The organism is Streptomyces sp. NBC_00846, from assembly GCF_045207325.1.
Classification (GTDB): Bacteria; Actinomycetota; Actinomycetes; order Streptomycetales; family Streptomycetaceae; genus Streptomyces.
Genome location: NZ_CP108846.1, coordinates 6317715 through 6375385 on the forward strand (window position 1 = coordinate 6317715; position 57671 = coordinate 6375385).

Consider the following 57671-nt stretch of genomic DNA (forward strand, 5'->3'; position numbering starts at 1 on the left):
ATCGAGGCCGATCACGGTGGCGCCGGTGCCGGCGTACAGGGGGGCGGAGTTCATCGGACCGGCGGCAGACCGGCGGCGCGCAGGCGCTGGGCGACCAGGGCGACCGACTCGGCACTCAGCTGGATCTGCGGGAACGCGGTGTCACCGCACTGGATGATGCCGAGCAGCTGGAGCGCCGCCTTGAACGAGCCGAGCGCCGAGGAACTGCGGCCCATGTCCGCCTCCGGCCCGACGTCGACCATGCCGAACAGTTCGACGAGCCGCTCCTGCTCCTTCGTGGCGAGCGCCCAGTTCCCGTCCCGCGCGGCGTCGTACAGCCGGACGTACCCGGCCGGGTCGACGTTGCCGATGCCCGGTACGACACCGTCGACCCCGGCCAACAGGGCTGCGTCCACAGTGAGTTCGGAGCCAGTGAGTACGCTGAAGTGCGGCGCGGGGCCCTCCTTGCGGCCGTCGCGGCCGCCCAGCTCGACGAGCAGCCGGCGCAGCCCGCCCTCGTCGCCGCTGCTGTCCTTGAGACCGGCCAGGGTGCCGTCCTCGGCGAGTTCGCGGACCAGTGCGGCGGAGAGCTTGCTGTGCACCGCGACCGGGATGTCGTACGCGAACAGCGGCAGGTCGACTGCCGCGCGCAGCCGCCGGAAGTGCTGGGCGATCTCCTTGCCGTGGGTGCGGGTGTAGAACGGCGCGGTCGCGACCAGGGCGTTCGCACCCAGCTCGGCGGCGGACCTGGCGTGCTCGATCACGCGTGCGGTGGTGGTGTCGATGACACCGGCCAGCACCGGCACCCGGCCGTCGGTCACGTTGACCACGGTCTCCAGCGTCGTGGCGCGCTGTTCATCAGTGAGGTACGCGACCTCGCTGGTGGATCCGAGCGCGAACAGTCCGTGCACACCACCGCCGATGAGGTGCTCGACGAGCCGGGCGAGGGACGCGGTGTCGACCTCCCCCTGGTGGTCGAGCGGGGTGCAGACCGGCGGGACGACGCCGTGCAGGGGTGCGGTCAGAGACATGGTGAGGGCTCCAGCTTGGTTGATGCACCGATCCGTGGCCCGAAGCGGCTGCACGGAGCTGGACATGAGACGTAAGATGTCCTATGTCTGGCCTCACCTTAAACAGATGCCCCTGCGGCCGGTCAAGGGGCAGTCGCACCTCAATCAGGAGGACGTAGTGGCGCGCCCCACCATGGCTCAGGACATAGAGCGTCGGCTCAAGGAGCTGATCCTGGAACGCGGACTCGGCCCCGGCGACGCGCTGCCCACCGAGACCGAACTGATGGATCTCTTCGGCGTGGGGCGGGTGTCGGTGCGCGAGGCCCTCAAGGCGCTCCAGGCCGTCAATGTCGTGGAGATCCGCCGCGGCTTCGGCACCTTCGTCGGGTCGCTCTCCCTGTCGCCCTTCGCCGAGGGGCTCGCCTTTCGGGCAGCCGTCCGTCACCGGCAGGGCGAGCCGGGCCTCTTCGAGCTGATGAAGGTGCGGGAGGCGTTGGAGACGGGCCTGGTCGGCGCCGTCACGGCCGGTATCCCCGACGAGGATCTCGACGTGCTGCGCGGCCTCGTGGCGACGATGGAGGCGGAGGCGGGCCATGACGGCCGGGTGGCGCGCGGCACCGACCGCGCCTTCCACCTCGCGCTCTACGCCTCACTCGACAACCACCTGCTCAGTGAGGTGCTGGACGCCTTCTGGGCGGCCATGGACCGGGTGCGCGAGGACCTCGACGACGGCCATCAGGATCCGGTGGCCACCTGCGCCCAGCACCGCGAGATCGTCGCCGCGGTCGCGGCGGCCGACGGCGAACGCGCGGCACGCGCCATGCGTACCCACTTCGACGGCATCCGCACCCGTCTCGAACCGTCACCGGCCCAGTGACCGTGACCGGCCTCGGGGCGGTGGCCGGCCCAGCCGTCACTTCGGGGCCGCAACCGGCCCGGCGATCGCCACCGGTCTCGTGGCCGGGCGGCCGAGGCGCTGAGGGAAGGCGCGACAGGAAGGCGCCACCGGGGGTCCGCGCCCCGGTCACCTTCCCGCCGCTGCCCCCGTGACCGCCGCGACCGCCATCCGTACCGCCCGTTCCGTCATGACCACGTCGTCGTCGCCCGACTCGATCGCCGTCGTGGCGGCATTGACGATCCCCTGCAGCAGCAGCGCCGTGCGCCGCGGGTCCTCCTCGCCCAGTTCGGTGAGCGCGCCGATCAGCGGGGTGAGCAGCTCCCGGTGCGCGCGCACCGCGCTCTCCCGTACCACCGCCGCGTCCCGGACCCCCGCCAGGGCCTGGGCGATCCGGTGCTCCCCGACGCGGACCAGCTCCAGCTGGGACGACACATACGCGGCGATCTTCTCCTCGGGCGTACCGGCCGCCGACATGCGGGACCGGATGGCGTCCGTCCAGCGCGGCATCGCGTCCTCGACGACCGCGGCGAGCAGCTCGGGGCGGCCGGGAAAGTACTTGTACACGCTGTTGCGGGCGAGGCCGGTGGCCCTGGCGACCGCCGTGAAGGTCACGGCCTCGGCGTCGCCGCCCTCCAGCAGTTCGCGCGCCGCCCGCACCAGGGCCAGCCGCTGCTGGGCATGGTGCTCGACGACCGTGGCGGCTCTGATCCTGGGCACCCGCCCAGTCTAGAAGCTCCGGCCGCTCCCGACCCCCCACTTAGGGACGCCGCGTCGCCATCATCTATGTTAGCGACACACCGTCCCTAACATCGATCCATCGAAGGGAACCGCTGTGTTCCTCGCTCTGCTGGAGCTGCGCGCCGCCCGAGGGCGCTTTCTGCTCATGGGGTCCGTCGTGGTGCTCGTCGCCGCACTCGTCGGCATCGTCTCCGGCTTCACCACCGGTCTCGGCGACGACACCATCTCCGCCCTGCGCCGCCTCCCGGCCGCGCAGCTGGTCTTCTCCTCCGACGCCCGGTCCGACCAGTTCGCCCGCAGCCTCCTCGACGAAAAGACGGCCGCCGCCTGGCACAAGGACGCCGGCACCGAAACGACCCCGCTGGGCGTCTCCATCACCCGCGGTACGACGAACCGCGGCGCCGAGGTCGATCTCGCCGCCTTCGGAGTCGATCCCACCGCCTTCCTCAACCCCTCCGTCACCCAGGGCAAGAGCCTCGCGGACGCGGCGGCCGACAGCGTCGTGATCTCCGCCAAGCTCGCCGACGAGGGTGTGCGCGTCGGCGACACCCTCGTCATCGACCGGCTCGGCATCTCGCTGCGGGTCATCGGGCAGACCGAGCGCCTCAGCTACGGCCATGTGCCCGCCGCCTACGTCCCGTTGAAGACCTGGCAGCGCATCCGTTTCAGCACCCCCGGCGCTCCGGCCGCCACGACCGCCACCGTCCCCGACCAGTTCAGCGCCCTGGCCCTGCGCTCCCCGGTCAGGACATCGGCCGCCGCCCTCGACAAGCGCCACTCCACCACCACCCTCACCAAGGAGAAGGCGTACGAGGCGGCCCCCGGCTACACCGGCGAACGCGTCACCATGAACTCGATCCAGATCTTCCTCTACCTGATCGCCCCGCTGGTTGTCGGCGCCTTCTTCGCCGTCTGGACCGTGCAGCGCCAGCCCGAACTCGCCCTGCTGCGCGCGCTGGGCGCGTCCCGCCGGCGGCTGCTCGCCCACACCGTGCTCCAGGCGACCCTGGTCGTCGTCCTCGGGACCGCGGCGGGCGCCGTACTCGCCGCGGCGGTCGGGCTGCTGGTCGGTGAACAGGTGCCGTTCAGCCTGCCCGCCTCCACCCTCGCCATCACCATGTGCACCGTCGCGGCCGTCGGTCTCGCGGGCACCGCCCTGACCCTGCGCCGGGTCACCCGAGCCGACCCGCTGACCATGCTGGGAGCCAACCGATGAGCCTCGAACTGACCGGTGTCACCGTCTCGTTCGGCCGCGCCGACACCCGTACCACCGTCTTCGACAGCCTCGACGTCACCTTCGAACCGGGCCGGATGACCGCCCTAGTCGGCCCCTCGGGCTCCGGCAAGTCCACTCTGCTCGCCATCGCGGGCGCCCTGCTGCGGCCCACCTCCGGGCAGGTCCTGCTCGACGGCGAGGACCTCGCCGGACTCTCCGACGCCCAGCGCGCCAAGGTTCGCCGCGAACGCATCGGTTACATGTTCCAGAGCGGCAATCTGCTCTCCGCTCTGCCCGCCGTCGAACAGCTGCTGGCCGCCGCGTACATCAGCGGCGAACGCCCCCGGACGCACCGCTCGCGCGTCCAGGACGCCCTGACCGGGGTCGGCCTCGGCCACCGGCTGCGCCACCGCCCCGAGCAGCTCTCCGGCGGCGAACGCCAGCGCGTCGCCCTGGCCCGTGCCCTCTTTCTCTCCCCGAAACTGCTCCTGGTCGACGAACCGACCGCGGCCGTCGACCGCTCACAGGCGGCCGAGCTGGCCGGACTCCTCGCTGAACGCACCCGCCAGGACGAGTGCGTCACCGTCGTGGCAACGCACGACCCGGCCGTGGCTGAGGCCGCCGACCGGGTCGTGGACATGGCGACACTGACCGCCGCCGCGTCCTCGCCCGCGCTGCCCGGCCGCTGAACCCGTCCGGTGACGGGGCCCGTCACCGCTGCTGGACACTGCCGTACAAGTAGCCGCTCGCATCGTTCAGCGCGGCACGGCTCCACGCGTCCACGTCGGCGGGCCCCGTCGCCGCCCGGTCCGGCGTGTGCTCCACCAGCTCGCGCCCCGGCCTGCGGCCCAGCTCGACCAGGCGCGCGACACTGCCGCCGACCACCCCGATGCGCAATCCTGTCACTGCCACCGTGCCACCACCTGGTCTCACGCTCCGGGAGGTGCTGAACGCCCACATCGTCGCACCCGGTTCGGTGCGGGACGGGGACGCGAGGCACCTCCCGGAGGTCCCGGACGGCTACGCGGTCACGGCGGCGTCACCGTCACGGGGTCATGGTCGCCGTCGTGCTGCCGGAGGCCTGCTTGCCACTGGCCCGACAGGTGGCGGTGAGCTCGGCGCTGCCCGTGACGCCGGCCGCCACGGTGACCGGGACCTTGATGTCGGCACCCTGGCCCGGGTCGAGCGCCGGGATGGCTGGATCAGCCGGCCCTTGTGCGCGCCCAGGCGCAGCCGGATGCCCTCGCCGGAGGCCGCGAACATGCCCGTCCGGGCGGGGTTCTTGATCTGTTTGGTGATACGGCGATGGGTCCAGGTCGGCCCGTCGTCGTCCGAGTAGCTGTAGTCGGCCTGGACGATGTTCGGGTCGCTCTCGTCATTGCCGGTACCCGAGCCGAGGGTGCCTCCGGTCAGGAGTGGCCGGCCCGCCCCGACGGCGGGCCGGCGAACAGGGAACGCACCCAGGTCAGTTGCTCCCGCTGCTGATACGCCGCGCCGCCCTCGTGCCCGTTGAACTCGTAGACCCGTACGTCCTTGGGGCCCGCGTAGTGGTTGTAGGCGGTGAAGCAGGTGGAGGGCGGGCAGATCTCGTCCATCATCGCGATCGAGAACAGCGCGGGAGCGGTGGCGCGGGTGGCGAACAGTGCGGCATCGAAGTACGACAGGGTGGTGAACGCCGTCGAGGTGCGGTCGCGGTGGAGTTTCAGATACTCGGCGATCTCGGTGAACGGCGGCCGGCCAGAAATCTCCGCCGCCCGCCGGAAGTTGCAGAGGAACGGCACGTCCGGCATCACCCCGGCCAGCCCCGGCACGAGCCCCGATACGGCCAGGGCGATGCCGCCGCCCTGGCTGACCCCGGTGACGACGATCCGGCCGGGATCGACCTCCGGGTGCTCGCGCATCGCCTCGACGCAGCGCACGGCGTCGGTGAACACCCGTCGGTAGTAGTACGTTTCGGGGCTCTCGATGCCACGGGTGAGGAAACCGGGCACGGTACCGGCCGCACCGGCGTCCGTATCGGCGGTGGAGCCGGTCGCGGCCGACCAGCCCTGACCACGGGTGTCCATGATCAAGTGCGCGTAACCGGCGGACGCCCAGAGGAGGTTCTCGTGGGCGAGGCCGCGCCCACGTCCGTATCCGAGGAACTCGACGATGCAGCCGAGCGGTCCGGTGGCCCCGGCCGGCAGATGCAGCCAGCCCCGGACCGGCCGTCCCGCGAAGCCGGGCAACGTCACATCATAGGTACGGACCTGGGTGAGTCCGGTGTCGACGGGGGCGAACACCGGCTTCTCCGCCGAGCCTCGGCCGTCGGCGGACACCTCGCTCAGGGTGCTGGACCAGAAGGCATCGAAACCGTCCGGAACGGGCAGTTCGGGCCGGTAGGCGCGGCAGTCCGCGAGTGAGAGGTCCGTCAGCGGCATGGAGGTGCCCTCCTGGGGTGGAACAGGGATGCTGAACGCCGAGAATCAAGACAGAAGACGTCAGATGTCCCGGCGCCACACGGACCCTAGGCAGCGCTGCTGTCAGCCGTCAAGGGCCCCACCGGACCGGAATCTGTCCCGGCAGGGCCCGGCTCCGTCCTCCCGGGAGGGTGTGAGGAGGTCGGGCGTGAGGGGTCAGCCCCGGACGCCGTCGCGGGCGCGGGCCTCGGCGATCCGGCGCCTGACCGGGGCGTAGTGCTCGCTCAGCGCCTTCATGAAACCGGCGCTGTCCCCGGCCCGTGCGGCGTCCACGATGTTCTGGTGGGCCGTGATCGTCTCCATCTCGTCGGCGTGCGTGAATCCGTCGAGGTGCGGTGCGACGATCGTGTACACGTCCCAGAAGGCCATCGAGAGCTGGCCGATGAGTTCGTTGCCGAGCGGCGCCACCAGTAGCGCGTGGAACGCCCGGTCCGCCTCCACGAAACCGTGCCCGTCCTGGACGCCGGTCTCGCGCATGGTGGCGACCAGGCCGTCCAGGATGTCGAGCTGGTCCGGGGTGAGCAGCGAGACGATCCGGTCGGCCATCCCGCGCTCGAACAACTCGCGTACGTCGACGAGGTCGGCCATCACCTGGAAGTCGTCGTCGGGGGAGAGCAGTCCGCGGAAGGTCAGGCTCTCCACCAGGGCGGACAGGCTCAGCCTGCCCACGTACGTCCCGTGCCCGTGGCGCACCTCGACGATGTCCAGCGCGTTGAGGATCTTGACGGCCTCGCGGACGCTCGAACGGCTGGCCCCCAGCGCCTCGCACAGGGCCGGCTCGGTGGGTAGCGGGTCCCCGGGGCGCAGGCGTTTTTCGAGGATGTAGCGCTTGATGCCCTCGACGACTTCCTGCCGAAGCAGCTGCCGGCCGGGCCTCGTACCGGACATATGTGAACTCCCCACCTCTTGACCCCTCTCGATTGTCAAGCTACGTTCCCACGCTATCAAGGCATCAGACATCTGACGTCTGACGCCTGAGGTTCCTTGATCCTTGCGATCCTGCGATCCCCGTCTGTTTCCGCCCCTTACGTTCCATCTTCGATGTCCCTGGAGGACCCGTGCCCGAGCTGAGATCAGCCGGTGTCGAGCGCCGCACCTTCCTGCGTTACACCAGTGCTGTCGGTGCGGCAGCCGCCATCACGGCGAGCCTTTCCGCCTGCGGTGGACCGTCCTCGACCGCCGACGGCACGGCAGGCAAGGGCGACGGCAACGGCCTCATCGAGGCCGGTCTCTCGTACCCCCTGTCGACCGGTTTCGACCCGATGATCACCTCCGGTGCGACTCCGTACGCCGCCAATATGCACATCTTCGAGGGCCTGGTCGATCTCGATCCGGCAACGCTCGTGGCCCGTCCCGCACTTGCCACCGAGATGCCGAAGAAGATCAATGCAACAACCTACCGGGCCACCCTCCGCAAGGGCGCGACCTTCCACGACGGATCGGCCGTCACCGCCGACGACGTGGTGTTCAGCTTCGAACGCATCCTGGACCCGAAGAACGCCTCGCTGATGGCGCAGTTCGTGCCCTTCATCGACACGGTGAAGGCCGTCGACGCCGGCACGGTCGAGTTCAAGCTGAAGTACCCCTTCGCGCTCTTCCCGTCCCGCATAGCCGTGGCCCGGATCGTCCCGAAGAAGATCGTCGAGCCGGACCCGAAGGCCTTCGACGCCAAGCCGGTCGGCTCCGGACCGTACAAGTTCGTCGAAGCGACCCGCGAGGACAAGATCGTCTTCGAGGCGTACGACAAGTACAACGGCGCGCACCCGGCCAAGGCCAAGAAGATGATCTGGCGCCTGATGTCCGACCAGTCGGCGCGCGTCAGCGCCATGGAGTCGGGCCGGGTCCAGGCCATCGAGGACGTCCCCTACATCGACGTCAAGCGCCTCTCCGGCTCCTCGAAGACCGAGTCCGTCCAGTCCTTCGGCCTGCTCTTCCTGATGTTCAACACCGCCGACAAGCGGTTCGCCGACAAGCGCGTGCGCCAGGCCCTGCACTACGCCCTGGACACCGAGAAGATCATCTCCACCGCGATGGTCGGCAATGCCGCACCGGCCACCGGGTACGTCCCCGCCACCCACCCCGACTACCAGAAGGCCGCCACGGTCTACACCCACGACGTGGCCAAGGCGAAGCAGCTGCTCGCCGAAGCCGGCGCGAAGAACCTCTCCTTCACCGTCCTCACCACCGACACCGGCTGGGTCAAGGACATCGCCCCGCTGCTGAAGGAGAGCTGGGAGGCGGCCGGCGTCAAGGTCACCCTCGACATCGCCCAGTCCCCGGCCCAGTACGCCAAGATCGACAAGGGCGACTTCGACGTGCTGGTCGCCCCCGGCGACCCGTCCGTCTTCGGCAACGACGCGGACCTCCTGCTGCGCTGGTTCTACTACGGCTTCTGGCCCGAGAGCCGCTACGGCTGGGGTAAGTCCGCCGCGTACAAGAAGGTCAAGCAGACCCTCGACAAGGCCGCCCAGGCCGCGGACGAGGCGAAGCGCAAGGAGCTGTGGGGCGAGGTCACCGACCTCGTCGCCGACGAGGCCGCGCTCTACCCGATCCTGCACCGCAAACTGCCCACGGCCTGGAACGACAAGGCCCTGCCCGGCTTCAAGCCGCTGCCCACCACGGGCCTGTCCTTCCTGGACGTCAGCCGCACCTGACCGGCCCCCGGCGCCCAGCGCCCGATCGCCCGGTCCGGGACTCCCGCCCGATCCAGGTGTCCCGGCCCCAGGGCCTCTCGTTCGGATCAGGCCGGGCTCGCGGGGCCTGATCCGAACGAAAGACCCCAGACCGCCCAACCACAAGGAACCCGACGATGGTTGCTTTTCTCCGGCTCGCGCTGCGCCGCGTCGCGATGATGCCGGTGATGATCCTCGGTATCGCGCTGCTCGTCTTCGTGGTGCTGCAGTTCTCGCCGGTCGACCCGGCCTTCAACGCGCTCGGGGAGAGCGCCACCCCCGAGGCCCGTGCGGCCTTCGCCGAGGCCAACGGCCTCAACGACCCGCTCCCGGTCCGGTACTTCCGCTTCCTGGGCCAGCTGCTCCACTTCGACCTCGGGATGACCGTCCCGCCGAGCCAGCCCGTACTGGACCGGATCACGGCGGCCTTTCCGCTCACCCTTCAGCTGACCCTCCTCGGGCTGATCCTCGCGGTGATCCTGGCCGTCCTGTTCGGTGTGGTCGGCGCGATGTACCGGGACCGCTGGCCCGACCAGCTGTTCCGGGTCCTGTCCATGGCCGGGGTCGCCATCCCGTCCTTCTGGCTCGGCGTGCTGCTCATCCAGCAGTTCGCGCTGAACACCCGGATCTTCCCGACCGGCGGCTACACCAACCCGGCCGACTCCTTCAGCGGCTGGCTCACCACCATGGCACTGCCCGCCATTTCGCTGGCGCTCCCGGTCTCGGCCTCCCTCGCCCGTCTCGTACGGACCTCGATGGTCGCCGAACTCGACCGCGACTACGTCCGCACCGCCCGCGGCAACGGCCTCCCGCCGCTGCTGGTGATCCGCTCGGTGCTGCGCAACGCGCTCGTCACCCCGCTGACCGTGCTCGGCATCAAGGTTGGGTACATGCTCAGCGGCGCCGTCGTCATCGAAGCGATCTTCGACCTGCCCGGCATGGGCAAGCTCATCCTCGAAGGTGTCACCGGCGGCGATGTCGCCCTGGTCCAGGGCACCGTACTGACCATCGCCATCGCGTTCCTGGTGGTCAACGTCATCGTCGACCTGCTCTACCTGCTGGTCAACCCGCGCATCAGGACGGTGTGACATGTTCGCCACCGGCCGTCTGGCCAACAAGCTGTCCCGACCCGGCATCGCGTTCCGCGCCCTCCCGGTCACCTCCCGCATCGCCCTCGGCGTGCTCGTCGTCGTCATCCTCGGAGCCGTGCTCGCCCCGCTGTTCACCCAGAACCCGCTGACCACCGGCACCCCGGTCCAGGCCCCCAGCGGCGCCCACTGGTTCGGCACCGACCGGGCCGGCCGCGACGTCTTCGCCCGGGTCGTGCACGGCTCGCGCTACTCGCTGGTCATCGGCCTCGGCGCGACCGCCCTGGCACTGGTCGCCGGCGCACTGCTCGGCTCCCTCGCCGCCACTTCGCGCAAGCTCGGCGACGAGTCCGTGATGCGCACCCTGGACGTCGTGATGTCGTTCCCGCCGATCGCGCTGGCCGCCGTCCTCGTCGCGGTCTTCGGCACCAGCATCCCGGTGATCATCTTCACCATCGCCTTCGTCTACACCCCGTCGCTGGCCCGCGTGGTCCGCGCCAATGTGCTGTCCCAGTACGGCGAGGACTACGTCGCCGCCGAGAAGGTCATCGGCGCCCGCCGCGGCTACATCGTGCTCCGCCACGTCGCCGTCAACTGCATGGCGCCGGTCATGGTGTTCGCCACCGTCATGGTCGCCGAGGCGATCATCTTCGAGGCCAGCCTCTCGTTCATCGGCGCCGGAGTGCAGGACCCCGACCCCAGCTGGGGCAGCGTCCTCGCCTACGGCCGGCAGATCCTCCTCGCCGGCGGCTGGTGGGCGACGTTCTTCCCCGGCCTCGCGCTGCTGATCACCGTCCTCGCGCTCAACATCCTCTCCGAGGGCCTCACCGACGCCTCCGCGGCCCCGAAGAGCGCCCGCCCCGCCGTCGACCCCGCCACGGCCACCGCACCCGACCCGGTCGAGGCCACCTCCACCGTGGACGTCGATGCCGCCCTCACCAAGCTCGCGGACCGCGTCAACGCCACCGAACCATCCATCAAGCCGGTACGGGAGGACGCCGCCGAACTCCTCGTCGTACGGGACCTGGCGATCCGCTTCCCCGACCGGTACGGCGAGATCCCCGTCGTCGACGCGCTGAACTTCACCGTCCACGAGGGCGAGACACTCGGTCTGGTCGGCGAGTCCGGCTGCGGCAAATCCATCACCAGCCTCGCCGTCATGGGCCTGCTCGCCCGCAACGCCGAGGTCAGCGGCGAGATCCTGTACCGCGGCCGAGACCTGCTGAAGCTCCCACCGAAGGAACGCCGCGCCCTGATGGGGCCGGAGATCGCGATGGTCTACCAGGACGCGCTGTCCTCCCTCAACCCGTCCGTCCTCGTCGGCACCCAGCTGAAGCAGCTCACCTCGCGCGGCGGTACGAAGACCCCCGCCGAACTCCTCGAACTCGTCGGCCTCGCACCCGAACGCACCCTGCGCAGCTACCCCCACGAGCTCTCCGGCGGCCAGCGCCAGCGCGTCCTGATCGCGATGGCACTCTCCCGCAACCCCCGCCTGCTCATCGCCGACGAACCGACCACCGCCCTCGACGTCACCGTCCAGGCCCAGGTCGTCGAACTCCTCGTCCAGCTGCGCGACGAACTCGGCTTCGCGATGGTCCTCGTCTCGCACGACCTCGCGCTCGTCGGCGACCTCTCGCACCGCGTCGCCGTGATGTACGCGGGCCGCCTCGCGGAGATCGGCGCCACCCGCTCCGTACTCACCGCCCCCACCCACCACTACAGCCGAGGCATGCTCGGCTCCGTCGTCTCCCTGGAAGCGGGCGCCGACCGGCTGCACCAGATCCGCGGCATCGTCCCCGCACCCCAGGGTTTCGGTACCGGCTGCCGGTTCGCCTCACGCTGCGCCGCAGCCACCGAACTGTGCCGCACCACCGCACCCGAACTCACCGCACGGGGCGCCACGAACGACCACGGCTTCGCCTGCCACCACCCGGCGAAGGCCGCCCAGCTGGAAGGGAGCGCCCTGTGATCAGGCTCGACGGCGTCCACGTACGCCACAAGGCACGCAGCGGCGGAGTGTTCCGCCGGGACGCCGTGCACGCCCTCACCGACGCCACCCTGGAGATCGAGCGAGGCGAGATCGTCGGCCTGGTCGGCGAGTCCGGCTGCGGCAAGTCGACCCTGGCCCGGGTGCTGACCGGCCTGCAGAAGCCCACCGAGGGGGAGGTCCGCTTCCACGGCCGCGACCTGTGGGAGATGTCCGCCGCGCAGCGCCGCGACGACTTCGGCTCCGCCGTCGGCGTCGTTTTCCAGGACCCGTCCACCGCACTCAACCCGCGGCTCACGGTCCGTCAGATCCTCCGTGACCCGCTCGACGTGCACAAGCGGGGCACCCGGGAGGCACGCGAGGCACGCGTCGAGGAGCTCCTCGACTTGGTCGGCCTGCCCGGCCACACCCTCGCCGCACTTCCCGGACAGCTCTCCGGCGGCCAGCGCCAGCGCGTCGCCATCGCCCGCGCCCTGGCCCTCGAACCGGAACTGATCGTCGCCGACGAACCGACCTCCGCCCTCGACGTCTCCGTCCGCGCCCAGGTCCTCAACCTTCTCGTCGACCTGCGCGAACGCCTGGGCCTCGGCATGGTGTTCATCTCGCACGACATCCAGACCGTGCGCTACCTCGCCGACCGCATAGCCGTCCTCTACCTCGGCCGGATCGTCGAGGAGGGGCGCGCATCCGACGTCGCGGGCGCCCCCGCGCACCCGTACACCGAGGCACTGCTCTCGGCGACCCCCAGCCTGCTGGAGACCACCGAACGGATCGTGCTCACCGGCCCGGTCCCCTCGGCCACCAACCCGCCGTCCGGCTGCCCCTTCCGCACCCGCTGCTGGAAGGCGGACGACGCCTGCGCCACGGTCTTTCCCGCGCAGAGCACCGGACCGGGGGAACACCGCTGGCACTGCGTCCACCCCCAGAACCCCGCCACCCGCGGCGGGGACCAGTCCGCCGTACCGGCCGCAAGGAGCACCACATGACCGCCCGAACACCCCGCTACTCCGGCGTGATCCCGCCCGTAGTCACCCCGCTCACCGCGGACGGCGAGATCGACCGGCCCTCCCTGGAGAGGGTCGTGGGGCATCTGCTCGACGGCGGTGTCAGCGGCCTGTTCGCCCTCGGCAGCTCCGGCGAGACCGCCTATCTGACGCCCCGCCGGCAGGACGAGGTCATCAAGGTCATCACGGCCGCCTCGGCCGGCCAGGTCCCTGTCCTCGTCGGAGCGATCGAGACCACCACCGACCGTGCCATCGAACGGGCCCGTGCCGCCCAGGCACTCGGCGCCGACGCCGTCGTCGTCACCGCCCCCTTCTACACTCGCACGCACGACACCGAGATCGACCGCCACTTCCGGGACGTCGCCGCCGCCGTCGACGTGCCGCTCCTCGCGTACGACGTGCCGGTCTGCGTCCACAGCAAACTCGACCCGGAACTGCTGCTGCCGCTCGCCGCGGACGGCGTGCTGGCCGGGGTGAAGGACTCCAGCGGCGACGACGGCTCGTTCCGCCGCCTGGCCATCGGCGCCCGCGACCTGCCGGAGTTCGCCGTGCTCACGGGGCACGAACTGGTCGTGGACGCGATGATGCTGAGCGGCGCCGACGGTTCCGTCCCCGGGCTCGGCAATGTGGACCCGCACGGATACGTGCGCCTCCACGAGGCCGCGGTACGTGGCGACTGGGCGACCGCACGCGCCGAACAGGACCGCCTCGTCGCACTGTTCGACATCGTGCGCGCGGCCCGTCCCGGCACTGCGTCCGCCACCGCTGCCGGTCTCGGCGCGTTCAAGTCGGCCCTCATGCTGCGCGGGATCATCACCACCAACTTGGTGAGCCCGCCGATGCGCCGGCTGGACGCGGCGGAGACCGCCACGATCGCGGACTGTCTGGACCGCGCGGGGCTCTCCCGGGTCTGACGGGTTCCGAAGAACGCACCGAGGTGCGTGGGTACGGCCTCGGCCGTACCCACGCACCTCGGTGCTTCTGTCTGCTACCTACCGGCTGCGCCGGTCACTTCCTCGACGCGCGCGTGCGGCGGTACAGCAGGGTTCCACCGAGCACCATCGCGGCGCTCGCCGCGCCGGCCAGACCCAGGTTGGTGTCGGCACCCGTGTGCGCCAGCTGCGCGGTGGAGACCGGGTTCCCGGAGGCGACCTCGGGCACATTGCCGGTCTGCGGCTCACCGGTGCGGGGCGTGACGGGAGGTGTGACCACCGGCGGCGTGACTACCGGCGGCGTGACCGGCGGCGTGACTACCGGCGGCGTGACTACCGGGGGCGTGACCGGCGGCGTGACTACGGGGGGCGTGACCGGCGGCGTGACTACCGGGGGCGTGACCACGGGGGGCTCCACGGGGGGCTCCACAGGGGGCTCTACGGGAGGGGTGACCCCCGGCCCGCTCTCGTTCGCGCACGCGTTGTCGAACGCCGGGTTCAGCAGACCGACGACATCGACGCTGTTGCCGCACGCGTTGACCGGAACGTCCACAGGAACCTGGACGACGTTGCCGGACAGCACGCCGGGAGAGTCGGTTGCGGTGCCCGTGGCGCTTGCCCCGTGGCCGTCGTTGCCGCTTCCACCGCTCTCGTTCGCGCACTTGTTGCCGAACGCCGGGTTGAGCAGACCGATCACATCGACCGTGTTGCCGCACACGTTGACGGGAACGTGCACCGGCACCTGCACGGCGTTGCCCGAGCCGACGCCCGGCGAACCGAAGGCGGCACCATCGGCGGAGGCGTCCGCGAACGCGTATCCGCCGGCCGCGGTCAGGATGCCCGACGCCGCCGCCATCACCAGCACGCTCTTGCTCAAGGCTTTTCGCATTTATTGCCCTTTCCTAGGACACTTTGTGCGAGCGCGATGCTCGCGGTTCATTCATCACGCGGTGCAGCTTCTGCCGGGAATGTGACCCCCGGTTCTTCCCTGCGTGAGTCGGCAAGCGGCGATTCTTCCGCAGGTCGAAACACCGAAACGCGGAGCCGCACGCCTGGTGACATCCATAACGAGGGGGGATTGTCGAGGAAACGCGAAAGTCCGTGGAAATCCCGTGATCACTCGAACGAATTAAATTTGCGCGCTCGTGACGACGTCGCCCCCAGGCATTCGGGTGAACGGAGAGAACTAAACGTCCGATCGCGAGTTGGGTAGAGAGCTCCGGTATGGGGCATCCGGTACAAGAAGGGTTAATCGTGATCAAGAAGGTTCTGGCTACGGGCGCTGTGGCCGCCTCCATCCTCGGTCTGGGCGCGACCCAGGCCATGGCGATCGGCGACGACGGCGGTACGACTTCGGTCAACGGCAACGGAGCCTCGCAGTCCTTCGGCAATGCCGAGACCCATGGTGACGGCAGCCCGCAGTTCGGCCTGGTCCAGGGCAGCCTGAACAAGCCCTGCGTCGGTCTGCCCGCCAAGGCCAACGTCGGCTCGCTCGTCGGTCTTGTCCCGGTCGCGGTCCAGGACGTCAACGTGCTGGCCTCGCCGCAGAACCAGCAGTGCACCGAGAACTCCACCCAGGCCAAGGGTGACGAGCCGCTGTCGCACATCCTGAGCGGCATCCCGGTGCTCTCCGGCAACGGCACCGGCAACAGCTGATCCAGCACAGTGACAGGCCCGGCCGCCGGCGTTCCTCCTTCGCACGGCCCGGGCCCGCTGTTGCCCTTCCCGGTATCGGCGCACCGAATGGTCCGGTGATTCCACCCGTGACGTCGAGCGAACGATACTGCTCCATCCGGGCCGTTTTTCGAGATTCTTTTTCTTGAAGAGTTTCGACTGCGGTCCTAAATCGTTACGAATTGCAGCGGCGGAGTTACGAGTGATCAGGACCGCGCTCGTGCGGCACGAAAGACGTGACCGCTCCGGACTCCGTCAAAGAAAGGGACAAACGTGAAGTACGCCAAGGTTGCCGCCATCGCCGCCGGAACCCTGATGGCGGTCGGTGCCGCCGCCCCCGCCTTCGCCGACTCCGGCGCCGATGGCACCGCCGCCTACTCCCCGGGCGTCGCGTCCGGCAATGTCATCCAGATCCCGATCCACGTCCCGCTCAACGTGTGCGGCAACAGCGTCAACGTGATCGGTCTGCTCAACCCCGCCTTCGGCAACGCCTGCGCCAACTACTGACCCCTGGTCGGCCTGGCCGAACGCTCGTGACGGGAAGGCCCCGGAACGCACTCGATGCGATCCGGGGCCTTCCCCATTTTCGGCTTCCGGTAGTCGACCGAAGGGTGCGGAGAAAAGCGACCCTGTCCAGTTGCCCGAACGCAACCACATCGTTACCCAAGGTGAGAAGCGGCAGAAGTCACAGCTAAAGAAGGCTGGTGCGGCGCGGATACGCGGCCGAAACGGATGCCGCTGCAGAAGGGAACCCCCGAAAGTGAAGTACGCGAAGACCGCTGCGCTCGTTGCCGGTTCCGTGGCTGCTCTGGGAACGGCTGCTCCTGCCTTCGCCGTTACCACCACCACGGCCCCCAACTTCAGCCTCAACGGCGGCGTCAACCAGGTGGTGGAAAGCGCACCGCAGGCTGTCGATCCGATTGCCGACGCGGTCGGCGGAGCCGCCGATTCGATGCAGAAGAACGGCACCGTCACCAAGCTGGCCGGCCAGGCCACCGGTGCGGCCAAGGGCGCGGCCCCGCTGATGGGCGGCCTGCCACTCGGCGGCTGACCGGCCAGGCCACGGCTCTTCCCCGTCCGTGCGGCGAACATCCGGGCAGCGGAAGCACCGTTCGAGTGAATCGACACAACCATCCACGTCGCCGTGAGTTGATCAGCGAGCTCCGGACAGGCGAGCAACAGAAAACCCAGAAGGGCTATTCAATGCTCAAGAGGATTATGGCCTCGGCAGCCGTCGCTGCTTCGATCGTCGGTGTCTCCGCCGCGATCGCCCCGCAGGCCATGGCCGTCGGCAACGACAGCGGCACGACGTCGTTCAACGGAAACGACACCGTCCAGTCGTACGGCAACTCCGCCACCTACGGTGACTGGAGCCCGCAGTTCGCGCTCATCCAGGGCTCGCTCAACAAGCCCTGCATCGCCCTGCCGGCCAAGGCCAACGCCGGTTCGGTCCTCGGCGTCGTCCCGGTCTCGGTCCAGGACGTCAACGTCCTGGCCTCGCCGCAGAACCAGCAGTGCACCGAGAACTCCACCCAGGCCAAGGGCGACGAGGCACTGTCGCACATCCTGAGCGGCATCCCGGTCCTGTCCGGCAACGGCACCGGCAACAACTAGTGCCCCTCCCGGCAAGCTTTGCCCCGGCGAACATTGCCGGTCGCGGCACTAGAACCGCAAGGCTCCGGCCGCTCGCCGCTGATTCCTCGGACCTGTCGAGGACTTCACCGCGTGCGGCTTCGAGCCCGCCTGTCCGCAGTACGTGAAACACCGTGGGGCTGGTACATCCACGCGGCAGCCGATCGTCGGCGGCTCTGATGTGCCGGCCCACGTCGTGTGCGAGGGTCCCGCGAAGGGGCGGGCGGACTGGGCCGGTTGCCGTAGTGACGGTGGGCGTCACCCGTCGCACCGGGTAGGGGCCACCCATGGACCAGTTCGACAGCCAGCACCCCTGCGGCCGGCAGCGGCACGCACAGGACGCCACACCCATTTACGACCGGCTGCTCGCCGAATGGCAGGCGACCCGCGGCGGACCCGACCCGGCCCCGCCGGAGCGGCCTTGTGCGGGAAGTCGCGTGCCCGCCGCCCGCACGTCCGACGACGCCTTCGACGGGTGAGAAGGTGCGTAGAACTCACGCCGGAGCGAACCCATGTGAGTGGTAGTGCGGAACGGACGCCGACGACGGCAGCCCGCAGGTCCAGCTCGTCCAGGGCGCGCTGAACAAGGCCTGCGTGGGCCTGCCGCTCAAGGCCGGCGCGGGTTCGCTCGTCGGCGTACTCGTGCCGGTCGCGGTCCAGGACGTCAACGTGCCGGCCTCGCCGCAGAACCAGCAGTGCGCCGAGAACTCCACCCGGGCCAAGGGCGACGAGGCGCTGTCGCACTTCGTGGACGGCATCCCGGCGCTCTCCGGCATCGGCAACAGCTGACACCCACGGGAATGCGGGCGACCGCGGTAAATCCCCCGCGATCGCCCACATTCCGGTGCACGGCACCGCCGAGAAGTATCCGGGGCGAGACCCCAGGGCTCCACGCATGACGATGCCCACCGTTCCACGGGGGGCGGTGGGCATCCGGTGTACGGAGGCGGCTCAGCCCAGGCTGCGTACCGGAAGGACACAGTGCGCGGAGGTCATGATGACCTCCGCGTCGGCTGCGAACGACCGCAGCAGTTCCTCGCTGACCGGCCGGCCCGGCGTGCCTTCGGGCCAAGGGCGGGTGGCGAACATCGTGTGCACCTCGCCCCGCTGCTCTGCCGCTGCCAGCCACTCGGGCGGTGCGGGGTACTGCGCCGTGAAGTGAGGCAGCGTCAGCACGGCCTGACCGGCCTGGACGAGCAGTTTCACCGGGAGGCCCGGCGTCTCGGCGGCGTACACCGGGCCGCTGCCGACCGGCAGTCCGCTGCGGTCCAGGGCCACCCGCATCACGGCCTCACCGGCGGCCGGGCCGTCCGTCCCGTCGCCGAGCGAGTAGACGAGGAGGAAGGCGACATCGCAGCCGCCATCGGGGTGTTCGCCGCTCCATCCGATCAGTGTGATCGTGCCCAACTGGGCCTGGGTGAACGTACCGGTGGCGGTCTGGGGTGAGGTCATGCTCGGCACCCTAACGGGCTGAGACCGGTCGTTGTGCATGTGTATCACCTGATCGAGGGAGATTCATGGATGTCTCCGACGCATGCGTTCGCGGCGCTGTCCCGGATGCCGCGAAGCCGCCCCCCCCCATTTGCCGGTCGGTCTAAATGTGTTGACGGCGCCCGATGGCCGCGGGCTATCGTGTGCAGTGTTCCGGACGGCGGGGAAACCGCCGGTGTCGGGCCCGTGCTTGAACCAGGAGGTGAGGACATTGATGACTGTCGTTGCGATGGGCGCTGCCCATAACCAGAAGATCATCGTCCCCACCCACGTGGTCGCCGGCTGACCTTTCTTCAACTTTTCGCGCTGGTAGGCGCGTTGCCGGGGCCACCCTGTGAAGGGTTTCCCTTGTCTTTCCCGTCTTCCTCGTCTCTTTCCTCTTCTCTTCAGGGCGCGTTTGTGGCGCATCCGCTGTCCCCGTACGGCTGGGACGACGGCTGGGCCGCCGCATTCGCTCCGTACGCCGAGCAGGGACTGCTGCCCGGACGCGTGGTGCGGGTGGACCGCGGGCAGTGCGACGTGGTCACCCCGTACGGCACGCTGCGGGCCGACACCGCCTTCGTCGTCCCGCGCGATCCGATGCGGATCGTCTGCACGGGCGACTGGGTCGCCGTCGACCCCGGCGGAGATCCGCAATTCGTACGGACGCTGCTCCCGCGGCGTACGGCCTTCGTCCGCTCGACGTCGTCGCAGCGTTCCGAAGGGCAGGTGCTCGCCACCAACGTCGACCACATCGCCATCTGTGTCTCCCTCGCCGTGGAGCTGGACCTGGGGCGGGTGGAGCGTTTCCTCGCGCTCGCCATGTCCAGCTCCGGCGGCGACGCGCTGCTGCGCGACGGGGCGTCCGCCGCGGATGGCGCCGCCCAGCCGATCGTGGTGCTGACCAAGGCCGATCTGGTGCCGGACACCGCCACGCTGGCGTACCTCGTCCAGGACATCGAGGCCATCGCGCCCGGTGTGCAGGTGCTGACCGTCAGCTCCGCCACGGGGGAGGGGCTCGATGTGTTCGCCGCCATCGTCTCGGGCGGCACGAGTGTGCTGCTCGGGGCGTCCGGCGCGGGCAAGTCGACCCTCGCCAACACCCTGCTCGGCCGCGATGTGATGGAGGTGCAGGCCGCCCGGGACGTCGACGGCAAGGGCCGGCACACCACCACGACCCGCAATCTCCTGGTCCTGCCCTCCGGGGGCGTACTGATCGATACCCCCGGGCTGCGCGGGGTCGGCCTCTGGGACGCGGAGACCGGTGTCGGCCAGGTCTTCTCCGAGATCGAGGAGCTGGCCGAGCGGTGCCGGTTCCACGACTGCGCCCACCTGTCGGAGCCCGGCTGCGCGGTGCTCGCCGCGGTCGAGGACGGTTCCCTGTCCGAACGGCGCCTCGACAGCTTCCGCAAGCTGCTCCGCGAGAACCAGCGCATCGTCGCCAAGACCGATGCCCGGGTGCGGTCCGAAATGCTGCGTGAATGGAAGCGCAAGGGGGTCGAGGGCCGGGCGGCCATGGACGCGAAGCGGGGTCGGCTGCGGTAGCCGCGGCCGACGGGTCCCCCGGACTCGGTAGACGTCCGAAAACCGCGAGTGCGGTACCGGGAGGTGCCGCACACTGGACGCTGTGATGGACGAACAGACCAGGTACGAGGCGGTGAGCGGCCGCGATGCCCGATTCGACGGGGAGTTCTTCTTCGCCGTCGAAACGACCGGCATCTACTGCCGGCCGAGCTGCCCCGCCGTCACCCCCAAGCGGAAGAACGTCCGGTTCTTCCCGACCGCGGCCGCCGCGCAGGGCAACGGCTTCCGGGCATGCAGGCGCTGCCGCCCGGACGCCGTGCCCGGCTCCGCCGACTGGAACGTGCGGGCCGATGTCGTCGGCCGTGCCATGCGGATGATCGGCGACGGTGTCGTCGACCGGGAGGGCGTGCCCGGTCTCGCCCACCGGCTCGGCTACAGCTCACGCCAGGTGCAGCGGCAACTCAACGCCGAGCTGGGTGCCGGGCCCGTCGCGCTCGCCCGCGCCCAGCGGGCCCACACCGCGCGCGTGCTGCTCCAGACGACCACGCTGCCCGTGACGGAGATCGCCTTCGCGTCCGGATTCGCCAGCGTGCGCCAGTTCAACGACACGATCCGGCAGATCTACGCCCGTACGCCCAGCGCCCTGCGGGCCGAGGCCGGTACGGGGCTGGGAGCGGCGGTACGGGAGGCGCGGACCACGGGGGTCCCGCTGCGGCTCGCCCGCCGGGGGCCGTACGCGGCCCGCGAGGCCTTCGATCTGCTGGCCGGCGAGACGGTCGCCCGGATCGAGGAGGTCAGCGGCGAGCCGGGCACGCGCACCTACCGGCGCACCCTGCGGCTGCCGTACGGGACGGGCATCGTGGCCGTCGACGAGCGGTCCGCCGGGCCCTGGCTGGACGCCCGGATCCACCTCACGGACCTGCGGGATCTGACGACGGCCGTGCAGCGGCTGCGGCGCCTCTTCGACCTGGACGCCGATCCGTACGCCGTCGACGAGCGGCTCGGCGCCGACCCGCGCCTGGCACCGGGCGTCGCCGCCCGCCCGGGGCTGCGCTCGCCGGGCGCCGCCGACCCGGAGGAGTTCGCCGTACGGACGCTGGTGGGCAGGCTGGGGGCGGAGCGGCTCGTGGAGGCGTACGGGAAGGTTGCCGACGTCCCCTGCGGAGGGCTCACGCATGTGTTCCCCGAGCCCGGGGTGCTGGCCGGTGCGGTGGACGACCCGGCGCTCCGGGCGCTGGCGGCCGCGCTCGCCGACGGGGACGTACGACTCGATGCCGGGGCCGACCGCGACGAGGCCGAGCGGGCACTGCTGCGGCTGCCGGGGATCGAACCGGCAGCGGCGGCACTCATCAGGATGCGGGCGCTCGGCGACCCCGACGTGGACCCGGAGGGCAGGCCCGGGTCGGAGCGGTGGCGGCCGTGGCGTTCGTACGCCGCGCGCCACCTGAGCCTCTTGGGCCTGCCCTAGGTGTATTGCCCGTGAGGTCGCTGACGGGGTTCAGGCGGGCAGGCCCCAGCGCGGTGCGGGCTCGTTCGCCGTCACCGGGCGGATGGTGAGATCCGGGCGGTCGCCCGTGGCCGTGATCAGCGCCGAGTCGCCCGTGCGCAGGTGGATGCGGACCGTGCCGTCGGCCAACTCCTCGTGCTCCAGCGGGCGTCCGTGCCGGTCGCGGATCTCGACTGCACCCTCGATGCCATGGCGTACGACGCACGGCGCGCCCGCCTCGCTGGTCACCCGTACCCAGCGGGTCCGGCCCTCTTCGCGTACCGCGCTCAGCAGGAACGCGCCCTGGGTGCGGAAGTCGTGGACGGTCAACTCCCGCCAGGCGGCGGGCAGAGCCGGGAAGACCCTGATCGTGCCGCCCCACGACTGGCACACCATGTCGTGCAGCGACTGGGCGAGGCCGAAGAGGGAGCCGAACTCGGGGCGGTGGTCCTGGACCTCGGAGTGCTGGACGTTGAAGCGGACGGCCGTGGTGGTGGCGCCGGGCTCGGCGTAGATGCCGGAGCCGAGGCGGCCGTTGCCCAGGTACGGGCCCTCGTACCAGGTCTTCGGGAGCTTCTGCCAGAGCAGGTCGGCGTCGTCCAGGACCGTGCGCCAGGCGTCGTCGGGGGAGTGGACGGTGACGGGGGCCGGGGCGGTGGTCGCCGGGGCGCCGGGGGTGGCCGCCCGGGCGGGGACGGTCGCCGCGCCGCCCACCACGAGTGCGCCGCCGATCGCACTGCCGGTGGCGAGGACGCTTCTACGGGAAGGGGCCGGGGCTTCGTTGCGGTGGCGGGACGGGCGGTAGGGGCCCGGTGCTGGGGGCAAGGCGTCTCCTGGCGACTCGTATGCAGGCACAACAATTCATCCGAGCTATTCCTTCGGGGAAGGTGGGCACGGGGCATCCTTGCGTCAACAGCGAGGGAGACATCCGATGTACTTCCGCCTATCTGGACTGCATCCACTTGGCTGTCCAGGAAGGCGCGGTCAGCTCCGGATCACCGTGGTCAGCCAGGCCCCCGTCACCAGCAGACACGCGAAGAGTTCGACGAGCACCGCGTAGCCCGTCGCCCGCATCACCGAGCGGACCGATGCCCACCCCGCCCCGCTGCTGCCGAGCCGCAACCGCTCCGCCCCGTAGATCGCCCCCACATATCCGACGATCCCGCCCACCACCGGCACCACGAAGAACCCCACGATCCCGCCGATCCCGCCCAGCATCAGCGTCTTGCGCGGTGCCCCCGACTCATGGGGGCGGCGCGGCGGCAGCCACAGCTTCAGCGCCTGGTTCACCAGCAGAAGTGCCGTGGCCCCGATGAGTACGCCCCAGGCGGCCGGAGTCACGTCGGTCAGCGCCCACCACAGCACGGCGGCCCAGACGATCGCCTGCCCCGGAACCCCCGGCACCAGCACACCGACCAGGCCGAGGAACATGACCAGGCCGACGGCGACGAGTTGCCACACACCCATCTGACCAGCGTGCCGGAGTCCGGCCGGTCCCGCCCGTCAGCGCGGCCCCGGGTAAAGGCCGTCGACGCAGCTCGGGGCCGTAACGTCACGGCGCGAACACCGTGCCGGGGCGCCGACGATGCCTGGTGACGTGACGTGACGTGACGTGACGTGACGTGACGTGACGGGGGTAGGGCGGGACGGGACGAAGCCTGCCGGGAGGGGCGCCGGCTCAGGTCCGCGTCTCCCGGGCTACCCAGCCCCGTTCGTACGCGTGCCAGCCCAATTGCAGCCGGGTCGACACCCCGGTCAGCTCCATCAGCTTCTTCACCCGCCGCTGCACGGTCCGCAGCCCCAGCTCCAGCTGCTTCGCCACGCTCGCGTCCGTCAGCCCGGCCAGCAGCAGCGACAGGATCTCCAGATCCGTCGGATCGGGCCCGGTGGACACCTCCTCCAGCCGGCCGCTCTCGGCGAGCCTGAGCGGCATGGCCTCGCGCCACACCGCCTCGAAGAGCCCCATCAGCGACTCCAGCAGCCCGGAGGCGTGCACCACCAGCGCCGCCGGCTCGGCGCCCCGTCGGGTCAGCGGCACCATCGCCAGGGCGCCGTCGGCGACGACCAGCTTGGTCGGCACCCGGTCGACGACCCGGCACTGCTCGTCACGGCTCAGCGCGGCCGACAGTTCCAGAATCCCGGACGGCAGCGACAGCACCTCGCGTTCGATGACGACCCGGAACGACACCCCGCGCGTGGCGACCTGCTCCTCGGCCTCGTTCTCCATACCGCTCACCGCGATCGGCTTGCCGGTGACCAGGGCGCACACCTCGCTCGTCGCCCCCAGCTGCAACTGGTGGAAGCGGTGCGCCACCGCGCTCGCGCCGGTCACCACCTCGACCAGATCGTGCACGGCCGGCTCGGTGGCCTCCGCCCGGTACTCCTCGGCGAGCAGCGCCGCCGTCAACTCCGCCTGCTCCAGCTCATGGCGCTGCTGGGTCAGCAGCGCTCCCAGCGCCACCGCGGGCGGCGCGGCCACCCAACGGTCCATGCGGGACGAGGCCTGCGCGGCGAGCCCGTGCTGTTCCAGCCGGCGCAACGCCCGCTCCGTGTCCGCCTCGGGAAGAGCCAGCCGGTGCGCGAGATCGGAGACCTCCGCGGCTCCCACCGTCACGAGCGCGCGGTACGCCGACTCCTGTATCTCGTCGAGACCTATGGCTCCCAGCATCCCTGGACCCCTCCCGGACGCATTGATTCCGCACGATGGCGCTGTCTTCGGGCGTCGGCTGTGGCGGAAAGCGGCCACGGCGTAAACCCGCCCTGTACATCATCCCTTTATCGCTGGTCGCTCTGCCAATGTGGCGCCACCGCAGTACCGACAACCTCCGCAATCACATGGTCTGTTCAGAGGTGTTCCGGTTTCACTTGGGGAGAGCGATGCGTCCGATATCGCGTACGGCGCTGGGAGCGGCCACCGCCGCAGTCCTGGCCGTCACCGGCAACGACGGCTCCGCCGTCCGCTCCTCGGTCGCGAAGCTCGACGCGAGGGACGAGAACGTCTACTCGCAGGGGATCCCGCTGCTCTTCCCGGGCTACGACCTGGAGACCGACGGGCTCAAGACCCTTCCGGCGAAGGACGGTCAGACGATCGGCCTGAGCGTCACCGGCCACGCGGGCTACACGCCCGGCAAGCTGGTCGCCGCCGAGGTCTCCTACTTGTACGACGGCGGCGAGACCCGGACCAGGGCCATCACCGCACAGCAGGGTGACCGGTGGACCGCGATCGTGAACCACGCGGGCGCGGCCGGCAAGCCGGTCGCCCTGAAGACCGAACTGACGGACGCCAACGGCAACTCCGTCATCCAGACCGTGAACGACGCGTACGCCGTGCGCTGATCACGCCCCGACCGGTTCGCCGGGCGTCCTTCCCGTGGGGGGTGGGGACGCCCGGCGGACCTCTTTTGTCCGGCCACTGTTTCCGGATGACCCGTTTTCGTACGGCCCGGGCGGTCGACAATAAGGGCATGAGTCAGCAGGGGGACAGGTCCGCCGCCCACGAGAACGACTGGTGGCGCAGGCTGTACGACGAAACCGCCAGGGACACCGGGGCGACCAACGCGGCCGACAGCCTCGACGACCGCTTCGACTCGGCGTCGGACGCGGTTGGCCGAGGCGGGGGCGGGCGTGGGGGGAGTGTGGGGGACGGGGACGGGGACGAGGACGTGGGTGGGGCTGGGGCTTCGGTCGCGGGTCCGGCTCCGGTGTCTGTGCCACCGGCCGTCCCTGACCCGCGATCGTTACCGGATCTGCCGTCCGTGTCGTCCGTGCCGCCCGTGCCGCCTCTGCCCAAGCGGCCGGTCGTCGACAGGAGCGTTGCCCCGCGGGGCCCCATCACCGACGTCACCGCAGAGGCTCCCGAGCCCTCATCCGTTCCCGCCCGGCGCCCCGTGATCGGCCATGTGGGTGACCGGCCGCCCACCTACGACGCCGAGCCCACCGCGCTGCCCGCCACCGTCCCCCAGGAGCTCGACGATCTCGTCGCCGACACCGTGCTCGACGGCGCCCGGTACGGCACGTACACCCTGCGCGCCGCCTCCGTGCGCGGGGACTCCGCGCGGTTCCGCGGCGAGCCCCGCCGCGACGCGCTGCTCACCGTACGGTTCGGCACCGACCGGAGGGCGCTCGTCCTGGTCGCCGTCGCCACCGGGGCCCGCGCCACCGAGCGGGGGCACCTGGCGGCGGCCGACGCCTGCCGCTGGATCGGCGGTGCCGTGGGTCGCAGCCACGCCAGGCTCTCCGAGGACATAGGGGCCGGCCGCCGCGGCGACCTCAAATCCGGCCTGCACCGCCTCACCGACCGTACCTACGGCAAGCTGCGCGCCCGCGCCGCAGAACTGGGCCTCGAACCGGAGCGGTACACCGCGGGGCTGCGCTGCCTCCTGCTGCCGGCGGATCCCGACTGCCGGACGCGGATCTTCTTCGGCGCCGGCGCCGGCGGGCTCCTCCGGCTGCGCGACGGCGTCTGGCAGGACCTCGAACCGGAGGTTCCGGAACCCGCCGGTGACGGCGGCGAAGCCGCGGCCGAATCCGGACCACCGCCCGCCGAGCCCTTCCGGTTCCGGGCTTCGGTGGCCCGGCCGGGGGACACGCTGCTGCTGTGCAGCACCGGCCTCGCCGAACCACTGCGCGGCGAACCCGCCCTGGCCCGGGAGCTGGCCGAACGCTGGGCCGACGACCACGCGCCCGGGCTCGCGGCCTTCCTCGCGGACTCCCAGCTCAGGGTGAAGGGGTACGCCGACGACCGTACGAGTGTCGGAGTCTGGGAGGCGTAACCGCGCGCTTCATGGGTTGATGGATGCGGAGTCCGGAAGCCGAAGCGCGGAAAGGTTACGCACCCATGGCCAAGCAGAACGTGTCGGAGCAGTTCGTCGACATCCTCGTCCGGGCGGGGGTCAAGCGCATGTACGGGGTCGTCGGCGACAGCCTCAACCCGGTCGTCGACGCCATCCGCCGCAACTCGGCCATCGACTGGATCCAGGTCAGGCACGAGGAGACGGCCGCGTTCGCCGCCGGAGCCGAGGCCCAGATCACCGGCTCCCTGGCGGCCTGCGCCGGATCCTGCGGCCCTGGAAACCTGCACCTCATCAACGGCCTCTACGACGCGCACCGCTCCATGGCGCCCGTTCTCGCACTCGCCTCGCACATCCCGTCGAGCGAGATCGGTCTCGGCTACTTCCAGGAGACCCATCCGGAGCTGCTCTTCCAGGAGTGCAGCCACTACAACGAGATGATCTCCAACCCGCAGCAGATGCCGCGGCTGCTCCAGACGGCCATTCAGCACGCGATCGGCCGAGGCGGGGTCAGCGTCGTCGCGATGCCGGGCGACATCGCCTCGCAGCCCGCTCCGGAGAAGTCGATCGAGCACGCCCTGGTCACCTCGCGGCCGACGGTACGGCCCGGTGACGCGGAGATCGAGAAGCTCTGCCGCATGGTCGACGAGGCGAAACGTGTGACATTGTTCTGCGGCAGCGGCACGGCGGGCGGCCATGCCGAGGTGATGGAGTTCGCCGAGCGGGTGAAGTCCCCGGTCGGGCACGCGCTGCGCGGCAAGGAATGGATCCAGTACGACAACCCGTACGACGTCGGCATGAGCGGGCTGCTCGGCTACGGCGCCGCCTACGAGGCGACCCACGAGTGCGATCTCCTCATCCTGCTCGGCACCGACTTCCCGTACAACGCCTTCCTCCCCGACGATGTGAAGATCGTCCAGGTCGATGTGCGGCCCGAGCACCTGGGCCGCCGTTCCAAGCTGGATCTGGCGGTCTGGGGCGATGTCCGCGAGACGCTTCGCTGTCTGACTCCGCGGGTGAAGGTCAAGACCGACCGCAAGTTCCTCGACCGGATGCTGAAGAAGCACGCCGACGCGCTGGAGGGCGTGGTCAAGGCGTACACCCGCAAGGTCGAGAAACACATCCCGATCCACCCGGAGTACGTAGCCTCGGTGCTGGACGAAATCGCCGATGACGATGCCGTGTTCACCGTCGACACCGGCATGTGCAATGTCTGGGCCGCCCGCTACCTCTCGCCCAACGGCAAGCGCCGCGTCATCGGTTCGTTCAGCCACGGCTCGATGGCGAACGCGCTGCCGCAGGCCATCGGCGCCCAGTTCACCGACCGGAACCGACAGGTGGTGTCGATGTCCGGCGACGGCGGATTCACCATGCTGATGGGCGACTTCCTCACCCTGGTGCAGTACGACCTGCCGGTGAAGGTCGTACTGTTCAACAACTCCTCGCTCGGTATGGTCGAGTTGGAGATGCTGGTCGCCGGGCTCCCGTCGTTCGGCACGGACAACAAGAACCCGGACTTCGCGGCGATCGCCCGGGCCGCCGGGGCGTACGGGGTCCGGGTCGAGAAGCCCAAGCAGTTGGAGAGCGCCCTCAAGGACGCCTTCAAGCACAAGGGCCCGGCGCTCGTCGATGTCGTCACCGATCCCAACGCGCTCTCCATCCCGCCGAAGATCAGCGCGGAGATGGTGACCGGATTCGCGCTCTCCGCCAGCAAGATGGTGCTGGACGGGGGAGTGGGCCGGATGGTCCAGATGGCCCGCTCCAATCTGCGGAACGTGCCCCGCCCCTGACCGGAGACCGGCGCGGAATCCGGCGCGGAATCCGGCGCGGAATCCGGCGCGGGGTTCGGCCGGACGTCCCGCCGGGTCCGGCCGCACCTCACGCCGGGGTCAGCCGACTGCCTCCCCGGCCGCGCGCTGTGCTGGGCGCCGCCGATACCAGGACGGTGAAACTGCTCGCCCGGGCCGGAATGGGGTGGTGCCAGGGCCGGACGTGCGGATTCGCCGTACGTGAAAGGGCCGGCGCGCACCGCACGGGAGGCGGCACCGCTGAGGCGCCGGAGGGCCCCGACCGGCGCCCGCTGCCCGGCCCCGTGAAACTGTCCAGGCTCGCCGACCTGGCCGACCCCGGATAGACCGACCCGCACAATTCTTCCTTATCTGCTGCTCGACGGTCCCACCCTGCTGCCACTGGCCCTGCTCGACGGAGCCGCGCTTACCACACTGCGCACCCCGGCCGTGTCCGCACTCGCGATCCGCCACCTCACCGGGCCCGTCCTGCGTCACCTGGTCCTCTTCGGAACGGGTCCGCAGGCGTACGGGCACCTCGCCGCGGTGCACGCGGAACGCCGCGTCGAACGGGTCACCGTGATCGGCCGTACCCCGCACCGGGTCGCCGCACTGGTCGAGCACGCCCGCGGGCTCGGCATGGACGCCCGCGCGGGTGAGGCGCACGGGGCGCAGGAGGTTGCCACGGCCGATCTGGTGATCTGCTGCACCACGTCCGCGACCCCGCTGTTCGACGGCACCCTCGTACCGGACGGGGCCGTGGTCGTCGCGGTCGGCTCGCACACCCCGGAGGCCCGGGAGGTCGACACCGCCCTGGTGTCGCGCTCCGCCGTGTTCGTCGAATCGAGGGCGGCGGCCCTGTCGGAGGCGGGCGATCTGCTGATCCCAATGGCGGAAGGGGCTTTCGGTACCGACGACATCACCGGCACCCTCGCCGACCTGGTGGCCGGGCGGAACCTCGGTGGGAAGCCGGCTGTCCGCGAGCGCCCCCGGTTCTTCAAGAGCGTCGGGATGGGCTGGGAAGACCTTGCGATCGCCGCCGCGGTGTACCGGGATTCGGCGCTCTGAGCGAGTTGTCCACAGGCTTGGAACGACGGGCCCGAGCGGAAACCCGCCATTGTATTCTGAGGGCCCGTACGGCGCTGGAGGAACACATATGGCCCGCCTGACGACGCTCAACACCATCTCGGCGCAAGAGCACTTGCGCGACCGGGTGGCGAACGCACTCAGGGCGGCCCTGATCGCCGGGGACCTCCGTCCGGGCGTGATCTACTCCGCTCCCGCGCTCGCAGCGGACTTCGGGGTGTCCGCCACCCCGGTCCGTGAGGCCATGCTCGACCTGGCGCGCGAGGGCCTGGTCGAAGCGGTCCGCAACAAGGGCTTCCGGGTTACGGAGCTGACCGAACAGGACCTCGACGACTTCACCGAACTCCGCGCCATGATCGAGGTACCCACGGTCGGCCGCATCGCCCGCATGGGCAAGGCCAGGCAGCTGAGGGCGCTGCGCCCGCTCGCCGTGGAGATCGTCGACGCGGCAGCCGAGCACGACATCATCGGCTATCTGGAGGCGGACCGTCGCTTCCACCTCGAACTGCTCGGACTGGCCGGAAATCGCAGGCTGGTCGAGGAGGTCGGCAACCTGCGCAAGCGATCGCGCCTCTTCGGGCTCAACCGGCTTGCCGACAGGGGCCTGTTGGCACGATCGGCCGAGGAGCATGTTGAACTGCTCGACCTCGTGATCGCCGGTGACGCACGGGGCGCGGAGAGAGCCATGCTGATCCACATGTCACATGTCAGGAAGCTCTGGGCAGAGGAGGAGGCAGCGGAGGCTGCCGAGGAGGCCCGCATGGGAGACAGGCGGATCAGAAGGGTCACGCTGCCGGCCGCCGAGGCCTGAACCACTGGCCTCGGCTCGACTCGCGGCTCAACTGTCCAGCAGGGCGCCCATCCACTCCTCGACTCCGTCGGCGGAGCGCGGCAGCGCGGACGACATGAGTCGGGCGCCGTCGGCCGTGATCACGAGGTCGTCCTCGATCCGCACCCCGATTCCACGCAGCGACGGGGGCAGCGTCTCGTCGTCGGGCTGGAGATAGAGCCCCGGCTCTACCGTCAGGACCTGGCCGGCTTCCAGCCGCCCGTCCAGATACGTGTCGGCCCGTGCCTGGGCGCAGTCGTGCACGTCCATACCGAGCATGTGGCCGCTGCTGCAGAGCGTGTAGCGGCGGTAGAAGCCGTTGTCGGCGTCGAGCGCCTCATCGGCGGACATCCGCAGCACGCCCCAGTCGTGCAGTCCCTCGGCGATGACCCGCATGGCCGCCAGATGGAAGTCACGGAAGCGCGCGCCGGGGCGCAGCGCCGCGATGCCGGCGTCCTGCGCGGCGAGTACCAACTCGTACACGTTGCGCTGTACGGGAGAGAACCGGCCGGAAAGCGGCAGGGTGCGGGTGATGTCGGCGGTGTAGAGCGAATCCGTCTCCACCCCGGCGTCCAGGAGCAGCAACCGGTCGCGGTCCAGCGGGCCGTCGTTGCGGATCCAGTGCAGAACGCAGGCGTGTGCCCCCGCCGCGGCGATCGTGGAGTAGCCCGGACCGTTTCCTTCCAGCCGGGCCCGTAGATCGAAGACGCCCTCGATCCAGCGCTCACCCCGTGGGTGCCGCAGCGCCTGCGGCAGGCTGCGCACCACATCCTCGAACCCGGCCACCGTGGCATCGACGGCTTGCTGCAACTGCCCGGTCTCCCAGGGGTCCTTGATGAGGCGGAGCTCGCTGAGCACCGCTTCCGGACCGGCCGGAACCGACCGGCCGGGCGTGAACGAGCGCCGGGAAGACAGGAGTTCGTCCACGGACGGGTCTACGCCGCTCAGCACCCTTACCGGGGGCTGCGGCCCGGTCAGCAGCTTCTCCCAGGCGTCCAGGTGCGCGCAGCGGATGCCGGTCATCCGGGTGGCTTCCGCCAGGTCGGGCCTGCGTCCGACCCAGAACTCCCCGTATCTGCGGTCGCGGTAGAACTCGTGGCCGGTGCGCGGTGACCGGGGCCGCAGATACAGCACGGCCTCGTGCCGCTCGTCACCGTCGGGTTCCAGGACGAGGACATGGCCGGCCTGGTCCTCTCCCGTGAGACCGGTGAGCCAGGCGTAGCCGGTGTGCGGACGGAACCGGTGGTCCGTGTCGTTGGAGCGGACCGCGAGCGCGCCTGCCGGGATGACCAGGCGCTCCCCCGGAAAGCGGGCGGCGAGTCGGGCGCGGCGGGCGGGCGTGACGTCGTACGAGGGGACGCGGACGTCCGCCGGGAGCGGGGTGTCCGCCCACGCCGTGCTCATGAAGGCGTCCAGCGCGGGCGACACCGGCAGGTCATGGCTGCTGGTGCGGGGTGCGGAGAGGGAACGGGGCACGGGCATTGCTCCTCATGGATCTGTCGGTGCTCGGGGCCCGGACGCTCGCTGTCTGCGGCTCGAATCCGTTGCTCTGGCGATGAGTTGGCGCGGAGATGAATGTGCGCCAAAGGGCTTCCGAAGAACATGTGACATGTGCCATTGTACAGCGCGCAGAGGGGAGGGGCCGTGTCCATGCCACAACGTGGGCGCACCGCAATCCGGTTCGGCCCCACCCCCGCGCATTCCCCCACAGCCGCGCGTTTGCGCGGTCACCACTCCGCTGGGAGGCGGCACGTGAAGAACCGAACGGTTCGACAGAGATTCATGGGACTGTCCACTGTGGTCCTGGCAGCATGCCTGGGCGTGGGCGTGCTCTCCGCACCGAGCCAGGCCGTTGAGCGGCGCGCCACCGCATCGGCGTCGACCGCGGCGCCCGGTCACTCCCGGACCGCCGACGCCGGTTCGATGCGTACGGGCAACGGAATCGCCGCAGAGCCGGGCGGTCCCTCCGCCGAGGCGCCGACCGCACCCGTCGGCGACGCCGCACACGTCGGCCGTAAAGCGCTCAAGGCCGCCGACCGCCCGCCGATGTCCGCATCCAAGGACGCACTGCGGCGGGACTACGACGACCCCGGCACCGCGCTTCCGAGCCACCTGGCGCCCTCGATGAAGGCCAAGGCCCGAGCCCGGGCCAAGGCCGCCGGTCTCACCGCACCCTCCGGCGGGACCGCGGCCGCGTGCAACGTCAGCGACTTCACCAGCCGCACCGGAAGTGACCTGGTCCAGCAGATCAAGTCATCGACGACCGACTGCGTCAACACGCTGTTCCGCGTCAAGGGCAACGACGGCAGTCTGGCCTTCCGTGAGGCGCAGATGGTCACCGTCGCCAACGCCATGCGCGAGGGATCGGCCGCCTACCCCGGCGACAGCAGTACCGGCATGCCCCAGCTGGTCCTCTATCTCCGAGCCGGGTACTACGTGCAGTATTACGACCCCGACACGGTGGGCAGCTACGGGCCGGAACTGCGTACGGCCATCCAGGGCGCGCTCGACGCGTTCTTCGCCTCTTCGCACGCCTTCGACGTCACCGACGCCAACGGGGAGACCCTGTCCGAGGCCGTCATATTGATCGACAGCGCTGTGGAGAACGCCCGCTACCTGTCTGTCGTCAAGCGGCTGCTGGCCAACTACGACTCCTCGTACAACAGCTCCTGGTACATGGTCAACGCCGTGAACAGCGTGTACACGGTGTTCTTCCGCGGTCACCAGGTGCCGGAGTTCATCGCCGCGGTGGAGGCCGACCCCAGCGCGCTGAACGCCCTCAGCGACTTCGCGTCGCGCCATCTCGACCTGCTGGGCACCAAGCAGTCGTTCCTCGCCTCCAACGCGGGACTTGAGCTCGGCCGCTTCCTCAAGGAAGACTCCCTGCGCCCCAAGGCGAGCCCGTTGGCCGCCGGACTGCTCGGCAAGAGCTCCATCACCGGCCCCACCGCCCCGCTCTGGGTCGGCGTGGCGCAGATGGTCGAGGCCTACGACAAGGCGAACTGCTCGTACTACGGCACCTGTGACCTCGCCCAGCGCCTGAAGAGCGCGGTCCTCCCCGTCAGCCACACATGCAGCGACAGCATCCGCATCCTGGCGCAGCAGATGTCCGCCGAGGACCTCGAGGCGAGCTGCACCAGTCTGCGCAACCAGGACGCCTACTTCCACGACGTCGCCCGGGACAAGGGACCGGTCGACGGTGACCGCAACACCACCATCGAAGTCGTGGTCTTCGACTCCAGCACCGACTACCAGACCTACGCCGGCGCGATCTACGGCATCAACACGAACAACGGCGGGATGTACCTGGAAGGCGACCCCGCTGCGCAGGGCAATCAGCCCCGGTTCATCGCGTACGAGGCCGAGTGGGTCCGTCCCGAGTTCCAGATCTGGAACCTCAACCACGAGTACACGCACTACCTCGACGGCCGCTTCAACATGCACGGCGACTTCGAGGACGGACTGACCACGCCGACCGTCTGGTGGGTCGAGGGCTTTGCGGAGTACGTCTCCTACTCGTACCGCAAGGTCAACTACGACGCCGCCGCTGCCCAGGCGGCGAACCACACCTACACCCTGCGGACCCTGTACGACACCACCTACGAGAACGCCGACCAGACCCGAGTCTACAACTGGGGCTATCTGGCCGTCCGTTACATGCTGGAGTCCCACCGCGGGGACATCGACACGCTCCTCGGCCTCTACCGCAAGGGTGACTGGGACGGTGCCCGCACTCTGCTCACATCGACCATCGGCGACCGCTACGAAACCGACTGGGACACCTGGCTGACCGCCTGCGCGGCCGGTGGTTGCGGCACCAGCACCAACCCGCCCACCGATCCCGCGCCCGAGTGCACCGGGAGCGACACCAGGGAGCTGGGCCAGGACTGCAAGCGCAGCGGGCTGGCCCACACCCGGGACAACTACACCTACCTGTACATATACATTCCGGCGGACACCGCGCAGCTGAAGATCACCGCTTCGGGTGGCACGGGCGACGCCGACCTCTACTACGGTGCGAACGGCTGGGCGAACACCGGCAGTTACACCGAGCGGGCCGTCGGTGCCGGCAACGAGCACACGCTGACCATCGACCACCCCGTGGCCGGATACAACTACATCAGCCTCCACGGCGTCGAAGACTTCAGCGGCGTGACCGTCTCCACCAAGTACTGAGCACCAGTACTGAGTGCCTTCGGTCACACGACAACGGCCGGCCGGCAGAGCGGTGGTCCCGCTCCGTCGGCCGGCCGTACCGTACTTCGGCGGCTCACAGCAGCCGCAGCCCGCCGGGCCCCAATCCGTTCGTCAGGGTCTCCACGAGCAGGTCGAACAGGGTCGGCCCCCGCCCCGCCAGGGCGTCGTCCAGCCGTCGTCGGACCGCCGGTCTGTTGGTGGGGTGCACCCGGTCCAGGCTCTGCCGCAGATAGCGTGCCGTCTCCGCATGACCCAGGGCCTGTGCGGAGACCGTGTGGTCCCGCCACTCGAAGACGAAGTCGTCGTCCGGTGTGCCCATCCCGCCGCTGAGACAGTCCGCGAGCGCGTCGAAGTTGCTTGCGAAATACCCGCCAGGGCCGTTCACCGCCTCGCCGATCGGAAGTTGACCGGAGGGGCGCACACGTGACGCCGATGTGTCCGGGATCGGCAGGCCGTTTCTGCGCGCCTGTTCACTTATTGATGAGTCGACAAGCGTGGCGGCCGGTCTGTGGGGCATGCATCCCCGTGGAGATGTTCCGCGAAGGCGTTCGGCGATACGGCGAACAGGGGGCGATTCACGGTGCAGTCGGGGGAAATGATGAAGCGTCGGAAAGAGGCCGATTCCATGGCGGACGGGCCGGCTCACGAGCCCGGGGCGCAGGGGCGGCAGCCGGTCCGGCTGCATCGTCGACTGGCCCGTACCGATCTGGCGGCCGTAAGCGAAGCGCGGCGTGCGTTACGGGAGTTCCTGCGCTACCGGTGGCAGGACGAGTCGGCCGAGGTGGCGGAGCTCCTGCTCAGCGAGCTGGTGACCAACGCGCTGATCCACACGAGGCACGGCGCGGTCGTCACGGTGAGCGTGGCGCCCGCCGGACTGCGGGTGGAGGTAAGGGACTTCGTGTCCGGGCTGCCCCCGTCGTACGTATCGGACGCCGACGACGGTACGCACGGCCGGGGGCTGTTCCTGGTGCAGAGCCTCGCGGACGCCTGGGGGGTCGGCGCACACGCGCTGGGCAAGGTCGTCTGGTTCGAACTGCACGGCGAGAGGCCCTGAGAGCCCGGAGAAGACCGGGCCGTCAGGGCCTCTTGCAGCGGATCAGCGCATCCATGTGGACAGGTGGATCAGTGGATCAGCCGAACTGCTGCTCCAGATCCTTCAGCTTCCGCTCCAGCGAGTCGAGCCGGGGCAGTGCCTGGGTGTCGTCCTCGGCGGTGAGGTCGACGGTGACCGGATCGAGCGCGTTCCGCTCAGGGGTGCCGGTGTGCGGACCCGTCACGGCTTGCAGGGACGGCCGGGGCCGCAAGGGCAGTTGCCCCGGCTCGGATCCGGCGGTCTCCACGGCGGACTGCGCGGAGGCCGACGTCGGGGCGATCGCCTGGATGTCCACCTGGGTGCCATTCCGGCCGACCCGGCGCCAGGCGCGGTTCTGCCGGTTCAGCGCCTTGATGTGGGCTCGGTCCAGCTTCTCCTGGTCCTTCCTGCGGAGACGGTTCTGCTCCTTCTCCCGCCGGTCCTCACGTACGTCCTCGACCGCTTCGTCCAGGGTGCGTACGCCCTCCAGCAGCATCAGCGACCAGGCGCCGAAGGTCTCCCGGGGGGCGCGCAGCCACCGTACGATCCGGATCTGCGGCAGCGGACGGGGCACCAGGCCCTGTTCGCGCAGCGCGGCCCGGCGGGTCTGCTTCAGTGCCCGGTCGAAGAGCACCGCCGCGGAGAGCGACATCCCCGCGAAGAACTGCGGGGCGCCCGCGTGGTCGATGCCGCGCGGCGCGTGCACCCAGTTGAACCAGGCCGCGGCGCCGGCGAACATCCATACGAGCAGCCGTGAGCCCAGCGCCGCGTCACCGTGGCTGGCCTCGCGCACCGCGAGTACGGAACAGAACATCGCGGCCCCGTCGAGGCCGAACGGGACGAGATATTCCCAGCCCCCGGTGAGGCCGAGATTCTGCTCGCCGAAGCCGACGAGCCCGTGGAAGGAGAGCGCGGCGGCGACCGCCGCACAGCAGAAGAGCAGGATGTACGAGGCGGTGGCGTACAGCGCCTCCTTGCGTCTACGACGCTCCTCGCTGCGTTCCCAGCTGTCTTCGGCAGCGGAATTGTCAGCGGCGCGCTTGCCGCGTGCGACCACCGCGACCGCCGCCAGGACCCCCACGAGCAGCACGGCGCCCGGAAGCAGCCAATTCAGCGATATGTCGGTCAGTCTCATGCGCGGTCCCTTGCGTCGCGTAGGGCATTTCGGGCGCCATAATTGCCGAAACCCCGTCACTCTCTGGGGGTTTCGGGGCAAGAGAACGCCATTGGGTGGCAGGGCATACGGATAGCCGGGATCTGATCGAATATCCGTACGCGGCCGATGATGTGCGTTCGAATAGTACTACCCGTGCAGGTGGTGTGAATCAATGAGTGGGCGTCAGTTTCCGTACCCGGTCCGCGTCACAGGTGCGGGGGCACGTGACACAGGTGTCCTCGGGGCGCAGCGTGTAGAAGAGGCAGCAGCTCGTCCGGTCGCGGGTGGGCAACGACCCGCCGTCCGGCCCGGCCAGTTCGCGGAAGCCCGCCGAGCCGACGAACGGCTTCGTGGTGCCGGGCAGGAGTGCCTCCAGCTCGGCCATCGCCCGTCGCTCCTCGCCGAGGAGATGGGCGATGTACCAGAGGCCCTCGACGATTTCGTCCGTCGCCATGCCCCACAGCGCCCGTCGGCCGCGCCGCATCCGTGGTCCGAAGCCGTCCAGCACCGGGCCGATGTGGTCGGCCACCGCGGCGAGCACCTCGGCCCGCAGCGCAGCCTCGTCGAGGACCACCCGGGCGCCCGGCAGCCCGGCCGCGGGATCGTCCGGAAGGCAGGCGAACTCCCGTACGCGGACGGTCAGATGGCCCAGCGCGCGCTGGAATGCCACATCGCCGACGGCGATCCGTGGCACCCGCCGGTACAGGAACCACGGCACCGTCACCAGCAGGCAGGCGGGCCAGGCGTACCGGTGCAGCCCGAAGCCGGCGACCACATCGGGACGGGCCTGCTGTCCGTGGTCCCGCACCACCTGCGCGTGGTCCCAGGCCAGGAAGGCGTCGAGCGCGGCACCACCGGCCGCGAGCTCCTCCGCGCCCACCCAGCCGGCGCCGCGGGGCGCGGCGTCATCGTCCGTCAGCACCTCTGCGCGCAGGCCGGGGAAGACCTCGGCCAGACGCGTGTACGCGCCCGTCACGGCGGACGCGGTGGTGCCGGGGAGCAGGGCGGGGAGTGTCATGCAGGACCACCGAATCGCGATCGTTTGCAGGTAAGCCTTACCTTACCCGAACGGGTCGATGTTTGAACTGCGGTCTGCTCCGCCTATCGTGCACAGGGGCATGGCGCACGCGAGCCGTGCCCGCGGCAGGCCGAGGAGGTCCGAGTGGAGCAGGGCAGCGCGCGAGGGCAGGCGCGACCGACGTACGCGTCCGTCGCGTCCGCGACCACCCCGGCAGCCGTACGCGTACCCGAACAGCCACGCGGCGAGCAGGCGCGTGGTGCGGAGACAGACAGGGAACAGCCGCGCGAGGACCAAGCACGCAGGGAACAGGGACGCACGGACCAGGCGCGTGGCGAGCACACCCACAGCGAGCCGCCCGCCCCGCGCGTGGCGGTGCAGCGGCACTCCGTGCGCGGCCAGATCCTCGACGCCCTGCGCGCCGCCCTGGTCGACGGTCAGCTGGTCCCGGGGCAGGTCTACTCCGCACCGGCTCTCGGCGCCCGCTTCGGGGTCTCCGCGACCCCGGTGCGCGAGGCGATGCAGCAGCTTGCCATCGAGGGCGCCGTCGAAGTCGTACCGAACCGCGGATTCCGGGTGTCCCAGCGCGGCCCGCACGAGCTGGCCGAGCTGGCCGAGGTACGGGCGCTGATCGAGGGCCCCGTCATGCTGCGACTGGCCCGCACCGTACCGCCGGCCCGCTGGTGCGCCCTGCGCCCGCTGGCCGACGCCACGGTGACGGCCGCCGCCGTGGGCGACCGGGCGAGCTACGCCGAGTCCGACCGGGCCTTCCACGGCGCGGTCCTCGCGCTCTGCGGCAACGAGCAGCTGGTGATGGTCGCCGACGACCTGCACCGCCGATCCCAGTGGCCCCTGGGGAACAACCCCGTCACCCGCCGCGCCGACCTGCTCGCCGACGCCGTCGAGCACACCGCCCTGCTCGACGCCCTCATCGCCCAGGATCTGACCGTCGTGCAGTCGCTCGTACGGGAACACTTCAACGGCGCCGAGAGCTGACCGAACGCCGGCCCCCGGGGCTCGGCATCTGTCCGGCGGATCAGGGCCGTAAAGAACCCTCCTGGTTCGCCTCGGCCGTCTCCGGCGGCGGGTCCAGATGCGGGGCCAGCCAGGTCGGTACGCCCCCGAGCAGCCGGAAGAGCCGGCCCGCCTCGGCCCGCAGCCGGGTCGCCGCCTCCGGCTCCGGTTCCGAGTCCGCGAGGGCGATGAGGGCCGGAGCCGTACCGATCAGATAGCCCAGCTCCTCCCTTATCCGCAGGGACTCGGCGAAGCCGTGCCGGGCCTCCGCGAGCTCGCCCTCGCGCAGGGCCAGCAGGGCGAGATGGCGCCAGGTCGAGGAGAGCAGCAGGGCGTCGCCCTGAGCGGTCGCACCGGCGTGAGCCCTGCGGTACGCGGCGCGCGCGGCCTGCGGCGAGTCGGCGATGTTCTGCGCGATCAGGCCCCGGCGGAAGTCCAGCAGCGGGCGGCTCGGCGCGGACGGGGTGAGCAGCGCGGCGGCCCGGCTCAGGGCGACGCTGGCCTCGTCGGCCCGGTCCCGTACCCCGAGGAGCGTCGACGCGTACGCCAGATGACCGCGCTCGCAGGCGGCCGCACCCCGTTCGGCGTCGTCGTGGGCCAGCGCCTCGGCGGTGCGCAGCGCGTCCTCGGCGTCGGTCCAGCCCTGCCCGGTATACAGGCACCGTTCGGTCAGCAGGGCCGTCCGCTGGAGTGCCGCCGCCGGATCGGTGGCGGCGTCGGGTTCGAGCAGCGCGGCGGCGTCCGTCCAGCAGGCGCGTGACCGCAGCCGCCATACCGCTGTCTGGAGCGGCGGATCGTCATCTGCTGTCGTTCCGGAACCAGACATGGCGGTATGCGCCACATTGCCCTCCCCGAGCGCGCCATCGAGCTGTTGAGTCTGGCCGCATCTCAGCACGGATTGGCACGCCGGGCCAAGGGGTCGGGGCAATGTCAGGTGAAAGTTTTCACAAACGGCGGGACCTGCCGGGAGCCGCGGCAGGTCCCCGATGTCAGCTCATACGCAGGGCGAGGAAGAAATCGAGCTTGTCCTCCAGGCGCGAAAGATCACGCCCCGTCAACTGCTCGATTCGCCCGACCCGGTAGCGCAGCGTGTTGACGTGCAGATGGAGCCGGGACGCGCAGCGGGTCCAGGAACCGTCGCAGTCCAGGAACGCCTCCAGCGTCGGGATCAGCTCCGCGCGGTGGCGCCGGTCGTAGTCGCGCAGCGGGTCGAGCAGCCGTGCGGTGAACGCGCGGCGCACGTCGTCCGGGACGAACGGCAGCAGCAGGACGTGCGAGGCCAGCTCGTGATGGCCGGCCGCGCAGACCCGGCCGGGACGGGCCGCCGCCACCCGACGGGCGTGCCGGGCCTCCTCCAGGGCGCCGCGCAGGCCTTCGGGTGAATGCACGGCCGCGCTGACACCCAGTGTCAGCCGGTCGTCGTCGGCGAGGCCCGCGGAGAGCGGTTCGCGGACGGCGGCGAGCAGCACGTCGGCATGGAGCGCGCAGTCCTCCTCGACGGGTGCCGCGTCGGCGGCGGAGTCGTGGGCCGGTGCGGGCGCGGTGACGGCGGGCAGCGGTACGAGGGCCACCGCCTCGTCGCCCGTGTGGGCGACCGCGATCCGGTCCGCGGAGTCGGAGCCGGTGACCGCGGGGTCGACCAGGATCTCCTCCAGCAGCGCCTGGGCGACCGGGCCGCCCGCGACGGCGAAGCCGGGGCCCCCGGCCGGGGTGCCCGCGACGGAGCCGGACGGCCCGCCCGGGTCCGCGGAGCCCTCCGCGCCGCCCCACTCGACCCGCGCCACCACCACCTGCCAGTGCGGCGCGGCGCCGAACCCCGGCAGCAGCACCGGGGCGGCGACCCGCAGCCGGGCGGCGATCTCGGCGGGCGGGGCGCCCGTCTGGACCAGCTCCAGGACTTCCTGGGCGAGCCTGCGGCGTACCGTACGGGCGGAGTCGCGCCGGTCCCGTTCGACCGCGATCAGCTGGGTGACGCCGTGGAGCAGATCCAGCCGGGCGGACGGCCAGTCGCTCGCGTCCGCCTCGACCGCGAGCAGCCAGTCGGAGAGCACCGACTCGCGCACATCCCGGGAACCCGGGAGCGCGCCCCGCCCGGTGTTGCGGATCGGGAAGAGCGAATACGTGGTGCCGCCGACCGTGGTCCGGTGCGGGGCCGGGCGGCCGGTGCGGGTGGCGGCCAGGTGGTGGCCGGCGAGCGCCGCGCCCACCGGTTCGGCCAGCGGCGCGTCACCGGCGCCCGCGATCAGCCGGCCGGTGGGGGAGAGCACCCAGGCATGCAGGTCGAGGTCGGAGCCGAGCAGATCGAGCACCACCTCCGGGCCGCCGCCCGCCGGACCCGAGGTCATCAGCCTGCGGTGCCGGTCCACGACCGCGGCCAGATCGCCCGCCCGCTCGCCGGACACCTGGCGCACCACATGCTCGGTGATCGTTGCGAACGCGACGGTCTCATGGACGGCGAAGAGCGGCAGCCGGTGCTTCGCGCACGCCTCCACCAGATCGACGGGAACATTGCCGAGCTCCGCCTCGCCCGCCGCCAGCCCGGCGACCCCGGCGCCCGCCAGGATCCGTACGAACGGCTCCGAGTCCGTCGCGTTCCGGCGCCAGGCCAGGCCCGACAGGACCAGCTCACCGCCCGACAGATAGCGGCTGGGATCCCGCAGGTCGGTGGTCATCACCCCACGGACGGTCCTGTCCAGCTCGTCCTCGCCGCCGAGCAGCCGCAGGCCCAGCGCGTCGGTCTCCAGCAGTGCGCGCAGCCGCATCTCGTCGCCGCCGTCTCTTTCGTTGGTGCGGGTGAAAACTGGTTATTGCGGTGAGGTTACTGATCCCCGCCATTCGTTCGAATCTACAAGACGAGGAGATCGACCAGCCAACTCCTTCATGGTTTCGGTGACTGCACCAGGTGGGGCACGGCTTGTGTACTTGGCCCCACACCGCGTTAACACATATGAACGACCAGTCGAGGGCCGGCCGTGCCCGAGGGCCTGTCGTCGGTCTGCCGTCTGCCGCACGATGCCTGGCACGCACGTCCTGACGAACGACCCGATTGAGAAGAAGAGAGCCACTCATGGACTTCCTTCGCCCCGCCAGCTGGGAGGAGGCGCTCGCCGCCAAGGCCGAGCACCCTACGGCTGTGCCCATTGCGGGTGGCACCGATGTGATGGTCGAGATCAACTTCGACCACCGGCGGCCCGAGTACCTCCTGGACCTGAACCGCATTGGAGAACTGTCCGAATGGGAGGTGGGCCAGGAGAGCGTACGGCTCGGCGCCTCCGTCCCGTACAGCCACATCATGGAGCACCTGCGCGCCGAGCTGCCCGGACTGGCGCTCGCCTCGCACACCGTCGCGTCGCCGCAGATCCGCAACCGCGGTGGTGTCGGCGGCAACCTGGGCACCGCGTCGCCCGCCGGAGACGCCCACCCGGCGCTGCTCGCCGCGGGCGCCGAGGTCGAGGCCGAGTCCGTACGCGGAACGCGGCTGATCCCCATCGACGCCTTCTACACCGGCGTCAAGCGCAACGCCCTCGAACCGGACGAGCTGATCCGGGCCGTGCACATCAAGAAGGCCGACGGGCCGCAGCAGTTCTCCAAGGTCGGCACCCGCAACGCGATGGTCATCGCGGTCTGCGCCTTCGGCCTGGCCCTGCACCCGGAGACCCGTACGGTCCGCACCGGCATCGGCTCGGCCGCCCCCACGCCCGTCCGGGCGAAGGCGGCGGAGGAATTCCTGAACGCCGCGCTCGAAGAAGGCGGGTTCTGGGACAGCCGCACGATCATCACCCCGTCCATCGCCTCGCAGTTCGCCGCGCTCGCCGCCGGTGCCTGCAATCCGATCGATGATGTGCGCGGCACCGCGAGTTATCGCAGGCACGCGGTCGGGATCATGGCCCGCCGCACCCTCGGCTGGACCTGGGAGTCGTACCGCGGCAACGGCCGCAGCACCGAAGGAGCTGCCTGATCATGCGCGTCAATTTCACGGTCAACGGACGCAGGCACGAGGCGGACGACGTCTGGGAGGGCGAGTCGCTCCTCTACGTGCTGCGTGAACGGATGGGCCTGCCCGGCTCGAAGAACGCCTGCGAGCAGGGCGAGTGCGGATCGTGCACGGTCCGTCTGGACGGTGTCCCGGTCTGCTCCTGCCTGGTCGCCGCAGGCCAGGTGGAGGGCCGCGAGGTCGTCACCGTAGAGGGGCTCGCGGACTTCGCCGCCCACCGCTCCCAGGCACACCCGGGCAGTGGCTGCGCCTCCGGCGCCTGCGGCACCGCACTCGACAAGGCACGCCAGTGGGAAGCCAAGCCGGCCGGCGAGGATGGCCGGGACACCGGTGAACTCTCCCCGATCCAGCAGGCGTTCATCGACGCCGGCGCCGTTCAGTGCGGTTTCTGCACCCCCGGCCTGCTGGTCGCCGCGGACGAACTGCTCGAACGCAACCCGGAACCGTCCGACGCGGACATCCGTGAGGCGCTCTCCGGCAACCTCTGCCGCTGCACCGGCTACGAGAAGATCCTCGACGCGGTCCGCCTCGCGGCCGCCCGCGCGGAAGAAACGGTCTGACGATGGGCGTTACCGGCAACCCCACCAGCATCAACCAGGGCACCCGTACCAAGGGCGGCATCGGCGAGTCCACGCTCCGCCCCGACGGCATCCTGAAGGTCACCGGCGAGTTCGCGTACTCCTCCGACATGTGGCACGAGGACATGCTCTGGGGTCACACGCTGCGGTCCACGGTCGCGCACGCCGAGATCGTCTCCATCGACACCTCGGAAGCGCTCGCCACCTCCGGCGTCTACGCCGTACTCACCTACGACGACCTGCCGACCTCGGTGAAGCACTACGGGCTGGAGATCCAGGACACCCCGGTCCTCGCCCACGGCAAGGTCCGCCACCACGGCGAACCGGTGGCACTCGTCGCCGCCGACCACCCCGAGACGGCCCGGCGCGCAGCCGCGAAGATCAGGATCGAGTACCGCGAGCTGCCCGTCGTCACCGACGAGGCCTCGGCCACCGCCCCCGACGCGCCCCTCATCCACGAGGGCCGCGACGACCACCACGCCGGGCACGTACCGCACCCCAACATCGTCCACCGCCAGCCCATCGTCCGCGGCGACGCGGACGCGGCGGCGGCCCGCGCCGATGTCGTGGTCAGCGGTGAGTACGTCTTCGGCATGCAGGACCAGGCCTTCCTCGGCCCCGAGTCCGGTCTGGCCGTGCCCGCCGAGGACGGCGGCGTCGACCTGTACGTCGCCACCCAGTGGCTCCACTCCGACCTGCGCCAGATCGCCCCCGTCCTCGGCCTGCCCGAGGACAAGGTCCGCATGACGCTCTCCGGAGTGGGTGGCGCCTTCGGCGGCCGCGAGGACCTGTCGATGCAGATCCACGCCTGCCTGCTCGCCCTGCGCACCGGCAAGCCGGTCAAGATCGTCTACAACCGGTTCGAGTCCTTCTTCGGGCATGTGCACCGTCACCCCGCCAAGCTCTGGTACGAGCACGGCGCCACCCGCGACGGCAAGCTGACCCATATGAAATGCCGCATCGTGCTGGACGGCGGAGCCTACGCCTCCGCCTCACCGGCCGTCGTCGGCAACGCCTCCTCGCTCGGTGTCGGTCCGTACGTCGTCGACAACGTGGACATCGAGGCCATCGCGCTCTACACCAACAACCCGCCGTGCGGCGCCATGCGCGGCTTCGGCGCGGTCCAGGCCTGCTTCGCCTACGAGGCCCAGATGGACAAGCTCGCCGCCGAACTGGGCATGGACCCGGTCGAGTTCAGGCAGCTCAACGCCATGGAGCAGGGCAGCGTCCTGCCGACCGGACAGGTCGTCGACTCGCCCGCCCCGGTCGCCGAGCTGCTGCGCCGGGTCAAGGCCATGCCGCTGCCGCCCGAGCGCCAGTGGGAGGTGGCCGGCGAACAGGCCGACGTACGGGCCCTGCCCGGCGGACTCTCCAACACCACCCATGGCGAAGGCGTCGTACGCGGCGTCGGCTACGCGGTCGGCCTCAAGAACGTCGGCTTCTCCGAGGGCTTCGACGACTACTCCACCGCCCGGGTGCGGATGGAGGTCGTCGCCGGCGAACCCGTCGCGACCGTGCACACCGCCATGGCCGAGGTCGGACAGGGCGGCGTCACCGTCCACGCCCAGATCGCCCGAACCGAACTCGGCGTCACCCAGGTCACCATCCAACCGGCCGACACCCAGGTCGGCTCCGCAGGCTCCACCTCCGCCTCCCGGCAGACCTATGTCACTGGTGGCGCCGTGAAGCACTCCTGCGAGGCCGTCCGCGAGAAGGTCCTGGAGATGGGCCGCCGCAAGTTCGGTACGTACCACCCCGCCTGGGCCACCGCCGAACTGCTCCTGGAGGGCGGCAAGGTCGTCACCGACGGCGGTGAGGTGCTGGCCGATCTGGTCGACGTACTGGAGGACGAAGCGGTCGACATCGAGCTGGAGTGGCGCCACCGGCCCACCGAGGCGTTCGACCTCCGCACCGGACAGGGCAACGGCCACGTCCAGTACTCCTTCGCCGCCCACCGCGCGGTCGTCGAGGTCGACACCGAACTCGGCCTGGTCAAGGTCATCGAACTGGCCTGCGCCCAGGACGTCGGCAAGGCGCTCAACCCGCTCTCCGTCGTCGGCCAGATCCAGGGCGGCACCACTCAGGGCCTGGGCGTCGCCGTCATGGAGGAGATCCTGGTCGACCCGAAGACCGCGAAGGTGCGCAACCCGTCCTTCACGGACTACCTGATCCCCACCATCCTCGACACCCCGACCATCCCGGTCGACGTGCTCGAACTCGCCGACGACCACGCCCCGTACGGGCTCCGTGGCATCGGTGAGGCCCCCACCCTGTCGTCGACCCCGGCCGTCCTCGCGGCGATCCGGAACGCGACGGGCCTGGAGCTCAACAGGACACCGGTACGCCCCGAGCACCTCACGGGCACCTGAGTCTCCGGCTCCTCCCGAACCCTCCGGGCGGTGCGTGCCACCCAGGAACGTCACACTTCCGTTGCCCGCACCGCCCGGAGCACTCAAGTGCCGCACCGTTCAAGGCTGTTGGCGCGACGAGCAGTCCCGCAGCAAAGCAGCTCAGCGGTGACGGCGCAGTCCCGCGGCAACGCAGTCCCGCGGTGGCGCAGTCCCGCGGAAAAGCTGCTCAGCGGTGACGACGCAGTCAGGCACTTCCGTAGTACCAGCACATTCCACTCTGCATGCACAGTTCGCCTCGGGCCGTCCCCCGGGTCGTGCCGCCAGCGCAGTCATCCCAAATCCCGCATACCGATTCTCCATCGCGGGTGCCCCTGTGAACCTTGGGAGTCAGGCATCATGACCCAGCAGTCAGTGGAGCCCGGGACCATTGCGGAGGACGCGGGCTCCGGCTCGCGCATCCCCGCAGGAAGATCCTGGCTCGACCGGTACTTCCACATCTCCGAACGTGACTCGACCGTCGCGCGCGAAGTGCGCGGCGGCATCACGACCTTCATGGCGATGTGTTACATCCTTCTGCTCAACCCGCTCCTGCTGTCCGGACCGGACGTGGCGGGCCACCGGCTCAGCCACGCCGGGCTGATCACTGCGACCGCGCTCGCCGCCGCAGTCTCGACCCTGCTGATGGGCTTCATCGGAAAGGTGCCCCTCGCTCTCGCCGCGGGACTCTCCGTCTCCGGCGTGCTCGCCACCCAGGTGGCGCCCCACATGACGTGGCCGCAGGCCATGGGCATGTGTGTGATGTACGGCGCGGTGATCGTGCTGCTGGTCGTCACCGGGCTGCGCCAGATCATCATGAACGCGATACCGCTGGCCCTGAAGCACGGCATCACCATCGGCATCGGCATGTTCATCGCGCTGATCGGCCTGGTCAACGCCGGCTTCGTCGGCAAGGGCGCCCCGGTCACGCTCGGCGTGGGCGGACAGCTCTCCGGCTGGCCCGTACTGCTCTTCTGCGTCACCCTGCTGCTCATCTTCATGCTGCAGGCCCGCAACGTGCCCGGCGCGATCCTGATCGGTATCGTCGTCGGCACCGTCCTCGCCGTCATCGTCAACGCCGTCGGTGACATCAGCCCCAAGGCATGGGGCGGCAGCGCACCCGAACTGCAGGGCAGCGCCGTCTCGATGCCCGACTTCGGGCTCTTCGGCCATGTCGAGTTCGGCGGCTGGGGCGACATCGGCGTCATGACCGTAGGCATGATCGTCTTCACCCTGGTGCTGGCCGGCTTCTTCGACGCGATGGCGACCATCATCGGCGTCGGTACCGAGGCCGGGCTCACCGACAGCAGGGGCCGGATGCCCGGCCTGTCCAAGGCGCTGTTCATCGACGGCGTGGGCGGGGCGGTCGGCGGCGTCTCCGGAGCCTCCGGCCAGACCGTCTTCATCGAGTCGGCGACCGGCGTCGGCGAGGGGGCCCGCACGGGTCTGTCCTCCGTCGTCACCGGTGTACTCTTCGCCGCCGGACTGTTCTTCACCCCGCTCGCCCAGATCGTGCCGGGGCCGATCGCCGCCGCCGCACTGGTCGTCATCGGCGCGATGATGATGCAGAATGCCCGCCATGTCGACTGGAGCGACCGCTCCGTCGCGGTGCCGGTCTTCCTGACGGTCGCCCTGATGCCGTTCACGTACTCCATCACCGCCGGTGTCGGCGCCGGAGTGATCTCCTTCGTCGCGATCAAGGCGGCGCAGGGCAGATTCCGTGAGGTCGGCGTGTTCATGTGGGTACTGACCGGCGTGTTCGTCGTGTACTTCGCGCTCAGCCCGATCGAGAGTTGGATCGGGGCCAAGTAGGCCCGTCCGTAACGGGACCGGCCCGTCCCTCCGCACCCCCGTAGAAGGAGAAACGCCATGCTGGACATCGCCGAAGAGCTCAACCGGTGGGTCGAGCAGGGACGCGACTTCGCCGTGGCCACCGTCGTGGCGGTCGGCGGGAGCGCACCCCGGCAGCCGGGAGCCGCCCTCGCCGTCGACCGCGACGGCACGGCGATCGGTTCGGTCTCCGGCGGGTGTGTGGAGGGCGCGGTGTACGAGCTGTGCGAGCAGGCCCTCGACGACGGCAGCACCGTCCGGGAGCGGTTCGGCTACAGCGACGAGGACGCCTTCGCGGTCGGACTGACCTGCGGCGGAGTCATCGACATCCTGGTCACACCGGTCCGTGCGGACGATCCCGCACGGACGGTGTTCGCCGCCGCGCTGGCCGCCGCCGCTCGGGGGGCGGCGGCGGCCGTCGCCAGGATCACCGACGGGCCCGCGGAGCTCCTCGGCCGGCCCCTGCTCGTCCACCCCGACGGCTCGTACGAGGGCGGGCTCGGTGGACATCCGGAGCTGGACCGCACCGCGGCGGCCGACGCCCGCGCGATGCTGGACGCGGGCCGTACCGGCTCCGTCACCATCGGCGCCGACGGCTCGCGCTGCGGGCAGCCGCTCACCCTGCTCGTCGAATCGAGCGTCCCGCCGCCCCGGATGATCGTCTTCGGGGCCATCGACTTCGCGTCCGCGCTGGTCCGGGCCGGAAAATTTCTCGGGTACCACGTCACCTTGTGCGACGCACGCCCCGTCTTCGCGACGAAGGCCCGTTTCCCGGAGGCCGACGAACTGGTCGTCGACTGGCCACACCGCTATCTCGCGGCGACCGACGTCGACGCGCGCACCGTCCTGTGCGTCCTCACCCACGACGCCAAGTTCGATGTCCCGCTGCTGGAACTGGCGTTGAGGCTGCCGGTGGCGTACGTCGGCGCGATGGGCTCGCGCCGCACCCACCTGGAGCGCAACGACCGGCTGCGCGAGGTCGGCCTCACGGAGCTGGAACTGGCCAGGCTGCACTCGCCGATCGGACTCGACCTCGGCGCCCGTACCCCCGAGGAGACCGCGCTGTCGATCGCCGCCGAGATCGTCGCCGACCGGCGCGGCGGCAGCGGAGTACCGCTCAAGGGGGCGCACACACCGATCCATCACGAAGGCGACGGGGCGTCGACGGCAGTGATCACTTCCGTGGCTTGAACCTTTCCATGAACACGGTTGTCCGTGGGCGGGTTGCCGCCACGGCGGCTTCACGCCAGGCGTGAACCCGACCGTAGCCTCGGTTTTGCCTCTAGACCTGCGGCATGACATTTAAATCCTCCTCCGCTTCCGGCCGGGCGAGATCCGCTCGTGCGGGACGCAGGGCTCTGCTCATAGCGACTTCGGTCGCCCTGGTGAGTGGCGCACTGTTGCCCGCAGCGGGCTCCGCTTCCGCCGCCGCAGTTCAGTCCGATCCCGTCGACCGCCAGGCCGCCGCCCCCGTCAAGGAGTACGACATCACCCTGCTCACGGGGGATGTCGTGCATTACTCGGACGGTGTCGGCAAGCAGGACACCGTCACCGTGGACCGCCCCGACGGAGCGGTCGGCGGCGTGCATGTCCAGCAGGCCGGTGACGATCTGTACGTCCTGCCCGACGAGGCCAACTCCCTGATTGCAGCAGGCAAGTTGGACCGTCGGCTGTTCAACGTCACGGCTTTGGCCAAGATGGGGTACGACGACAGGAAGTCGGGCGGCATTCCGCTGATTGCGACCTACCCGGCGAGCCAGGGCCGCTCACTGCCCGCCGCTCCTCGCGGCGCGAAGAAGACCCGCACCCTGGCGAGCATCCACGGCGCCGCGCTGAAGGCCGAGAAGGACACCGCCCGGACCTTCTGGAACGACATCGTCCTTACTCCTAAGGCCCGTTCGCTGGACAACGGCATCGCGAAGCTCTGGCTCGACGGCCGGGTGGAGGCCGCGCTCAAGGACTCCGTGCCGCAGGTCAACGCCCCGCAGGCGTGGGCCGAGGGCTACGACGGCAAGGGTGCCAAGGTCGCGGTGCTCGACACCGGCATCGACGCGACCCACCCGGACGTCAAGGACCGCATTCTCGATACCAAGAGCTTCGTGCCGGGCGAGGAGGTCCTCGACAAGCACGGTCACGGCACGCATGTCGCGTCCACCATCGCGGGCTCCGGCGCCGCTTCGGAGGGCGTCAACATGGGCGTGGCACCGGGTGCCGGCCTGATCATCGGCAAGGTGCTCAGCGACGGGGGCTCCGGCGCGGACTCCGGGATCATCGAAGCCATGGAGTGGGCGAAGGCCGAAGGCGCCGACGTCGTCTCCATGAGCCTCGGCTCCAGCATCCCGGACGACGGCTCCGACCCGATGTCGCAGGCCGTCGACGCTCTTTCCGCCGACGGCGGGCCGCTGTTCGTGATCGCCGCGGGCAACGCCTACGGCGCGGGCACCATCGGCTCGCCCGGTTCGGCGGAGAAGGCGCTCACCATCGCCGCCGTCGACAAGCGGGACAACCGTGCGGACTTCTCCTCGATGGGCCCGCTGGTGGGTTCCTTCGGCCTCAAGCCCGACCTGTCCGCACCGGGTGTGGGTATCAACGCGGCCGCCTCGCAGTCGGTCCCGGGCGTCAGCGGGATGTACTCGACGAAGTCCGGCACATCGATGGCGACCCCGCATGTCGCGGGCGCCGCAGCCATCCTGAAGCAGCGTCACCCCGACTGGTCCGGCCAGCGGATCAAGGACGCACTGATGAGCTCGTCGAAGAAGCTCGACGCGTACACCCCCTACGAGCAGGGCACCGGCCGGCTCGATGTGAAGGCGGCGGTCGACAGCACGATCGAGGCCACCGGCTCCGTCGAGGTCGCCTCCTACAGCTGGCCGCACTCCGCGTCCGACCCGGTCGCCCAGCGGACCATCACGTACCGCAACACCGGTACGAAGGACGTCACCCTCGACCTGGCCACGGACACGGACGCCGACGCCTACACCCTGTCGACGAAGCAGCTGACCGTCCCGGCCGGGTCCACCGCCGAGGCCGTGCTCTCGCTGGACCCGTCGACGGTCGCGAGCGACACCCAGTTCTCCGGCCAGGTCATCGCCAAGGACGCGGCGGGCACCGTCGTCGCGCACACCGGCTTCGCCCTGAACAAGGAGCAGGAGCTGCACGACCTGACACTCAGGCTCCGTGACCGCGACGGCAAGCCGATGAACGGCCGGGTCGTCATCGGCGCGCTCGGCAACCCGAACCTGGCCATTGTCCAGGTGTCGGGCGAGACCACGCTGCGGATGCAGCCGGGCAACTACACCGCCTGGACGACCGCCGAAGTCGCCGGTGACCGCGCCGACTCGAAGGCCCTGGCCTTCCTCGCGGCCCCTGAGACCATCCTCGACAAGACGACCACGGTCACCCTCGACGCGTCCAAGGCCCACAAGGTCAGCGTGCGGACGCCGAAGGAGACCGAGAACCGGCAGCTGCGATTCGACATGGCACGTACCGCACCGGACGGCACCGTCCAGCGCGACGCGTACCAGTTCCCTGTGAAGTACGACCAGTTCTGGGCGAGCCCCACCAAGAAGGTCACCCAGGGCAGCTTCTCCTTCCTGACCCGCTGGCGGCAGGGCGAGAAGCAGATAGACGTCACGGCCGAGGGACGTGACGTGCGGGTTGTCGCGCAGGCCGGTGCGGCCATCGCCGAAGACAGCAAGAAGCAGCTGGCCGGTGTCTTCGCGGGCAACGGCGCCGTGGCCGACTACAAGGGCCTGGATGTCAAGGGCAAGGCCGTCGTGATCCGCCGCAGCGACGCGGTCGCTCCCGCCGACCGGCTCGCCAATGCTGTGGCCGCAGGCGCCGAGGCGCTGTTCGTCGTCAACGACGCTGACGGCGCCCTGATGGAGAGCTACACCCCCCGCGGAACCGAGGGCACCATTCCTGTCGCCTCGGTCCAGCGCCTGGCGGGCGAGAACCTGATCAAGTCCGCCCAGCGTGGCGTCAAGCTGACGATTGATCAGCACCGCTTCGCGAGCTACATGTACGACCTGGTCGACCGTCACGACGGCGTCATCCCGGACCGCTCGCTGGAGTTCGCCCCCTCGCCCCGTCAACTGGCGAAGGTGGAGAACACCTTCTACGGCCACAAGGACACGCTCGGCGGCGGCTACCGCTACGACATCCCGGAATACGGGCCCGGCCTCGGCTTCCGCGAGTACGAGAAGTTCCCCAGCACCCGTACCGAGTGGGTCAACCCGCTTCCCGGCGCATCGTTCTGGTACGAGGACCACTCGATCTTCGACGCAGCGCAGACGAGTTTCGCGCAGGAGATGCGCGGCGGCGACATGAACTACAAGGCGGGCCGCACCTACCCCGCCAAGTGGTTCGGGCCGATCACCCGCCCGCGTCTGGGCACCGCCTACTGGGGTCCGTTCCGTACCCCCAGCAACCAAATCCAGTTCAACCTCACCCCGTGGACGGACTCGGGCGCGGGCCACTCGGGCTCCATGACGAGGGACGAGCACACCGTCGTCACCAACGCCTTCTACCAGGGTGACACCCTGATCAAGAAGGGCACGAGCCAGTCCGGAGCCGCCGATAACCTCTCACCCGAGAAGCTGCCGTACCGCGTGGTGCTCGACTCAGCCCGGGACGCCGATGTGTGGAAGACCTCCACCCGCACGCACACCGAGTGGAACTTCCTCTCGGGCGCCACGGATGAGAACGGTCCGTACCGTACCGACATCCCGATGCTCCAGCTGGACTACAAGGTCGACACCGACCTCGCCGGTGACGTCGAGGCCGGCCGGTGGACCGAGATCGGTATCGGCTCCGGTACGCAGGAGTGGCTGGACGGTGCGGTGAAGGCGAAGAAGGCGTCGCTGTCGGTCAGCTACGACGACGGCAAGAGCTGGAGCGCCGTGGAGCTGCGCGAGAATTCGGCCGGTTCCTGGACCGCCCGGTTCAAGACGTCGAAGGAGGCCGGCGGTTTCGTCTCGATCAAGGCGCACGCCGAGGCCGGGGACGGGCTCGGCGTCGATCAGGAAATCATCCGGGCGTTCGGCCTGAAGTGACTGTCCGGCTGAAGTGACCTGCTGACAGTTCCTCTTGAGGTTGCTCGCAAGACGGGCGGGAGGCACGCAGGAGGTTGCGAACGAGGTGGCTCCACACCCCCCGACAGGGTGTGGAGCCACTTTTATGCTTTTCCGATCAACAAAATTTGTCCAGTTTGCCCGTATTTAGTGGGTGGTAACCCTAGAAAGGGACTTTTTGCGGTGCGTGGCAAGTTGCCACGACCGGGTGGAGAGGCTTATAAGAGGAATGTGGCTGGGGCGATACCGGGAATTCCGAGAGGCCGCCACGGAGGTTTCCCATGTTTCTGACTCCGTCCGACACGGAGAAATTGTTGCTGAGTGTTGCCGGAATGGTTGCCCGCGACCGGCGGGAGCGGGGTGTGCGCCTCAACTATCCCGAGGCCGTCGCCCTGTTGTCCTGCTGGGCCATGGAACGAGCCCGTGAGGGAGCCATGGTCAGAGACCTCATGACCGAGGGGAGGAGCGTTCTGACCCGCGCTGACGTGCTCGAAGGCATCCCCGAGATGCTCCATGACGTCCAGGTCGAGGCGACCTTCCCGGACGGGCGCAAGCTCGTCACGATCACCTCGCCGATCCCGTGATCCCGGGCGAGGTCCGGACCGGGTCCGGCGTGCTGAAAATCAACGAAAATCTCGCCACATTGCGAATCACCGTGGTGAATGACGGAGATCGGCCCATTCAGATCGGATCTCATCTGCACTTCCCGGACGCTAATCCGGCGCTTTCCTTCGATCGGGCCGCAGCCGAGGGATTCCGGCTTGATATTCCGTCAGGTACGTCGCTGCGCTTCGAGCCCGGAGTCGGCGCCGACGTCACCCTCGTCGCGCTTGGCGGCCGGCGACTGGTGCCCGGGCTCGTGCTGCCGGGTGTCCGTGCGTCGACCGGCGCACCCCTCGGCGGCCCCGAGGGCACGCGCGCTCCGGTATCCGCCCCCACGTCACAAATGGAGGGCATGTGACATGGCACAAATGACCCGCGCCGCTTATGCGTCGCTCTACGGCCCCACCACCGGCGACCGCGTCCGCCTCGCCGACACCGACCTCTGGATCGAGGTCGAGGAGGACCGCTGCTTCGGTGGCGACGAGGCCGTGTTCGGCGGCGGCAAGTCCATCCGCGAGTCCATGGGACAGGCCACCACTTCGCGCGCCGACGGCGCCCTCGACCTCGTCATCACCAATGTCGTCGTCCTCGACCACTGGGGCATCGTCAAGACCGACATCGGCGTCCGAGCGGGCCGGATCGTCGCCCTCGGCCGCTCGGGCAACCCCGACATCAGCGACGGCGTCCACCCCGACCTGGTGATCGGACCCGGCACCGACGTGGTCTCCGGCGAGGGCCGCATCCTCACCGCCGGAGCCATCGACACCCACGTCCACTTCCTCATGCCGGAGACCCTCCACGAGGCCCTGGCCACCGGCACCACGACCGTCATCGGCGGCGGCACCGGCGCCACCGAGGGGTCCAAGGCCACCACGGTCACCCCGGGCGCCTGGAACCTCGCGATGATGCACCGGTCCCTGGACCGTGTCCCGCTCAACATCATGCTCTTCGGCAAGGGCTCCACCGTCGGCGAGGACGCCCTGCGCGAGGCGGCACTCGGCGGCGCCGGCGGCTACAAGGTCCACGAGGACTGGGGCGCCACCCCCGCCGCCATCGACGCCGCGCTGAAGGCGGCCGACGCCTACGGTCTCCAGGTCGCTCTGCACGCCGACAGCCTCAACGAGGCCGGTTACGTCGAAGGAACCCTCGACGCCATCGCCGGGCGCGGCATCCATGTCTTCCACGCGGAAGGCGCGGGCGGCGGTCACGCCCCCGACATCATCACCGTCGCCTCCCACCCCAACATCCTTCCCGCGTCCACCAATCCGACGCTCCCGCACACCGTCAACACCGTCGCCGAGCACCTCGACATGCTGATGGTCTGTCACCACCTCAACCCGCGCGTCCCCGAGGACCTCGCCTTCGCCGAGTCCCGCATCCGCGCCACCACCATCGCAGCCGAAGACGTACTGCACGACATCGGCGCCCTCTCCATCACCTCTTCCGACGCGCAGGCCATGGGCCGCATCGGCGAGGTCATCTGCCGTACCTGGCAGGTCGCCCACGTCATGAAGCAGCGCTTCGGCGACCGCGGCAGCGAACTCCCCGCCGACAACGAACGCGCCCGCCGCTACGTCGCCAAGTACACGATCTGCCCCGCCGTCGCCCACGGCATCGACCACGTCGTCGGCTCCGTGGAACCCGGCAAGCTCGCCGACCTCGTGCTGTGGGATCCCGCCTTCTTCGGCATCCGCCCCGCCGCCGTCATCAAGGGCGGCATGGTGGTGTACGCGCCGCTCGGTGACGCCAACGCCGCGATCCCGACCACCCAGCCCGTCCTGCTGCGCCCGACCGCCGCGGCCGAAGCCGCCCCGCATCTCTCGGTCAGCTTCGTGGCCCCGGCCGCGCTGGAGGACGGACTTGCCGAACGTCTGGGCCTGGTACGCGAGTTGGTCGCCGTACGACCCACCCGCCACCTCACCAAGGCGGACCTGCCGAACAACACGGCGCTCCCGGACATCGACGTCGACCCGGAGACCTTCGCCATCCGCATCGACGGGGAGCTCGTCGAGCCCGCCCCCGCCACCGAACTGCCGCTGGCCCAGCGGTACTCCATGTTCTGATGGCGGGCCTCGCACCCCTCCTGCTCGGAGACGGCCGGCTCCCGGTCGGCGCGTACACCTACAGCGCGGGGCTCGAACCGGCCGTCGCGGCAGGCCTCACCCGCGACCACGTCCCCGCCTTGCTGCGGGCCCGGCTGCACACCGCGGCCGTCACCGAGGCAGCCGCCGCCGTACTCGCCCTGCGGGCCGCAGGCCAGGACCCGGTGGACTACGGCCCCGTACAACAGGCCCTCGCCGCCCGGACCCCCGCCGCACCCCTGCGCGAGGCATCGATGACGCTCGGCCGCGGGGTGTGCCGCCTGGCGCGGCGGCTGGCTCCGGACCACCCCGCGGTCACCGCCCTGTCGGCGATCCGCCCGCGCCCACTGAGGCCGATCGCGCTGGGCGCCCTCGGAGCCGTCATGAAGGTGTCGGAGGACGAGCTGGCGCACGGCGTCGTCTACGACGAACTGCAGACCATCGCCTCCGCCGCGCTCAAGCTGCTGCCCGGCGATCCCCTGGACACCGTCGCCTGGATCCTCGCCGCGGAGCCGGACGCCACGACCGCGGTGGCCGAGGCCCTCGCGGTACGGACTCCGACCGGTCTGCCCGCCCGTACACCCCCGCTCACCGAGCAGTGGGCACTCGAACACGCACCACGAGAACGGAGACTCTTCCTTGCCTGACCAGCAGCACGACCAGCAGCCCGCCGAGGGCCCCAACGTGCACTACCACCAGCCGCTCAACCAGCCGCGTGCCATGCGCCTCGGCGTCGCCGGTCCGGTCGGCACCGGAAAGAGCTCGATTCTCGCGACGCTGTGCCGCGAGCTCGCGGGTGAACTCTCCATGGCCGTCGTCACCAACGACATCTACACCGACGAGGACGCCCGCTTCCTCCGCTCGGCCGGCGTCCTGCCCACCGAGCGCATCCGCGCCGTCGAGACCGGCGCCTGCCCGCACACCGCGATCCGCGACGACGTCAGCGCCAACCTCGACGCGGTCGAGGACCTGGAGGAGGCGTACGGACCGCTCGACCTGGTCCTCATCGAGAGCGGCGGCGACAACCTCACCGCCACCTTCAGCCCCGCCCTCGCCGACGCGCAGCTCTTCTGCATCGACGTCGCGGGCGGCGGTGACGTCGCCCGCAAGGGCGGCCCCGGCATCACCGGCGCCGACCTCCTGATCATCAACAAGACGGACCTCGCGCCGTACGTGGAGGTCGACGTGGACGCGATGGTCGCCGACGCCGAGAACGCCCGCGGCGGCCTCCCGGTCCTCGCGCTCTCCAAGAACGACCCGGACTCGATCGCCGAACTCGCCGACTGGGTGCGGGCGGTGCTCGTACGCCACCGCTCCGGGACCCACATCCCCACCGACCCGGGCCCGATGGCACCCCACAGTCACAGCCAAGACGACTCGTGACCGCGCGGACGGTCGCTCCCGCCGAGCCGGCCGACCCCACGGTCGTCTCCGTGGAGCGCGACGGTTCGGGCCGCCATCTCGCCCGCGAACTGCGCCCCGGCGCCTTTCTCGCCCCCCGCCCCCTGCTGCCGTCCCCCGACCGCCTCCGGATCGCCCTCGTCGGCACGCGCGCGGGACTCCTCACGGGCGACGATCTGCGGCTGCACATCTCGGTCGGCCCGGGTGCCCGGCTGGAACTGGTCGAACCGTCCGGCCTGGTGGCGTACGACCATCGCGGCGGCTCGTCGACCTGGCGGGCCAGGGTCGACATCGCGGAGGGCGGCGAACTGCGCTGGAACGCCCGGCCGTTCGTGATCTCGACGGGTGCGCGCGTCGAGCGATCGATGGACATCGCGCTGGCGGCCGGTGCGCGGATGCTGTGGCGCGACACCCTGGTCCTCGGGCGCTCCGGCGAGCGGGGCGGCAGCGTACGGGCGACGACCCGTGCCACGTACGACGGCCACGAGCTGCTGGTCGAGGACCTGGACCTCACGGACCCGGAACTGCGCGAACTCCCCGGCATCCTGGGCCCGAACCGCATCATCGGCTCGGTCACCGCTCTCGGCACGAGGCCCGGGGGCCCGCCCCACCCGTACCGCATGGAGCTGGCGGGGCCGGGGGCGCAGGTGCGGCTGCTGGACACGGTGACACCGGCGCTCGACGCGGAACTGGCGACGGTCTGGGAGGACTGGCTCGTCACCGGCTGACACGCGGCATAGACACAAAATGTATCGTGCGCAGAAGTCCGCGCACAGGCAGCCGAACCAGGCGTCGTACGCCGCCGCGAAGGAGGCGATCCGCGGGCCGAGCCGGGTCGTCGCCAACGAGTGGGCCACCGACCGGATCCGCGTCGACGCCGTGTCGCCCATGGCGAGGACCGCGGGCGTCGCCGCCCGGGCCGAGGCGCACCCCGAGCAGTACGCGCTCTGCGCCGCCGAGGTCCCCCTGGGCCGCTTCGGCGACCCGCAGAAGGATGTCGCCCCGGT

At 70.3% G+C, this 57671-nt stretch carries 52 protein-coding genes and 3 pseudogenes (2 of these 55 cut by a window edge); 38 read left to right on the top strand and 17 right to left on the bottom strand.

What is annotated here, in order from left to right; genetic code table 11:
• Positions 1-54, bottom strand: partial view of an ROK family protein gene (locus OG936_RS29070; protein WP_406498692.1) — the 5' portion only. It extends 927 nt beyond the left edge of the window; 54 of the gene's 981 nt are visible here — the first part of the coding sequence; its start codon is at positions 52-54; its stop codon lies beyond the left edge, outside the window.
• A complete protein-coding gene (locus OG936_RS29075) occupies positions 51-1010 on the bottom strand; it encodes a dihydrodipicolinate synthase family protein (RefSeq protein WP_383754338.1) in 960 nt (319 codons plus the stop codon). Before OG936_RS29075 ends, OG936_RS29070 begins: the two co-directional genes overlap by 4 nt.
• A gap of 157 nt (positions 1011-1167) precedes the next feature.
• On the opposite strand from OG936_RS29075, the gene OG936_RS29080 reads away from it, so the two are divergent.
• Positions 1168-1866, top strand: coding sequence for a FadR/GntR family transcriptional regulator (locus OG936_RS29080; protein ID WP_406500651.1), 699 nt, complete (start codon positions 1168-1170; stop codon positions 1864-1866).
• Positions 1867-2013: 147 nt separating this feature from the next.
• Here OG936_RS29080 and OG936_RS29085 read toward each other — a convergent pair whose 3' ends face one another.
• Positions 2014-2604, bottom strand: coding sequence for a TetR/AcrR family transcriptional regulator (locus OG936_RS29085; protein ID WP_383754341.1), 591 nt, complete (start codon positions 2602-2604; stop codon positions 2014-2016).
• Positions 2605-2719: 115 nt separating this feature from the next.
• Between OG936_RS29085 and OG936_RS29090 the strand changes: the two genes are divergently transcribed.
• Together OG936_RS29090 and OG936_RS29095 are read left to right on the top strand one after the other, a co-directional pair.
• Positions 2720-3841, top strand: coding sequence for an ABC transporter permease (locus tag OG936_RS29090; RefSeq protein ID WP_406498694.1), 1122 nt, complete (start codon positions 2720-2722; stop codon positions 3839-3841).
• Positions 3838-4530, top strand: coding sequence for an ABC transporter ATP-binding protein (locus OG936_RS29095; protein WP_406498696.1), 693 nt, complete (start codon positions 3838-3840; stop codon positions 4528-4530). Before OG936_RS29090 ends, OG936_RS29095 begins: the two co-directional genes overlap by 4 nt.
• 22 nt (positions 4531-4552) lie before the next feature.
• On the opposite strand, the gene OG936_RS29100 is transcribed toward OG936_RS29095, so the two are convergent.
• From OG936_RS29100 to OG936_RS29110, 3 genes are all read right to left on the bottom strand, one after another.
• A complete protein-coding gene (locus OG936_RS29100; RefSeq protein WP_406498698.1) occupies positions 4553-4753 on the bottom strand; it encodes a hypothetical protein in 201 nt (66 codons plus the stop codon).
• 497 nt (positions 4754-5250) lie between these two features.
• Positions 5251-6261 carry an acetylxylan esterase gene (locus OG936_RS29105; RefSeq protein ID WP_406498700.1) on the bottom strand — a complete coding sequence of 337 codons (1011 nt, stop codon included), beginning with the start codon at positions 6259-6261 and terminating at the stop codon, positions 5251-5253.
• Positions 6262-6456: 195 nt separating this feature from the next.
• Positions 6457-7188 carry a FadR/GntR family transcriptional regulator gene (locus tag OG936_RS29110; RefSeq protein ID WP_383754354.1) on the bottom strand — a complete coding sequence of 244 codons (732 nt, stop codon included), beginning with the start codon at positions 7186-7188 and terminating at the stop codon, positions 6457-6459.
• 170 nt (positions 7189-7358) lie between these two features.
• Here OG936_RS29110 and OG936_RS29115 point away from each other — a divergent pair, with 170 nt between their 5' ends.
• The 5 genes from OG936_RS29115 (at position 7359) to OG936_RS29135 (ending at position 13965) form a co-directional block, all read left to right on the top strand.
• Entirely contained in the window at positions 7359-8954 is a 1596-nt protein-coding gene (locus OG936_RS29115) for an ABC transporter substrate-binding protein (RefSeq protein WP_406498702.1), read from the top strand.
• A gap of 155 nt (positions 8955-9109) precedes the next feature.
• The gene (locus OG936_RS29120) at positions 9110-10060 is read left to right on the top strand and encodes an ABC transporter permease (protein ID WP_383754359.1); all 951 of its coding nucleotides are present in this window, start codon (positions 9110-9112) and stop codon (positions 10058-10060) included.
• Position 10061: 1 nt separating this feature from the next.
• A complete protein-coding gene (locus OG936_RS29125; protein ID WP_406498704.1) occupies positions 10062-12029 on the top strand; it encodes a dipeptide/oligopeptide/nickel ABC transporter permease/ATP-binding protein in 1968 nt (655 codons plus the stop codon).
• The gene (locus OG936_RS29130; RefSeq protein WP_266749528.1) at positions 12026-13033 is read left to right on the top strand and encodes an ABC transporter ATP-binding protein; all 1008 of its coding nucleotides are present in this window, start codon (positions 12026-12028) and stop codon (positions 13031-13033) included. Before OG936_RS29125 ends, OG936_RS29130 begins: the two co-directional genes overlap by 4 nt.
• Positions 13030-13965, top strand: a complete 936-nt coding sequence (locus tag OG936_RS29135) for a dihydrodipicolinate synthase family protein (protein ID WP_406498706.1) — start codon at positions 13030-13032, stop codon at positions 13963-13965. The genes OG936_RS29130 and OG936_RS29135 overlap by 4 nt, the downstream gene beginning before the upstream one ends.
• A 94-nt stretch (positions 13966-14059) precedes the next feature.
• Here OG936_RS29135 and OG936_RS29140 read toward each other — a convergent pair whose 3' ends face one another.
• Positions 14060-14872 (bottom strand): chaplin, encoded by an 813-nt coding sequence (locus OG936_RS29140; RefSeq protein ID WP_406498708.1) that lies wholly within the window; start codon positions 14870-14872, stop codon positions 14060-14062.
• Between the two features lie 365 nt (positions 14873-15237).
• Between OG936_RS29140 and OG936_RS29145 the strand changes: the two genes are divergently transcribed.
• From OG936_RS29145 to OG936_RS29170, 6 genes and pseudogenes are all read left to right on the top strand, one after another.
• Positions 15238-15639, top strand: coding sequence for a rodlin (locus tag OG936_RS29145; protein WP_406498709.1), 402 nt, complete (start codon positions 15238-15240; stop codon positions 15637-15639).
• Between the two features lie 291 nt (positions 15640-15930).
• The gene (locus tag OG936_RS29150; RefSeq protein WP_406498711.1) at positions 15931-16164 is read left to right on the top strand and encodes a chaplin; all 234 of its coding nucleotides are present in this window, start codon (positions 15931-15933) and stop codon (positions 16162-16164) included.
• A gap of 253 nt (positions 16165-16417) precedes the next feature.
• Positions 16418-16708 (top strand): hypothetical protein, encoded by a 291-nt coding sequence (locus tag OG936_RS29155; protein ID WP_406498712.1) that lies wholly within the window; start codon positions 16418-16420, stop codon positions 16706-16708.
• Positions 16709-16860: 152 nt separating this feature from the next.
• Positions 16861-17271 (top strand): rodlin, encoded by a 411-nt coding sequence (locus OG936_RS29160; protein ID WP_406498714.1) that lies wholly within the window; start codon positions 16861-16863, stop codon positions 17269-17271.
• Positions 17272-17576: 305 nt separating this feature from the next.
• Positions 17577-17768 carry a hypothetical protein gene (locus tag OG936_RS29165; protein WP_406498715.1) on the top strand — a complete coding sequence of 64 codons (192 nt, stop codon included), beginning with the start codon at positions 17577-17579 and terminating at the stop codon, positions 17766-17768.
• A 64-nt stretch (positions 17769-17832) separates the two neighbouring features.
• Positions 17833-18078: pseudogene (locus tag OG936_RS29170) on the top strand (rodlin); the annotation flags it as partial.
• A gap of 162 nt (positions 18079-18240) precedes the next feature.
• Here OG936_RS29170 and OG936_RS29175 read toward each other — a convergent pair.
• Positions 18241-18741 carry a DUF5949 family protein gene (locus OG936_RS29175; protein ID WP_406498716.1) on the bottom strand — a complete coding sequence of 167 codons (501 nt, stop codon included), beginning with the start codon at positions 18739-18741 and terminating at the stop codon, positions 18241-18243.
• Positions 18742-19128: 387 nt separating this feature from the next.
• On the opposite strand from OG936_RS29175, the gene rsgA reads away from it, so the two are divergent.
• Entirely contained in the window at positions 19129-20304 is a 1176-nt protein-coding gene (gene rsgA / locus OG936_RS29180; RefSeq protein ID WP_406498718.1) for a ribosome small subunit-dependent GTPase A, read from the top strand.
• An 85-nt stretch (positions 20305-20389) separates the two neighbouring features.
• Entirely contained in the window at positions 20390-21751 is a 1362-nt protein-coding gene (locus OG936_RS29185) for a DNA-3-methyladenine glycosylase 2 family protein (RefSeq protein WP_406498720.1), read from the top strand.
• A gap of 30 nt (positions 21752-21781) precedes the next feature.
• Here OG936_RS29185 and OG936_RS29190 read toward each other — a convergent pair whose 3' ends face one another.
• The 3 genes from OG936_RS29190 to OG936_RS29200 form a co-directional block, all read right to left on the bottom strand.
• A complete protein-coding gene (locus OG936_RS29190; protein WP_406498722.1) occupies positions 21782-22594 on the bottom strand; it encodes a glycoside hydrolase family 95-like protein in 813 nt (270 codons plus the stop codon).
• A 159-nt stretch (positions 22595-22753) separates the two neighbouring features.
• On the bottom strand, positions 22754-23236 hold the full coding sequence (locus OG936_RS29195) for a DUF456 domain-containing protein (RefSeq protein ID WP_406498724.1): 483 nt from the start codon (positions 23234-23236) through the stop codon (positions 22754-22756).
• Between the two features lie 211 nt (positions 23237-23447).
• Positions 23448-24437 (bottom strand): helix-turn-helix domain-containing protein, encoded by a 990-nt coding sequence (locus OG936_RS29200; RefSeq protein ID WP_406498725.1) that lies wholly within the window; start codon positions 24435-24437, stop codon positions 23448-23450.
• A gap of 209 nt (positions 24438-24646) precedes the next feature.
• Between OG936_RS29200 and OG936_RS29205 the strand changes: the two genes are divergently transcribed.
• The 6 genes and pseudogenes from OG936_RS29205 to OG936_RS29230 all read left to right on the top strand — a co-directional run bounded on the left by OG936_RS29205 (position 24647) and on the right by OG936_RS29230 (position 30243).
• Complete coding sequence (locus tag OG936_RS29205; RefSeq protein ID WP_406498726.1) at positions 24647-25105, top strand: hypothetical protein; 459 nt, start codon at positions 24647-24649, stop codon at positions 25103-25105.
• A gap of 128 nt (positions 25106-25233) precedes the next feature.
• Complete coding sequence (locus OG936_RS29210; protein WP_406498727.1) at positions 25234-26541, top strand: protein phosphatase 2C domain-containing protein; 1308 nt, start codon at positions 25234-25236, stop codon at positions 26539-26541.
• Positions 26542-26606: 65 nt separating this feature from the next.
• Positions 26607-28349, top strand: a complete 1743-nt coding sequence (locus OG936_RS29215; RefSeq protein WP_406498728.1) for a pyruvate dehydrogenase — start codon at positions 26607-26609, stop codon at positions 28347-28349.
• Positions 28350-28480: 131 nt separating this feature from the next.
• Positions 28481-28693 (top strand): annotated as a pseudogene (locus OG936_RS29220) (FAD/NAD(P)-binding oxidoreductase); the annotation flags it as partial.
• A gap of 61 nt (positions 28694-28754) precedes the next feature.
• Positions 28755-29414, top strand: coding sequence for an ornithine cyclodeaminase family protein (locus tag OG936_RS29225; protein ID WP_406500652.1), 660 nt, complete (start codon positions 28755-28757; stop codon positions 29412-29414).
• 88 nt (positions 29415-29502) lie between these two features.
• Positions 29503-30243, top strand: coding sequence for a GntR family transcriptional regulator (locus OG936_RS29230; protein WP_406498730.1), 741 nt, complete (start codon positions 29503-29505; stop codon positions 30241-30243).
• 27 nt (positions 30244-30270) lie between these two features.
• Here the strand turns inward: OG936_RS29230 and OG936_RS29235 are convergent, their stop codons facing one another.
• Entirely contained in the window at positions 30271-31665 is a 1395-nt protein-coding gene (locus OG936_RS29235; RefSeq protein ID WP_406500653.1) for an aminopeptidase P family protein, read from the bottom strand.
• Between the two features lie 378 nt (positions 31666-32043).
• On the opposite strand from OG936_RS29235, the gene OG936_RS29240 reads away from it, so the two are divergent.
• Positions 32044-34437: a M9 family metallopeptidase gene (locus OG936_RS29240; protein ID WP_406498732.1), complete on the top strand. Its 2394-nt coding sequence runs from the start codon at positions 32044-32046 to the stop codon at positions 34435-34437.
• 94 nt (positions 34438-34531) lie between these two features.
• On the opposite strand, the gene OG936_RS29245 is transcribed toward OG936_RS29240, so the two are convergent.
• Positions 34532-34903 (bottom strand): barstar family protein, encoded by a 372-nt coding sequence (locus OG936_RS29245; RefSeq protein ID WP_406500654.1) that lies wholly within the window; start codon positions 34901-34903, stop codon positions 34532-34534.
• 180 nt (positions 34904-35083) lie between these two features.
• On the opposite strand from OG936_RS29245, the gene OG936_RS29250 reads away from it, so the two are divergent.
• A complete protein-coding gene (locus OG936_RS29250; RefSeq protein ID WP_406498734.1) occupies positions 35084-35512 on the top strand; it encodes an ATP-binding protein in 429 nt (142 codons plus the stop codon).
• A 76-nt stretch (positions 35513-35588) separates the two neighbouring features.
• Here OG936_RS29250 and OG936_RS29255 read toward each other — a convergent pair whose 3' ends face one another.
• Both OG936_RS29255 and OG936_RS29260 read right to left on the bottom strand, forming a co-directional pair.
• Positions 35589-36665 carry a DUF2637 domain-containing protein gene (locus OG936_RS29255; protein WP_406498736.1) on the bottom strand — a complete coding sequence of 359 codons (1077 nt, stop codon included), beginning with the start codon at positions 36663-36665 and terminating at the stop codon, positions 35589-35591.
• Positions 36666-36855: 190 nt separating this feature from the next.
• Positions 36856-37704, bottom strand: coding sequence for a (2Fe-2S)-binding protein (locus OG936_RS29260; protein WP_406498737.1), 849 nt, complete (start codon positions 37702-37704; stop codon positions 36856-36858).
• Positions 37705-37848: 144 nt separating this feature from the next.
• Between OG936_RS29260 and OG936_RS29265 the strand changes: the two genes are divergently transcribed.
• On the top strand, positions 37849-38700 hold the full coding sequence (locus OG936_RS29265) for a GntR family transcriptional regulator (RefSeq protein WP_406498739.1): 852 nt from the start codon (positions 37849-37851) through the stop codon (positions 38698-38700).
• Positions 38701-38740: 40 nt separating this feature from the next.
• Here OG936_RS29265 and OG936_RS29270 read toward each other — a convergent pair whose 3' ends face one another.
• Both OG936_RS29270 and OG936_RS29275 read right to left on the bottom strand, forming a co-directional pair.
• Complete coding sequence (locus tag OG936_RS29270; RefSeq protein WP_406498741.1) at positions 38741-39544, bottom strand: hypothetical protein; 804 nt, start codon at positions 39542-39544, stop codon at positions 38741-38743.
• Between the two features lie 163 nt (positions 39545-39707).
• Positions 39708-41480: a PucR family transcriptional regulator gene (locus OG936_RS29275; RefSeq protein WP_406498743.1), complete on the bottom strand. Its 1773-nt coding sequence runs from the start codon at positions 41478-41480 to the stop codon at positions 39708-39710.
• A gap of 305 nt (positions 41481-41785) precedes the next feature.
• On the opposite strand from OG936_RS29275, the gene OG936_RS29280 reads away from it, so the two are divergent.
• The 13 genes and pseudogenes from OG936_RS29280 to OG936_RS29340 all read left to right on the top strand — a co-directional run.
• Positions 41786-42676 (top strand): FAD binding domain-containing protein, encoded by an 891-nt coding sequence (locus OG936_RS29280; protein ID WP_383754433.1) that lies wholly within the window; start codon positions 41786-41788, stop codon positions 42674-42676.
• 2 nt (positions 42677-42678) lie between these two features.
• The gene (locus OG936_RS29285; RefSeq protein WP_406498745.1) at positions 42679-43272 is read left to right on the top strand and encodes a (2Fe-2S)-binding protein; all 594 of its coding nucleotides are present in this window, start codon (positions 42679-42681) and stop codon (positions 43270-43272) included.
• A 2-nt stretch (positions 43273-43274) separates the two neighbouring features.
• Entirely contained in the window at positions 43275-45659 is a 2385-nt protein-coding gene (gene pucD, locus OG936_RS29290) for a xanthine dehydrogenase subunit D (protein ID WP_406498747.1), read from the top strand.
• A gap of 378 nt (positions 45660-46037) precedes the next feature.
• The gene (locus OG936_RS29295; RefSeq protein WP_406498749.1) at positions 46038-47489 is read left to right on the top strand and encodes an NCS2 family permease; all 1452 of its coding nucleotides are present in this window, start codon (positions 46038-46040) and stop codon (positions 47487-47489) included.
• 57 nt (positions 47490-47546) lie between these two features.
• On the top strand, positions 47547-48698 hold the full coding sequence (locus OG936_RS29300; protein ID WP_406498751.1) for an XdhC family protein: 1152 nt from the start codon (positions 47547-47549) through the stop codon (positions 48696-48698).
• 104 nt (positions 48699-48802) lie between these two features.
• Entirely contained in the window at positions 48803-52561 is a 3759-nt protein-coding gene (locus OG936_RS29305) for a S8 family serine peptidase (RefSeq protein ID WP_406498753.1), read from the top strand.
• Positions 52562-52860: 299 nt separating this feature from the next.
• Positions 52861-53163, top strand: coding sequence for an urease subunit gamma (locus OG936_RS29310; RefSeq protein ID WP_406498755.1), 303 nt, complete (start codon positions 52861-52863; stop codon positions 53161-53163).
• A gap of 29 nt (positions 53164-53192) precedes the next feature.
• Positions 53193-53540: an urease subunit beta gene (ureB, locus tag OG936_RS29315; RefSeq protein WP_406498757.1), complete on the top strand. Its 348-nt coding sequence runs from the start codon at positions 53193-53195 to the stop codon at positions 53538-53540.
• Position 53541: 1 nt separating this feature from the next.
• The gene (locus OG936_RS29320) at positions 53542-55245 is read left to right on the top strand and encodes an urease subunit alpha (RefSeq protein ID WP_405680576.1); all 1704 of its coding nucleotides are present in this window, start codon (positions 53542-53544) and stop codon (positions 55243-55245) included.
• Entirely contained in the window at positions 55245-55910 is a 666-nt protein-coding gene (locus OG936_RS29325; protein ID WP_406498760.1) for an urease accessory protein UreF, read from the top strand. The genes OG936_RS29320 and OG936_RS29325 overlap by 1 nt, the downstream gene beginning before the upstream one ends.
• A 73-nt stretch (positions 55911-55983) precedes the next feature.
• Positions 55984-56646, top strand: coding sequence for an urease accessory protein UreG (gene ureG, locus OG936_RS29330; protein WP_266752545.1), 663 nt, complete (start codon positions 55984-55986; stop codon positions 56644-56646).
• Positions 56643-57392, top strand: coding sequence for an urease accessory protein UreD (locus OG936_RS29335; protein WP_406498762.1), 750 nt, complete (start codon positions 56643-56645; stop codon positions 57390-57392). The genes ureG and OG936_RS29335 overlap by 4 nt, the downstream gene beginning before the upstream one ends.
• A 19-nt stretch (positions 57393-57411) precedes the next feature.
• Positions 57412-57671 (top strand): annotated as a pseudogene (locus OG936_RS29340) (SDR family oxidoreductase); its annotated part runs 58 nt beyond the window's last position; the annotation flags it as partial.

Bases quoted from the DNA above. Each gene is read 5' to 3' on its own strand.
- OG936_RS29075 (WP_383754338.1), bottom strand. From the start codon at position 1,010: ATGTCTCTGACCGCACCCCTGCACGGCGTCGTCCCGCCGGTCTGCACC.
- OG936_RS29095 (WP_406498696.1), top strand. From the start codon at position 3,838: ATGAGCCTCGAACTGACCGGTGTCACCGTCTCGTTCGGCCGCGCCGAC.
- OG936_RS29105 (WP_406498700.1), bottom strand. From the start codon at position 6,261: ATGCCGCTGACGGACCTCTCACTCGCGGACTGCCGCGCCTACCGGCCC.
- OG936_RS29110 (WP_383754354.1), bottom strand. From the start codon at position 7,188: ATGTCCGGTACGAGGCCCGGCCGGCAGCTGCTTCGGCAGGAAGTCGTC.
- OG936_RS29120 (WP_383754359.1), top strand. From the start codon at position 9,110: ATGGTTGCTTTTCTCCGGCTCGCGCTGCGCCGCGTCGCGATGATGCCG.
- OG936_RS29125 (WP_406498704.1), top strand. From the start codon at position 10,062: ATGTTCGCCACCGGCCGTCTGGCCAACAAGCTGTCCCGACCCGGCATC.
- OG936_RS29135 (WP_406498706.1), top strand. From the start codon at position 13,030: ATGACCGCCCGAACACCCCGCTACTCCGGCGTGATCCCGCCCGTAGTC.
- OG936_RS29140 (WP_406498708.1), bottom strand. From the start codon at position 14,872: ATGCGAAAAGCCTTGAGCAAGAGCGTGCTGGTGATGGCGGCGGCGTCG.
- OG936_RS29160 (WP_406498714.1), top strand. From the start codon at position 16,861: ATGCTCAAGAGGATTATGGCCTCGGCAGCCGTCGCTGCTTCGATCGTC.
- OG936_RS29165 (WP_406498715.1), top strand. From the start codon at position 17,577: ATGGACCAGTTCGACAGCCAGCACCCCTGCGGCCGGCAGCGGCACGCA.
- OG936_RS29175 (WP_406498716.1), bottom strand. From the start codon at position 18,741: ATGACCTCACCCCAGACCGCCACCGGTACGTTCACCCAGGCCCAGTTG.
- OG936_RS29185 (WP_406498720.1), top strand. From the start codon at position 20,390: ATGGACGAACAGACCAGGTACGAGGCGGTGAGCGGCCGCGATGCCCGA.
- OG936_RS29195 (WP_406498724.1), bottom strand. From the start codon at position 23,236: ATGGGTGTGTGGCAACTCGTCGCCGTCGGCCTGGTCATGTTCCTCGGC.
- OG936_RS29200 (WP_406498725.1), bottom strand. From the start codon at position 24,437: ATGCTGGGAGCCATAGGTCTCGACGAGATACAGGAGTCGGCGTACCGC.
- OG936_RS29205 (WP_406498726.1), top strand. From the start codon at position 24,647: ATGCGTCCGATATCGCGTACGGCGCTGGGAGCGGCCACCGCCGCAGTC.
- OG936_RS29210 (WP_406498727.1), top strand. From the start codon at position 25,234: ATGAGTCAGCAGGGGGACAGGTCCGCCGCCCACGAGAACGACTGGTGG.
- OG936_RS29215 (WP_406498728.1), top strand. From the start codon at position 26,607: ATGGCCAAGCAGAACGTGTCGGAGCAGTTCGTCGACATCCTCGTCCGG.
- OG936_RS29230 (WP_406498730.1), top strand. From the start codon at position 29,503: ATGGCCCGCCTGACGACGCTCAACACCATCTCGGCGCAAGAGCACTTG.
- OG936_RS29235 (WP_406500653.1), bottom strand. From the start codon at position 31,665: ATGAGCACGGCGTGGGCGGACACCCCGCTCCCGGCGGACGTCCGCGTC.
- OG936_RS29240 (WP_406498732.1), top strand. From the start codon at position 32,044: ATGGGACTGTCCACTGTGGTCCTGGCAGCATGCCTGGGCGTGGGCGTG.
- OG936_RS29250 (WP_406498734.1), top strand. From the start codon at position 35,084: ATGGCGGACGGGCCGGCTCACGAGCCCGGGGCGCAGGGGCGGCAGCCG.
- OG936_RS29255 (WP_406498736.1), bottom strand. From the start codon at position 36,665: ATGAGACTGACCGACATATCGCTGAATTGGCTGCTTCCGGGCGCCGTG.
- OG936_RS29260 (WP_406498737.1), bottom strand. From the start codon at position 37,704: ATGACACTCCCCGCCCTGCTCCCCGGCACCACCGCGTCCGCCGTGACG.
- OG936_RS29270 (WP_406498741.1), bottom strand. From the start codon at position 39,544: ATGTCTGGTTCCGGAACGACAGCAGATGACGATCCGCCGCTCCAGACA.
- OG936_RS29275 (WP_406498743.1), bottom strand. From the start codon at position 41,480: ATGCGGCTGCGCGCACTGCTGGAGACCGACGCGCTGGGCCTGCGGCTG.
- OG936_RS29280 (WP_383754433.1), top strand. From the start codon at position 41,786: ATGGACTTCCTTCGCCCCGCCAGCTGGGAGGAGGCGCTCGCCGCCAAG.
- OG936_RS29285 (WP_406498745.1), top strand. From the start codon at position 42,679: ATGCGCGTCAATTTCACGGTCAACGGACGCAGGCACGAGGCGGACGAC.
- pucD (WP_406498747.1), top strand. From the start codon at position 43,275: ATGGGCGTTACCGGCAACCCCACCAGCATCAACCAGGGCACCCGTACC.
- OG936_RS29295 (WP_406498749.1), top strand. From the start codon at position 46,038: ATGACCCAGCAGTCAGTGGAGCCCGGGACCATTGCGGAGGACGCGGGC.
- OG936_RS29300 (WP_406498751.1), top strand. From the start codon at position 47,547: ATGCTGGACATCGCCGAAGAGCTCAACCGGTGGGTCGAGCAGGGACGC.
- OG936_RS29305 (WP_406498753.1), top strand. From the start codon at position 48,803: ATGACATTTAAATCCTCCTCCGCTTCCGGCCGGGCGAGATCCGCTCGT.
- OG936_RS29310 (WP_406498755.1), top strand. From the start codon at position 52,861: ATGTTTCTGACTCCGTCCGACACGGAGAAATTGTTGCTGAGTGTTGCC.
- OG936_RS29320 (WP_405680576.1), top strand. From the start codon at position 53,542: ATGGCACAAATGACCCGCGCCGCTTATGCGTCGCTCTACGGCCCCACC.
- OG936_RS29325 (WP_406498760.1), top strand. From the start codon at position 55,245: ATGGCGGGCCTCGCACCCCTCCTGCTCGGAGACGGCCGGCTCCCGGTC.
- ureG (WP_266752545.1), top strand. From the start codon at position 55,984: ATGCGCCTCGGCGTCGCCGGTCCGGTCGGCACCGGAAAGAGCTCGATT.